This window comes from Marseilla massiliensis, from assembly GCF_023336985.1.
GTDB classification, from domain to species: Bacteria; Bacteroidota; Bacteroidia; order Bacteroidales; family Bacteroidaceae; genus Prevotella; species Prevotella intestinigallinarum.
Map to the genome: position 1 here is coordinate 57,672 of NZ_JAMBLP010000014.1, position 53,302 is coordinate 110,973.

The 53,302-nt window shown below is 48.4% G+C and carries 42 protein-coding genes and 2 pseudogenes (1 of these 44 running past the window's edge); 20 read left to right on the forward strand and 24 right to left on the reverse strand.

Annotation, left to right across the window (positions count from 1 at the left end; translation table 11 throughout):
• On the forward strand, positions 1–1,820 hold the 3' portion of the coding sequence (locus M3089_RS10525) for a S8 family serine peptidase (protein ID WP_249083969.1). 388 nt of this gene lie to the left of the window's left edge; only the last 1,820 of its 2,208 coding nucleotides appear in the window; the start codon falls outside the window, past its left edge; it ends in the stop codon at positions 1,818–1,820.
• A gap of 401 nt (positions 1,821–2,221) precedes the next feature.
• Here M3089_RS10525 and M3089_RS10530 read toward each other — a convergent pair whose 3' ends face one another.
• Positions 2,222–2,809 (reverse strand): outer membrane beta-barrel protein, encoded by a 588-nt coding sequence (locus M3089_RS10530; protein ID WP_249083971.1) that lies wholly within the window; start codon positions 2,807–2,809, stop codon positions 2,222–2,224.
• A 201-nt stretch (positions 2,810–3,010) separates the two neighbouring features.
• Here M3089_RS10530 and M3089_RS10535 point away from each other — a divergent pair, with 201 nt between their 5' ends.
• The 3 genes from M3089_RS10535 to M3089_RS10545 are packed head-to-tail and all read left to right on the forward strand — an operon-like array spanning position 3,011 to position 5,691.
• A complete protein-coding gene (locus tag M3089_RS10535; RefSeq protein ID WP_249083976.1) occupies positions 3,011–3,559 on the forward strand; it encodes an NUDIX hydrolase in 549 nt (182 codons plus the stop codon).
• A 44-nt stretch (positions 3,560–3,603) separates the two neighbouring features.
• The gene (locus tag M3089_RS10540) at positions 3,604–5,010 is read left to right on the forward strand and encodes a C1 family peptidase (protein WP_249083979.1); all 1,407 of its coding nucleotides are present in this window, start codon (positions 3,604–3,606) and stop codon (positions 5,008–5,010) included.
• Between the two features lie 9 nt (positions 5,011–5,019).
• On the forward strand, positions 5,020–5,691 hold the full coding sequence (locus M3089_RS10545) for a hypothetical protein (protein WP_249083981.1): 672 nt from the start codon (positions 5,020–5,022) through the stop codon (positions 5,689–5,691).
• On the opposite strand, the gene M3089_RS10550 is transcribed toward M3089_RS10545, so the two are convergent.
• Both M3089_RS10550 and M3089_RS10555 read right to left on the reverse strand, forming a co-directional pair.
• On the reverse strand, positions 5,660–7,615 hold the full coding sequence (locus M3089_RS10550; protein WP_249083983.1) for a heavy metal translocating P-type ATPase: 1,956 nt from the start codon (positions 7,613–7,615) through the stop codon (positions 5,660–5,662). The two genes, M3089_RS10545 and M3089_RS10550, sit on opposite strands and share 32 nt — an antisense overlap.
• Before the next feature lie 435 nt (positions 7,616–8,050).
• Positions 8,051–8,638 carry a helix-turn-helix domain-containing protein gene (locus M3089_RS10555; RefSeq protein ID WP_205109948.1) on the reverse strand — a complete coding sequence of 196 codons (588 nt, stop codon included), beginning with the start codon at positions 8,636–8,638 and terminating at the stop codon, positions 8,051–8,053.
• A gap of 156 nt (positions 8,639–8,794) precedes the next feature.
• On the opposite strand from M3089_RS10555, the gene M3089_RS10560 reads away from it, so the two are divergent.
• Positions 8,795–9,673, forward strand: a complete 879-nt coding sequence (locus M3089_RS10560; RefSeq protein ID WP_249083985.1) for a tetratricopeptide repeat protein — start codon at positions 8,795–8,797, stop codon at positions 9,671–9,673.
• Between the two features lie 329 nt (positions 9,674–10,002).
• On the opposite strand, the gene M3089_RS10565 is transcribed toward M3089_RS10560, so the two are convergent.
• The 3 genes from M3089_RS10565 to M3089_RS10575 all read right to left on the reverse strand — a co-directional run bounded on the left by M3089_RS10565 (position 10,003) and on the right by M3089_RS10575 (position 16,305).
• Positions 10,003–14,103 (reverse strand): autotransporter-associated beta strand repeat-containing protein, encoded by a 4,101-nt coding sequence (locus M3089_RS10565; protein WP_249083988.1) that lies wholly within the window; start codon positions 14,101–14,103, stop codon positions 10,003–10,005.
• Between the two features lie 526 nt (positions 14,104–14,629).
• Positions 14,630–15,541, reverse strand: a complete 912-nt coding sequence (locus M3089_RS10570; RefSeq protein ID WP_205109959.1) for a dihydroorotate dehydrogenase — start codon at positions 15,539–15,541, stop codon at positions 14,630–14,632.
• Positions 15,529–16,305, reverse strand: a complete 777-nt coding sequence (locus M3089_RS10575) for a dihydroorotate dehydrogenase electron transfer subunit (RefSeq protein WP_249083990.1) — start codon at positions 16,303–16,305, stop codon at positions 15,529–15,531. The genes M3089_RS10570 and M3089_RS10575 overlap by 13 nt, the downstream gene beginning before the upstream one ends.
• Positions 16,306–17,182: 877 nt before the next feature.
• Between M3089_RS10575 and M3089_RS10580 the strand changes: the two genes are divergently transcribed.
• A complete protein-coding gene (locus tag M3089_RS10580) occupies positions 17,183–17,938 on the forward strand; it encodes an inositol monophosphatase family protein (protein WP_249083992.1) in 756 nt (251 codons plus the stop codon).
• 580 nt (positions 17,939–18,518) lie between these two features.
• Here the strand turns inward: M3089_RS10580 and M3089_RS10585 are convergent.
• Both M3089_RS10585 and M3089_RS10590 read right to left on the reverse strand, forming a co-directional pair.
• Positions 18,519–19,226 (reverse strand): dihydrofolate reductase family protein, encoded by a 708-nt coding sequence (locus tag M3089_RS10585; protein ID WP_249083994.1) that lies wholly within the window; start codon positions 19,224–19,226, stop codon positions 18,519–18,521.
• A gap of 94 nt (positions 19,227–19,320) precedes the next feature.
• Positions 19,321–20,331, reverse strand: coding sequence for an aldo/keto reductase (locus tag M3089_RS10590; protein ID WP_249083996.1), 1,011 nt, complete (start codon positions 20,329–20,331; stop codon positions 19,321–19,323).
• A 195-nt stretch (positions 20,332–20,526) separates the two neighbouring features.
• Between M3089_RS10590 and M3089_RS10595 the strand changes: the two genes are divergently transcribed.
• The 6 genes from M3089_RS10595 to M3089_RS10620 all read left to right on the forward strand — a co-directional run bounded on the left by M3089_RS10595 (position 20,527) and on the right by M3089_RS10620 (position 26,574).
• Positions 20,527–21,333: an AraC family transcriptional regulator gene (locus M3089_RS10595; RefSeq protein ID WP_249083997.1), complete on the forward strand. Its 807-nt coding sequence runs from the start codon at positions 20,527–20,529 to the stop codon at positions 21,331–21,333.
• A 636-nt stretch (positions 21,334–21,969) separates the two neighbouring features.
• The gene (locus M3089_RS10600) at positions 21,970–22,500 is read left to right on the forward strand and encodes a flavodoxin (protein WP_249083998.1); all 531 of its coding nucleotides are present in this window, start codon (positions 21,970–21,972) and stop codon (positions 22,498–22,500) included.
• A gap of 284 nt (positions 22,501–22,784) precedes the next feature.
• Entirely contained in the window at positions 22,785–24,656 is a 1,872-nt protein-coding gene (locus M3089_RS10605; RefSeq protein ID WP_249084007.1) for an alpha/beta hydrolase-fold protein, read from the forward strand.
• Position 24,657: 1 nt separating this feature from the next.
• Complete coding sequence (locus M3089_RS10610; RefSeq protein WP_249084009.1) at positions 24,658–24,891, forward strand: hypothetical protein; 234 nt, start codon at positions 24,658–24,660, stop codon at positions 24,889–24,891.
• A gap of 123 nt (positions 24,892–25,014) precedes the next feature.
• Positions 25,015–25,707: a flavin reductase family protein gene (locus tag M3089_RS10615; protein ID WP_249084010.1), complete on the forward strand. Its 693-nt coding sequence runs from the start codon at positions 25,015–25,017 to the stop codon at positions 25,705–25,707.
• Between the two features lie 21 nt (positions 25,708–25,728).
• On the forward strand, positions 25,729–26,574 hold the full coding sequence (locus M3089_RS10620) for an aldo/keto reductase (RefSeq protein WP_249084011.1): 846 nt from the start codon (positions 25,729–25,731) through the stop codon (positions 26,572–26,574).
• Between the two features lie 1,385 nt (positions 26,575–27,959).
• On the opposite strand, the gene M3089_RS15800 is transcribed toward M3089_RS10620, so the two are convergent.
• From M3089_RS15800 to M3089_RS10640, 5 genes are all read right to left on the reverse strand, one after another.
• Entirely contained in the window at positions 27,960–28,094 is a 135-nt protein-coding gene (locus M3089_RS15800; RefSeq protein WP_262922173.1) for a hypothetical protein, read from the reverse strand.
• Positions 28,095–28,181: 87 nt separating this feature from the next.
• Positions 28,182–28,709, reverse strand: a complete 528-nt coding sequence (locus tag M3089_RS10625) for a TIR domain-containing protein (RefSeq protein WP_249084012.1) — start codon at positions 28,707–28,709, stop codon at positions 28,182–28,184.
• Positions 28,710–28,713: 4 nt separating this feature from the next.
• Positions 28,714–29,694 carry a caspase family protein gene (locus M3089_RS10630; RefSeq protein ID WP_249084016.1) on the reverse strand — a complete coding sequence of 327 codons (981 nt, stop codon included), beginning with the start codon at positions 29,692–29,694 and terminating at the stop codon, positions 28,714–28,716.
• 10 nt (positions 29,695–29,704) lie between these two features.
• A complete protein-coding gene (locus M3089_RS10635; protein WP_249084018.1) occupies positions 29,705–30,100 on the reverse strand; it encodes a TIR domain-containing protein in 396 nt (131 codons plus the stop codon).
• Positions 30,101–30,262: 162 nt separating this feature from the next.
• Positions 30,263–31,594 (reverse strand): AAA family ATPase, encoded by a 1,332-nt coding sequence (locus tag M3089_RS10640; protein WP_249084019.1) that lies wholly within the window; start codon positions 31,592–31,594, stop codon positions 30,263–30,265.
• An 835-nt stretch (positions 31,595–32,429) separates the two neighbouring features.
• Here M3089_RS10640 and M3089_RS10645 point away from each other — a divergent pair.
• The 8 genes and pseudogenes from M3089_RS10645 (at position 32,430) to M3089_RS10680 (ending at position 42,383) form a co-directional block, all read left to right on the forward strand.
• Positions 32,430–33,073: pseudogene (locus M3089_RS10645) on the forward strand (recombinase family protein).
• Between the two features lie 99 nt (positions 33,074–33,172).
• Positions 33,173–33,385: a helix-turn-helix transcriptional regulator gene (locus M3089_RS10650; protein WP_249084021.1), complete on the forward strand. Its 213-nt coding sequence runs from the start codon at positions 33,173–33,175 to the stop codon at positions 33,383–33,385.
• A 45-nt stretch (positions 33,386–33,430) separates the two neighbouring features.
• Positions 33,431–34,603 (forward strand): DNA cytosine methyltransferase, encoded by a 1,173-nt coding sequence (locus tag M3089_RS10655; protein ID WP_249084022.1) that lies wholly within the window; start codon positions 33,431–33,433, stop codon positions 34,601–34,603.
• A complete protein-coding gene (locus tag M3089_RS10660; protein ID WP_249084024.1) occupies positions 34,593–35,771 on the forward strand; it encodes a DNA cytosine methyltransferase in 1,179 nt (392 codons plus the stop codon). The genes M3089_RS10655 and M3089_RS10660 overlap by 11 nt, the downstream gene beginning before the upstream one ends.
• On the forward strand, positions 35,764–37,485 hold the full coding sequence (locus M3089_RS10665; protein ID WP_249084027.1) for an McrB family protein: 1,722 nt from the start codon (positions 35,764–35,766) through the stop codon (positions 37,483–37,485). Before M3089_RS10660 ends, M3089_RS10665 begins: the two co-directional genes overlap by 8 nt.
• Before the next feature lie 12 nt (positions 37,486–37,497).
• On the forward strand, positions 37,498–39,699 hold the full coding sequence (locus M3089_RS10670) for a DUF2357 domain-containing protein (RefSeq protein WP_249084030.1): 2,202 nt from the start codon (positions 37,498–37,500) through the stop codon (positions 39,697–39,699).
• 44 nt (positions 39,700–39,743) lie between these two features.
• Positions 39,744–41,315, forward strand: a complete 1,572-nt coding sequence (locus tag M3089_RS10675) for a hypothetical protein (protein ID WP_249084031.1) — start codon at positions 39,744–39,746, stop codon at positions 41,313–41,315.
• A 39-nt stretch (positions 41,316–41,354) separates the two neighbouring features.
• A complete protein-coding gene (locus tag M3089_RS10680) occupies positions 41,355–42,383 on the forward strand; it encodes a virulence RhuM family protein (RefSeq protein WP_249084032.1) in 1,029 nt (342 codons plus the stop codon).
• 45 nt (positions 42,384–42,428) lie between these two features.
• Here the strand turns inward: M3089_RS10680 and M3089_RS10685 are convergent, their stop codons facing one another.
• The 11 genes and pseudogenes from M3089_RS10685 to M3089_RS10735 all read right to left on the reverse strand — a co-directional run.
• The gene (locus M3089_RS10685; protein ID WP_249084034.1) at positions 42,429–42,983 is read right to left on the reverse strand and encodes a hypothetical protein; all 555 of its coding nucleotides are present in this window, start codon (positions 42,981–42,983) and stop codon (positions 42,429–42,431) included.
• Positions 42,984–43,012: 29 nt separating this feature from the next.
• Positions 43,013–44,236: a relaxase/mobilization nuclease domain-containing protein gene (locus tag M3089_RS10690; protein WP_249084041.1), complete on the reverse strand. Its 1,224-nt coding sequence runs from the start codon at positions 44,234–44,236 to the stop codon at positions 43,013–43,015.
• Between the two features lie 14 nt (positions 44,237–44,250).
• A complete protein-coding gene (locus M3089_RS10695) occupies positions 44,251–44,622 on the reverse strand; it encodes a plasmid mobilization protein (RefSeq protein WP_249084043.1) in 372 nt (123 codons plus the stop codon).
• 377 nt (positions 44,623–44,999) lie between these two features.
• On the reverse strand, positions 45,000–45,707 hold the full coding sequence (locus M3089_RS10700; RefSeq protein WP_249084046.1) for a P-loop NTPase family protein: 708 nt from the start codon (positions 45,705–45,707) through the stop codon (positions 45,000–45,002).
• Entirely contained in the window at positions 45,628–46,113 is a 486-nt protein-coding gene (locus tag M3089_RS10705) for a hypothetical protein (protein ID WP_249084047.1), read from the reverse strand. The genes M3089_RS10700 and M3089_RS10705 overlap by 80 nt, the downstream gene beginning before the upstream one ends.
• A gap of 4 nt (positions 46,114–46,117) precedes the next feature.
• On the reverse strand, positions 46,118–46,489 hold the full coding sequence (locus M3089_RS10710) for a helix-turn-helix domain-containing protein (protein WP_249084050.1): 372 nt from the start codon (positions 46,487–46,489) through the stop codon (positions 46,118–46,120).
• A gap of 109 nt (positions 46,490–46,598) precedes the next feature.
• Positions 46,599–47,366, reverse strand: coding sequence for a hypothetical protein (locus M3089_RS10715; RefSeq protein ID WP_249084054.1), 768 nt, complete (start codon positions 47,364–47,366; stop codon positions 46,599–46,601).
• 366 nt (positions 47,367–47,732) lie between these two features.
• Positions 47,733–48,854, reverse strand: coding sequence for a site-specific integrase (locus tag M3089_RS10720; protein ID WP_249084055.1), 1,122 nt, complete (start codon positions 48,852–48,854; stop codon positions 47,733–47,735).
• A 128-nt stretch (positions 48,855–48,982) separates the two neighbouring features.
• On the reverse strand, positions 48,983–49,933 hold the full coding sequence (locus M3089_RS10725) for a helix-turn-helix domain-containing protein (RefSeq protein ID WP_249084056.1): 951 nt from the start codon (positions 49,931–49,933) through the stop codon (positions 48,983–48,985).
• 1,184 nt (positions 49,934–51,117) lie between these two features.
• Positions 51,118–52,637 (reverse strand): annotated as a pseudogene (locus M3089_RS10730) (RHS repeat domain-containing protein); the annotation flags it as partial.
• On the reverse strand, positions 52,634–53,302 hold a 669-nt coding region (locus M3089_RS10735; RefSeq protein ID WP_249084058.1), incomplete at its 5' end, for a hypothetical protein. The pseudogene M3089_RS10730 and the gene M3089_RS10735, both read right to left, overlap by 4 nt.

The following is a 53,302-nucleotide window of genomic DNA, read 5'->3' on the forward strand; positions in this document are numbered from 1 at the left end:
GCCTGTGGCTGCCACAGGCATACACCGGCGACGGCGTTGTGGTCGGAGTGATGGACATCGGCTTTGACGTTACCCACCCTACGTTCTACGACTCCACCGCCACCAAGTACCGCATAAGCGCATTCTGGGACCAGCTTGACCCCGAGACGGACACAAGCCGCTTGCCCGTGGGGCGCGAATACAGGGGCACCGACGCCATCATTGGCAAAGGCCACTCAACCGACGGGCTGCAACAGACGCACGGCACCCACACCGCCGGCATTGCGGCTGGCAGCGGTTACGACTCGCCATACCGCGGAATGGCATACGAGAGCGACCTCTGCCTGGTGAGCAACGCCGTAAGCAACGACCTCAACCTGATTGCCCCCGACGACACATACAAGTATACATCGGCCACCGACGCGCTCGGTTTCAAGTACATCTTCGACTATGCAGCCACACGCGGGATGCCCTGCGTGGCATCGTTCAGCGAAGGCTCGGTGCCGGAATACAACCGCTCGGACAGTCTCTACAGCCGATATCTCGAACGACTGACCGGCCCGGGGCGCATCATCGTAGCCTCGGCAGGCAATGAGTCGGTCTACCTCAACTATGTAGACAAGCCTGCCGGCAGGCCCGAAGCCGGCTCCTGCCTATACAGCCAAGAAAACCAGGCCGGCTTCTTCGTCGAGGCCAACGGCCCGTTCTGCCTCAATTTCATATCCTGCGGAAGCCCCGCCAACGACACCACCACCGTTGGTTCATGGCAATGCCGGCCCGACTCCGCCACCGTGGTAAGCATCAGGCTCGGCAACGGCAGCCATGGATGCACGGCCACCATAGAGCGTTACGCCGCGGCCACGGCCACCCGCGACAGCATCTACCACGTGGCTATCGCATGCGACACGCCGCTCAGCTCTGCCGGGGTGCTGGCCGTGACGGTGAGCGGGGCCGCAACCGACGCATCGCTGCGGTGCTATTCGCCCGCGATGTTTATCAACGGCATGGCTGAGGGCGCCCCGGCCGACGCCGAAACGAGCCACAACATACACGCACCGGCATGCTTCGGGGCTGTTGTGGCCGTAGGCGCCACCATCCACCGCACGGGATTCACCAACTACCAAGGCCAATACTTCGACTACAGCCAGCCCGGCCGCAACGACGGGGTGCGCTCATACTACTCTTCTGTGGGCCCCACGATTGACGGATTGACCAAGCCCGACGCCATGACACCGGGCGACAACATCGTGTCGGCATACAGCAGCTACTATGAAGAGAGCAATCCCGAGGCATCGGACATACGCTCCGACGTGGCCCGCTTCGGCTTCAATGGGCGCACTTACGCCTGGAACTCAAACACCGGCACATCTATGGCCACCCCGGTTGTTGCCGGGGCAATAGCGCTGTGGCTGCAGGCGTGCCCACGGCTGACGCCGGCCGATGTCAAAGACGTGCTCAGCCGTACGTACCGCCGCCCGGAGGACGGGCTCGACTATCCCAACAACCAATACGGCCACGGCGAGATTGACACTCACCACGGGCTGCTCTACCTGCTCGGCATCGACGACATTGAAGGCCTGGCCACAAATTCGCCTGCTCGCCTGCGTGCAGCCATATCCCCCGAAGGAATGCTAAAGCTATGCCTCGACAAAGCCCCGGCGAGACGAATAAGCCTGCGGCTGTTCGCCATCAACGGCCAATCGGTGATGGAGCACACGCTGGATGCCGGGCAGACAAACACGTTCAGCATCGACGTATCCTCACTGCCCCACGGCATTTACGCCCTGCAGGCAAACAGCGAAGAGCCAGGCGTGAGCGGGTCGATACTTGTAAGGCGATGAGCGACGGGCCCGACGCGGCTGCCACCTCAGCCAACGGCAACGCACCATAGCCCACCGACGCCTTACCAGTAGGGCGCTGCAACTGACTTGCAAAGGCAAGTCGCCATTGCCGTCCGGCAGGCGCCAGCCAACCATCTGATTGTCAACACGTTGCAAAACATACCGTTTTGCTGCGCCAAATGAGCCATATTGCAAGCCCGAACGGGCCGTATTGGACTGTAAAACGGCCCGTTCGGGCATTGCAAAACTTGCGGACAGTACGGACATGCGGCCAGTACAAGGAAAACGCCACGCCCGTTCACCGCCCGACAACACACCCTACCCCACACGGCCGACGTAACCATTGAAACAAAAAAGCCCGGACTGAAAGCCCGGGCACGTATCAAATAAACTTGCTTACGTCAGAATGTGTACTGCAAACCGAACGAAAGATCCTCGCCGTTGAGCTCAAAGCCGAACTCAGAACCATTCTTCATGCCATCACCGTCGGGCATGATGCACTTGTAGCCTAACCATCCCACCTTTGTGATGAGGGCCAGCTTGCCAGTAAGGTTCACCTTAACACCCGGACGAATGCCAATGTAGAAGCTGCTGTTCTTGGTCTCCACAGACGCAGTCTTGCCGTTGCCCAAGTCTGTCGAAGTCTCCTGCTTGCTGGTAGCATAGCCAATCCCGCCATCAAGGAACAGGCTCGCGCGCTCCCACTTGACGAAAGTCCAACGCGCATAAGGCTCGATGGAGAAACCGTTGGTCTTGAAATCACCTTTCTTAGAGTGGTTGTAGCCCAGCCCTATGCCAACTGCCAAGTTGTCGCTGAGGTTATAACCTATCTCAGGAGTAATGTAAAACGTTGTCTTAGCATCAACATCCACGCCCTCGGCATGGGCATCCTTGCTTGAACCGATGCCGATTCCGCCTCCTACATAAACCTGTGCACTTGCTGCAACTGTTGCAACCAAAAGCGCAACCATCATCATTACTTTCTTCATAATCTAAACTATTTGTTGAATGTATAAGTGTGATGCAAAGATAAACAAGTTATTTTTATCGACAAAATTTAATTTAAATATTTTTTCATACAATATGTTTTTATTGCTTCAATTGCTTTAAGGAATGTTTAAAATGCCGGTTTTGCTTGCCCGTTTCGCGATATTTGACTAACTTTGAAAATCAATAACCGACAACAACTTATGGACAAACGTGACATGAAATGGCGCACCATAAAGAGCGACTACATCATTCGCAGACCGTGGCTGACGGCACGGCGCGACACGGTAGAACTGCCCGACGGCACCGTCAACGATGAATATTATGTTTTGGAATACCCCGACTGGATCAACGTCATCGCCATCACAGCCGAAGGAATGTTTGTGCTTGTCAGGCAATACCGCCACGGCATAGGTCAGACATGCCACGAGATAGTGGCCGGAGTGATGGAGCAGGGCGAGCAGCCCGAGGCCGCCGCACGCCGCGAACTGATGGAGGAGACGGGCTTCGGGGGCGGCACGTGGCGCGAAACAATGGTCGTCTCGCCCAATGCCAGCACCGTGACAAACGTCACCCACTGCTTCGTGGCCACCGGAGTGGAGCGCATCGAAAGCCAGCACCTTGACCCGACGGAAGACATAGAAGTATGCTTGGTTAGCCGCGAAGAGATGCGCCGCATGCTCGAACAGGGGGAAATAAAGCAAGCGCTCATGGCCGCGCCACTGTGGCGGTACTTCGCCGAAAACCCATGACAGCGCCGCCAATGCCAACGAACCACATTATTTATTATACGACAATGAACAAAAAACAACTATTCTTCGCCGTGGCAATAGCTCTGGCTGCCCCGGCAAACGCCCAGAACAAGGCGGGAGGCATATCCAAGTCAATGCTCGACGAGATACGCAGCAGCCAGAAAATGACCACAAGCGACCGCGCATTGGCCAACGCCATTGCCGCCAACTCTATCGAGACACTGGCCCGCAACCATGCCAATGCAGGCGCAATAGACACCTACTTCAGCGTTGAGACGCCCGCACAGAGCATCACCGACCAGCAACAGTCGGGCCGGTGCTGGATGTTCAGCGGCATGAACGTGCTCAGGTCGGCCTTCGCCCAGCGCACCGACTCGCTAAGGGTGGAGTTCTCGCAGGCCTATCTCTTCTTCTACGACCAGCTGGAGAAAGCCAACCTCTTCCTGCAAGGAGTGACCGACAACGCCGACAAGCCGATGGACGACACGCGCGTTCAGTTCTTCTTCAAGAACCCGATAAGCGACGGAGGCACCTTCTGCGGAGTGGCAGACCTTGCCGACAAGTACGGGCTCGTGCCGAAAGAAGTGATGCCCGAGACCTTTTCAAGCGACAACACCAGCCGCATGGCGTCTATAGTGGCCTCAAAGCTGCGCGAATACGGCCTGGAACTGCGCAAGATGGTGGCCGAAGGGAAGTCGTCCAAAGACATAGAGACAGCCAAGAAGGGCATGCTCGGCACCATATACCATATACTCTCGCTTACAATAGGCGAGCCCCCAGCCAGCTTCAGCTATGCCGTCAAGAACAAGGAAGGCCGCACGGTGGGACAGTCAAAGACATACACGCCACTCGAATTCTACAAAGAGGTGGTCGGCGGGCCCATCAACGGCACGTTCATCATGGCGATGAACGACCCGCGCAGGCCCTACTACAAGACCTACGAGGTTGAGTATGACCGCCACACATACGACGGCCACAACTGGAAATACATCAACCTGCCCATGGACGACATAGAGCAGATGGCCATAGCGTCGCTCAAAGACGGGCGCAAACTGTACAGTTCATACGACGTGGGCAAGTTCCTCGACCGCAAACGCGGCTATGCCGACCCTGCCAACTATGACTACGCATCGCTCATGGGCACCACTTTCGGCATGGACAAGGCGGCCCGCATAAGCACGTACGACAGCGGATCGACCCACGCCATGACCCTTACCGCAGTCGACCTGGACAGCAACGGCAAGGCAAAGAAATGGAAGGTGGAAAACAGCTGGGGCGCTGAGTGGAGCCAGCAAAAGGGGTATCTGATAATGTCGGACACATGGTTCCGCGAATATATGTTCCGCCTGGTGGTCAACAAGAAGTACGTTCCGGCAAAGATATTGAAGCTGAGCGAGCAAGAACCCATAATGGTAATGCCCGAAGACCCGCTCTTTGCCGAAGACAAATAAACATAAACTATGGGCAAAAAGAAACTCTTTGCACTTGCACTTATCTCCTGCGCGCTCACTGCAAGCGCGCAGGAGACAATAGAAAAGCCGCTGCCCGCGCAACCAGAGCATCGCTTGGAGGCCCAGCCCGAGGCCGTGGCGATGAGCACGACGGACAGCCTGGCACTGCCACAGCTGACAGAGCGCGGCACAATATCGCGCTACACGCTGTGGGGACCGTTCGGAGGGTGGAACGACTGGAGCCTGCACAACGGGCTTAACGCCTCATTGTCGCTGTCGGCCACGGTGGGCCTGGGCGACAACGCGGGCTCGGTTTTCGCCCAAAGCGTGGCAATGATGTACGCCACCGAACTGGCCCCAAGGCTATCGCTGGCCTTCGGCGGCTACTACTCACACTTCAACTGGGGCCCGGCCCAGTTCAACGACGCAGGCCTTACGGCCGTGCTGGGCTACCGCTTCAACGAACATTGGGAAGCGTATCTCTTCGGACAGAAGTCGATAATGACGCCGAAGATGCCCATGCCACTGTATTACATGGGCGACTTCGGCGACAAGATAGGGGCTGAAGTGCGTTACAACGTCAACCGGTCGTTCAGCATCGGGGTCAGCGTTTGGCACCAGCGGGTGCCCGACGCCCACAGATTCATGCCTACGCCACGTACTTCAGGCGCAGGCTATTGAGCACAACGCTGACGCTGCTCATGGCCATCAGCGCGCTGGCCCACATCGGCGTGATCTGGAAATCGACCACGCCATAAAGCGCCCCGGCAGCCATCGGTATGCAAACCACATTATATATGAACGCCCAAAAGAGGTTTTGGCGAATCATGCCAACCGTCTTGCGTGACAGCCTTATGGCCTCGGGTATGCGGCGCAGGTCGGTTCCCATGAGCGTCACCTGCGCAACGTCCATCGCAATGTCCGTTCCCTTGCCCATGGCAATGCTCACATCGGCGGCAGCAAGGGCCTGGCTGTCATTGATGCCGTCGCCCACCATGGCCACCTTGCGGCCCTCCGACTGCAATTTCCTTACCAAGTCTTCCTTGTCTTGCGGCATCACCTTGCTGCGATAGTGCCCTATTCCGGCCTTTGCCGCCCAGTAGGCGGCTGCCTCTTCGGTGTCGCCGCTCATCATGTATATGCTTATTCCCTCTGCCTTAAGTTCCTCGATGGCCTCGCGTGCGTGGGGTTTCAGCGTCTCGCGGCTTTCCAGCTGCGGGTCGTAGCTGTGTGCACCGGCCGACACTCGGCCACCATCCTCGCCGCCACCGCCGCCATCGCGGGTATCGGGCTGACATCCGCCATCAGATATGATGGTCAGTGTGCCGGTCTTGTCGACCACCATCGCGTCTACCTTGCGCAGGTTTTCCAGGGCCGTGGCGTCTTTTATCAGTATGCCTAGTCGGGCAGCCTTGCCTATGCCCACCATCAGGGCGGTTGGCGTGGCAAGCCCCATGGCGCACGGGCAGGCTATCACCAGCACCGAGACGGCCGAGAGAATGGCACGCGGCATCATGGCCATGCCACCCACGGCGAGCCACACCACAAGCGTAACCACGGCTATGGCCAGCACCGTCGGCACAAATATGAGCGCAATGCGGTCGACAACCCGCTGCACCGGAGCCTTGGAACCTTGGGCCTCCTGCACCATCTTTATGATGTTGGCAAGCACCGTCTTTGACCCCACGGCCTCGGCCTTGAATCGGAACAAGCCCTCGCGCACCACCGTTCCGGCCAGCACCCGCGCTCCCTTAGCCTTGGCCACGGGCTCCGGCTCGCCGCTTATCATGCTCTCGTCGATGCGTGCCTCGCCACCGACCACGGTGCCGTCGACAGGCACTTTCTCGCCTGCGCGCACCTCGACGGTGTCGCCCGGCTGCAACGCGGAAATGGGGGCGTCGGCCACAATGCCGCCGTCTACCAGGTGGGCCGTCTTCGGCGCAAGCCCCATCAGCGCCCTTATGGCCGAGGCCGTGCCCTTCTTGGCACGCTCTTCCATGAGCCTTCCCGAGAGCACAAAGGTGACAATCATCACCGAGGCGTCATAATACGTATGCCACTCTATGCCGCGCGAGCCCCAGAAAGCGTCGCCCCAGAAAGTGTTGAACACGCTGAGCAGAAACGAAACGCAGGTGCTCATGGCCACAAGGGTGTCCATGCCGGCCGATGCGTGCAGCGCCTGGCGCCATGCGGTGGCGTAGAACTGGCGCCCGCAATATACAAGGTTGAGCAGCGAGATGACCATCATCAGCTGGTTGGCGGCGTCGGTTCCGCCAACGCTCACCCACCCCATAGACAGGCACATGGTGGCCACGGCAAACAGCCACGAGGCAATCACGCGGCGGCGCAGCAACACATAGCCACGGCGTTCGATGGCCTCTACGTTGCGGTCTTCCTCAATCACCATATCATATCCAATGGCCCCAAGCTCTTCTTTCATACGTTCGAGCGTGATGCGCTGCGGGTCGTACTCAACGAGGGCGGTTCTCGAAGGCAGGTTTACGGCGGCCGAGGCCACCCCGTCGAGCGAACGCAGCTTGCGCTCTACGTTGGCCGAACACCCGGCACACATCATGCCGAGAACGGCAATTGTCTTTTTTTCCATTTCAGTCCTTTCGTTATATTGTCAATTACAGTTGCCAGCGCCATCGCCCCACGGCTTTTAGCAAAGGCAATGGGCGCGCGGCAGCTTTCTGGTTGCGAAATTAACGAAAATAAACCGTTGCCTTGTTACGGAATGATGGAAAAGAATTACAAGTTTATGGAATGCCCCCTTTGGCGGGCAAGAAGACCGACCCACAGACAGGCGGGAATGCAAAACAAATTTGACATTTGACTTGCGGCGTTGCAACAAGGGCCGTTTTGCAACTCAAAACAGGCCGAACGGCGCAACCGAACGGCCCATACGGGCCATCCAGACGGGCTGTTTTGGAAAGCGTTGCGATGTTGCCGCCAACCCACTGGGGCACAGGCTGTTGCGCCGGCGGGGCACTAACGGCAAAAAAACTTACACATTGCGGTGTGACATCATGCCCCGGCCTCAGCCTTGCTGCCCACGCCCCACATCATCGATAGCCCGCAAACCGCTTCCCTTGCTGGCCTTGAACTGCGACGGCGTCATGCCCGTGACAGCCTTGAACTGCGTGCTCAGGTAAGCGGCACTCGAATAATTGAGCTCCAATGCAATCTCGGCCAGCGACTTTTCGCCATAAAACAGCAGTTCCTTAACCCGCTCCACACGCTGCAATATGAAGTAGCGCTCGATGGTAACGCCCGTCACCTCGGAGAAAAGCTTGCTCAAAGCGCTGTAGTCGGAACCCAGGCGAGCGGACAGGTAAGCCGAGAGGTTCACGTCGGGCAGCCCGCCGCGATAATGCACCAGATGGATGATGGCCGTGCGTATGCGGTCGACAGTCTGCTCCCGAGGGTCGCCAAGCAGTTCAAAACCAAGCCTGCCGAGCGCCTCCGACAGCTCAGCGCGGAGCCCGGGGGGCAAGCTGCCGGCCACTGTAACCACCCCCAGCTCTACCGACAGGGGCCTGACGCCCATGCCCGATAGCAGGTTGGCTACCGCCATGCGGCACCTGTCGCACACCATGTTCTTTATATATAATGTAGTATCTGACATAAACAAAAAAACGCTAACGGCACACCGCAACGCCGGGCCATGCGCCGTTGTTGACTGCAAAAGTAACAAAAAGCCGCGAAAATAAAGTTGATGGCATTGCCTTTTCAAAATAAATACGTATTTTTGCCATAAAAAACCAACGGTACTATTTACGACATGAACTTTTTCAAAGCTTTATTCGGTGGCAGCGAAGAGACACCCGAACAGAAACAAAAGGCCGACGAGACCCGCAAGTTTGACATGTTCAAATACGACGGAGTGAAGGCGGCCAAGATGGGACAGCACGACTATGCAGTGAAATGCTACAAAGAAGCGCTCAAGATACGCGAAGACCTTGAGGTGCGCGACTACCTGGCGCAATCGCTCATACGCACCGGCCAGTTGGCCGAAGCCTACGAGCAGCTGGAGACTCTGGCCGCTGCCGAACCTGAAAACACAGCCATATTCATACAGATGGCGCAGGTGGCGCACATGATGGAAAACTATACGGCCATGGCGCAAGCCTGCGAACGGGCCCTGCTCATTGACAACCAGAACGCCCGGGCCCACTATCTTTACGCGCAAGCCTGCATCGGGCAGGAAGACATGATAAACGCAATAGCCATGCTTACCAAAGCCATCACGCTGAAAGACGACATGGCCGAGGCCTACCTTCTGCGCGGACAGACACTGCTGAAAATGGGCGATGCAAGCGGTGCCGACGGCGACTGCACGCATCTCTTGGCCGACTACGCCACAAATGAAGACGTGCTGATGCTCAAAGCGAGAATAGAACGGGCCAAGGGCAACGCCGACGCAGCCATCGAGGCCTACGGAAGGGTGATAGACGCCAACCCGTTCTGCATCGACGCCTTCAAGGAGCGGGGGGCGCTAAGATATGAGAAGGGCGACATGGCTGGCGCCAAGGAAGACGCACAACACTCCATGGAACTGGAACCAAAGGACATGGAAGCCGTCAACGGTGAGTATTCTGCCGAAGGCATTGAGCAAAGAACAAGGCAAGCCTACAGAAACATCAACCCGCTCGGACTGTAATACGGTCGCGCCGAAAACCGCAATGCCGCCACCGCCACCACGCCGTGGGCACCGCCATGGGCTGCCTTTGGCAAAGCATTGCCCGGCGGTTCGTCCGGCTATGACAAGCTGAAAGACGCAACCAACTGCCGCCTCACCCCTACAGTAACCTTTTGTGTATGGGGTGAGGCGGCTTCATGTATATCAAAAAACATAAGGCAACGTGGCTTGGGAGGACTGGCTGGGAAATGCCAAGGCTGTTTTTCCACACCACCGAACTGACAAAACAAAACGGCGGCACCCGGATTAAAGCCGGATGCCGCCGTACATCAGTCAATGAGGCAAGGCCGTCAGTCGACTACAAACTTCTTGTCGCCAATGATATAAACACCTTTTGCCAAGCCCTTCAATGTGTCGCCCGCCTTGCGCACGAGCACACCGCCGGTAGTGTAAACGTTGCTCTTGAGCACGCCTCCATCGGCCTCGAAACTGGCAATGCCGGTGCTGATGAGGTCGGAGTTGCCCACCTCGATGAGGTAGATGTGGCACCCAGCCGATGTAGACACGAGCACATCGACAAGCTCAGTGCCAAGGTTGAGGGGCACAGTCCACTCAAACGAAGTCTTGCCCTTGGGCTCACAGCTTCCTATCTCCTCTCCGTCTACAGAGAGCTTTACGCCACGGCCCTCGCTGCTCTTGTGCGACTCAACTTCCATCAGAATCTTCTGTCCGGGCTGAACACCGGGTATTGTAAACTGTATGTCGCTGCCGTTGAGCCACAGGTATGAGCCTCCCGAGTACGTGCCGATGCTCGTATTGGGATAGTCGATGGCTATGGCCACGGTGTTGTTGAGGCTGGTCACATTGTTGAAAAGCAGCCCTTCGGTCTCTGGTATTACAACGCCGTTGGCCTTGAGTACCGCTGGTTCGCTAATCTTGCTGCCATACCAATAGATGGTGTTCGGGGCTTTCAGTCCGTCGGTCTCGGTCGGCCCACCGTCTTTCTCATAGCGGCGCCATCCTGTTTCGGTGCCCTTCTCCGGCCAAGGCTCCGAGGTATACTGGCTTGCTTCGGCCTCAAGGTTTGTCTGCGTGGCGTCGCTCCATGCTGTGAAATCCCACTTGCGGTACTCCTGTACGTCGGGGTTCTCCTCGCCGCCCTCGCCCGGATTGGGGTTGGCCTCACCGCCAACAACACGCAGTATGCCTTCGGTATAGAGATTCGACGTGTCCCATGTCTGCCCTTCGCCGGGCGTTGCCGGCTGTATCTCGGCAAACGTACCGTTCACGCTGAGGTTGCTCGATGTGAACACATGATACTCAGTCTTGTCATACGGAGCCTCATCGATGACGCCACCGTTTATCTGAAGTATGGCGCCCTCACCCAGGTTGACCGCCCCTGCGGTATAAATGGTATTGCTCTCGGTCCGGTTTGCCTTCACATTTACGATGGCCCCGCCCTCGAGCGTGAGCGACTTGTCGAGCGTAAGACCAATGTTGCGGTCGACAACAGTGTCGCCGCCCTCTATTATGGCCCCCTCTTTCAGTGTGACAGCACCGCCCACCGTGCCTTCGCCGGCAAGCGTGGCATCGGCGTTGACGGTGTAATTGCCAGTGCCGGAGTTCTTGCCGTTGACCACGAGCGAACCTCCGTTGACCGTCGTCGTGCCCTTGTACACATTGTTGCCGTTGAGGCGCCAGATGCCAGAACCTTCCTTGACGATAGACGTGTTGGCGTCTTTGTTGGCCGAGGTCTTGTTGTCAATCACACCATTGAAGGTCTCGTCGGAGTTGGCACCGCCCACATGCCATATCATCTTGGCGTTGGTGGTGTTCTTCGACGAAGCGCTCAGATATGTGCCCTTGTCGCCGTTGAGTCCGCCAATATACTGTTCGTCGTTGGTATTCCAGCAAACCACGCGCGCATTGCCCTTGAGGTAGACCCTCGTGTTGGGCATTCCCTTGAACCCTTTCTGGAACATCAGCTGGCTGCCGTCTTTCTCGGTGCCCACTCCGTTGGCCACAAGCGTGCCGTAGAACTTTGTCCAGTCGCCCTCAAGATACTCACGAACGTAAGGTATTCTGTATTCGAGCGTGCCGGTACCGGTAACGTCGTTCTTGAGCGTTGCGTTCTTGTTGATGGCGAAAGTGGAGTATGTGCCCTCCTTGACCTCTATCGGGAACCAGTAAGTAAGGTTGAGCCCGTTGCCGTTTTCAACCTTGAAGTTGCCGCCGGCCATCACAAGCGACTGCATGACATCGGCCTCGTCGAGATACACGGCCTTGTCTGCCAATTGCTTGACATAGGTGAGATTGAGCGTGCCGCCGTCTTTGAGCACAGTGTTTCCGTTGTATTTGAAGAAGTCGGGCGATGCCGGTTCAACCGTGCCATTGCCGCTGATGGTGAGGTTTGCGTCGCCTTCAATGCTGCCAGACATGCCCACCGTAGATTCATTCTCAATGTTGAACTCTGTGTCTTTGTATATCATGGCGCTGCGGTTGGTGCTGGTCGACGGCCCGGTATAGTTCCACACGCCGCCGTCCCATATCCAGTTCTGGGCGAATTCGTACGATGCTCCGATGGCACTCTTCTCTCCTCCGTCCTTCAGGGTGTTGAAAGAGAACACCCCGTTGTGCAGCACTGTCTGGCCGGTGTAGCCGTTGAGCGTCTCGACGGTGAGCTTGCCGGCCCACGTCTTGTTGAGCGATGCCGTGCCGTCGAGCGAGCCTTCGCCTGTGATAGTCACATCGGCATCGGTGCGCACTACCACGGCCTCCTTCTCGACAGAGCCTTCAAGTGTGACCACAGAGTCTTCGGCGGGGGCTATGAGCCAGTTGTTCTCGTCGCCGACAAAGGTCTCGCAGTCGACCATCTCGACAGGCTCTGGCTTTGTCTTTGCCTCAAGCTCGGCGTAATCGGAACGCTGGTCGCCCTTGAAGGCGCACAAGCGGAACTGATATGACGTCCCGGCGGTGAGCCCATCGACAGCAAACGTCTCTGTTTCGGCTGCCACACGGGCTATCTCCTTCCACGATTCGCCATCCTTCTGCTCAACGATGAAGCCATCTTCGCCTTCGGTATAGTCAGACCAACCGATGGTGATGCCCGTTGAAGACGACTCTGTCGCGGACACCATCACAGGCGTACGGAGGAATAACGGACGGTTGTCCTTGGTCAGACTGTTCACGTAGTTCTCGATGTTGGCGTATCCGTTGGCCGCAATCTCCATGGCGTCGTCCTTCGACGGGTCTGTGCCGTTGGCCTGCTCCCAGTCGTCGGGCATGCCATCGCCGTCGGTATCAACCGGCTTGTCAAACTCCTTGAGAGCCCAAGACGACGGAACCCCGAACGGCAACTGCTCTTCGGTAGAAATCAAAGCGCCCTCCGTTCCGAACGACTTGACCTGATGAACCATATAGAAGTCTACCATGTCGCGGTATGGAAGCGTTGCACCGACATCGGGCAGCAGCTTGTCTACAAGCTCGTTGGCAGTCCAAGTGTCGAGCTCTGGGTAAGCAAACGGCTCTTCCTCAAACGTCGGTCCGCCTGTATACTCGTCACGCGGAATCTCATACGGGTCGTAAACGCCGTTGCGGTTGCGGTCCTGCCAGTTGTCGGTGGCATAGATATGGAAGTCTGAGTTGCCGCTGGTGATGGAGTTGCCCCCACCCGACGGGCCGTTGATGAACAGGTTGTTGGTGACGTTGACATACGACTGGCCCTGCGAGTCGCCTCCCATGAGGTAGCAACCGTTAGACCAGTTGTATACAATATTGTTGACATACTGCTGTATTCCCTTCACTTTGTTGTTCCGGGTTGAGTTGTCGCAATACAGATTACGGTAGAGTGTGATGTTGTCGGCCTGCATAAGTCCGCCTGCCGAGTGCTGCAGCAGACCCTGGCCCATGATGCAATTCGATATGGTTATGTCCTTCGGGTCGGTTCCTTTGCCGTCGGGATTGATGGAGAACGTCTCGTCCAATCCCCACGAAAACGAACAATGGTCGAATATCATGTTCGTTCCGTTGGCTATGCCGGCGCAGTCTTTCCCGGAGTCGCCGCCGCTGCCCATGCGGAATCTCACGTATCGCACGATGATGTTGCTGGCCCCCGAAAACGACACTCCGTTGCCATAGACGGTTATTCCCTCGCCCGGAGCAGTCTGTCCGGCCACGTAGAGATTGTTTTTGAAAACCAGACGGCTGTCAATGTTGATAACTCCCGACACGTCGAAAACGATGATTCGGTTTGGCTTGCTGATGGCATCGCGCAGCGAACCCGTGCCACTGTCGTTGAGGTTTGTAACATGGTAAACCTCGCCCGCGCGCCCTCCGGTGGCAAAACGCCCCCAGCCCTGGGCACCAGGAAAGGCCAACTGCTGAGCACTGACACTAAGGCTGCTGCCAGTAAGCAACAAGCCCAGTAACAGGTTAGTTGTCTTTGTGTTCATGAATAATATAGTTTTAAGCGAATTGATAATTGTGACAAAGGTAATGAAAAACCACGGGCCGTGAAACACCAGCATCAAAATTCAATGAAAAAAAGCATAAAACGAAGCATGCAAACAGCACCCGGCCGGGCCGTAAAAACGGCATTGAAAAGCCATGCGGCCACAAACCCGACCTCACGGCATGGCGCTTCACGAGTGGCATGGCAAGCAAACGCTGGAAGCAATGGTGACATAGCGGCGCATAAGGCAACAATACGGCCTCGACACGGGTATGTAAAGTCGTACAACCCAACAGGTTGGCAACGTCTTACAGCCGGATGCTGATAGGCCAAACACCCATCAAGCCAACATCATGCTGCCCAAGAGTGAAGGCGGAAAAAGCTTCAATGCCGTTTGCCCGACATCATCAGGCAACAAGGGCGTGGTCAAACAGCCGGGATAAACACCCCGCCCCATCGCCTGCCGGCAACAAACGGCGGGCAGGCGACGAGGCGGGCACACATCTGAAAGCTAACAGCGGTGGGCTTCAGTGGCAGGCGGCACCGATGATTTCTGCCACCGACCTGCACCCGTGGGCATCAAGCCAGCTGTCGATGCCGTCGCGCACCTTGATTGTCACCGTAGGATCGATGAAATTGGCCGTGCCTATCTGCACCGCCGTTGCCCCGGCCATGATGAACTCTATGGCGTCGGCAGCTGTCATTATGCCCCCGAGGCCGATGACCGGGATGCCCACCGCACGGGCCACCTGCCACACCATGCGCACGGCAACTGGCTTGACCGCCGGGCCGCTGAGGCCGCCGGTGCCTATGCTAAGGCGCGAGCATCGCCGCTCAATGTCGATGGACATGCCCATGAGCGTGTTGATAAGCGACACACTGTCGGCTCCCTCGGCCTCGCAGGCACGGGCAATGTCGGCCACGTCGGTGACGTTGGGCGACAGCTTGACGATGAGCGTCTTCGAATAACGGCGGCGCACTGCACGCACCACACTGGCTGCACCGGCGCACGTAACGCCGAAAGCCATTCCGCCATCATGCACATTGGGGCACGAGATGTTGAGCTCTATGGCCGGGATGCGGTCGAGGGCGTCGATGCGCGAGGCGCACTCGGCATAGTCGTCGGGCGACGAGCCGCTGACGTTGACTATCATATTGGTGTCTATATCCTTTATTTGCGGATATATATGCTCACAGAAATAATCGACGCCTTTGTTCTGCAGGCCCACGCAATTGAGCATTCCCGAAGCCGTCTCGGCCATGCGCGGATAGTCGTTTCCCTCGCGAGGCCTTAACGTGGTTCCCTTTACAATGATGCCCCCGAGGCCGTCGAGCGGAATGAAGTCGGCAAACTCGATGCCGTATCCGAACGTGCCCGAAGCGGTCATCACGGGGTTTTTCAACTCTAAGTTGTTTATCTTGACTTTCAGTTCAGCCATAACAGTTTATTGATATTAAACACCGGACCTTCCTTGCACACACACAAATTGCCCTCGGTGGTCTTCTCTACGCAACAAAGACAAGCGCCGACGCCACACGCCATCATGTTTTCAAGCGAGGCTTCGCAGTCGATGTCCGCCGCCGCGGCATAGCGGGCCACGGCCACCATCATGGGTTTCGGCCCGCAGGTCTGTATGCGGTCGAAATGCTCTGACTGCAAAACAGAATGGTTGGTGACAAAGCCCCGCTCGCCCGCCGAGCCATCCTCGGTGGTGACAAACACGCGGCCGTAACGCCGGAAATGGTCGAGCAGCAAGAGGTCGGCCGACCGGCGGGCACCCAACAAGAAGGTGGGCTCGCAACCGCAACGGCGCATCTCGGCACCCATATAAAGCAAAGGGGCGACACCGACACCGCCGCCGACAAGCAACACCCGCTCTGACGCCGACGAAGGCATGGTAAACCCGTTGCCCAACGGCAGCAGGCAATTGAGGCGGCTGCCCACCGCCAACGAGGCCATGGCGCGCGTGCCGTCGCCTATGGCAGCCACAAGCAGCCATAGCTCGTTGCGGCTGCGGTCGACGAAACTGATGGAGATAGGACGCCGAAGAAACGTCGTTGGCGAATTGTCAACGCGGACTTCGACAAACTGGCCGGGCAACATGTCCGGCAACGGCTTGTCGTCGGCAAGCCGTATGAGGACATACTTCTCATTAATCCTTTCTACGGCGCTAACCGTAAGGTCAAGAACGTACTTCTTCATGTCTGTCTTTACGGGCAGAGACTATTAATCCCCTGCCATGGTTACACTTACGGAGCTTGTCTGCCGACCCTGCCTGAAAGCGGGGGCAAAGCGGAACAATTAATAGACCCCTAACATAACTGAATGCAGTTGCGCACAACCACACTCTGAAACAGCCACGCCACAGCCATCGGGATGAGCCAAGCTGTTATCGCATTGCAAAGATACAACTTTTTAAGGACACAAAACCCTAAGACCAACGAAAAAATGAACAATGCGTCCAACGGCAGTTACTACGCCACTGCATTTGGCCAAATGCGACAGCAACCGGCAAGCGCCATTTGCCCGCAAGCAAGGCTCACGGTGCCAAAGGCCGCCGCTCGGGACATGCATATATATATAATGTGTATGGCGTCTGAGCCGGACGCCATGGCAGCAGCATGGCATGTCGGACTTGAAACGGGCCGTTTGGCATTGCGATACGGCCCTTTTCAACTTGCAAAACGGCAGATATCGCAATGCAAAACGGCCTGTTTTGCAAACCACTGGCTATCAGCCTGTTGACAGTGGCAACCCGTATGGTTGCCTTTAACAAGAGCAACGCTGGCGCAGGCGCGGGCCCGATGGCAGGCGCCGAGCGCATGGCTGTTTGCAGACATTCATTCCATCGAAACCCGGCCACGCCCCCTTGCCAAGGGCATGGCGCCAATATTGCTTGCCGGGTTGAAGCACCCGGGGCAGCAAAACGGACAATTTAACTTTAAGAGAACCGTATTAAGCAGAATTAATCACAATAAAGTGACAAGGTAGGGAAAAAATAACTATATTTGCAGCAGAGCACTTTTGTTTGATTACATATACGCTGCTGAAACGATAAAACCACAATATTTAAGCAAACATGGATATACAACACATAGCCACCTTGGTCAGAGAGACGAAGGGGATAATAACAAACAGGGAAATGGTTGCCCATGTAAGAGAGAAAGGCGTTGCCGATTACGTCACTCAAGTGGACATTACAGTACAGGAATTTCTGAAAGACGCGCTATACAAATTTGCCCCGGCCATTCAGTTCCTTGGCGAGGAAACTGGCTTGCAGCAGATGAACACCGACAGCTACTGGATTCTCGACCCTGTCGATGGCACCACAAACCTGATGCACGACTATCAGCACAGCGTGGTCTCGCTGGCTCTCTGCCAACGAAACGAGATTGTGGCAGGCATTATATACGACCCGTTTCACGAAGAACTGTTCTCGGCAGTTAAAGGCGAAGGGAGCTTCTTGAACGGCAAGCCCATTCATGTTTCATCCGCACAAAAGCTCTCGGAAACCATCATTGGCGTAGGCACAGCAAAACGTGAACAGGCAAAAGACAACTTCGCGAGGTTTCTAAGGGTATATGAAAACTCGCAGGACATCAGAAGGATTGGCTCTGCCGCCCTTGAACTGGCATACACCGCATGTGGCCGGCAAGGTGGATATTTCGAGGCATACCTGAATCCTTGGGATTATGCGGCGGGGATGCTGATTGTACAGGAAGCCGGAGGCACCGTGTCTGATTGGCGTGGCAAAAGCCTTGACCCGGCCCAAGGAAGCCAAGTGGCCGGCACAAACGGAAATGTGCACGACGAGTTGCTGAGGCTGTTGGCTTGAAACTGCCAAGGCAACAGCCTCGCTTTCTGGCCACGGCAACGCCCAGCAATGTGTTCCAAGAGGCTGCGGGCGAGAGTTGGCGGCCGCGCTTTTGGCACGGCATGCCGATGGTGACAACTACCTACCGACGCCCCGCTGAATGACAGCCTACAGAGGGCACCACCGGGAGGCGGCATGATGCGGGAATGCCGGCGGCCCCGATGGCTTGCCATACTGGACAAGGCCGCGCGCCGTGGCAATGGCCTTGCAGCGGCGCAGATACGGAAATGATTTGGCAGCCGCACTCACCGGCAGCGACGGATGCGGCTGCCACAACCAATGATGCGTGGCAGCGCCAATAACATGTAAGCCTGTCTTTCCAGCCATCATTTACTTTTCCTGCACAAACCGGCCTTTTGCAGCCAAAGCGACTCCATGATGCTGACACGCAGATAGGCCGTAGCCTTTGCCTGAGGCGTAGCGGGCAAAGCCGAGACAATGCGGCCAACAACATGCCGGCAACAAGACGCAAGCATTTGAAAAGCCGCGAACGGCAACCAAGCCACATCCCAGGCGGCCGAATGGCCGCTTGCGCTTGGATTCACTTATGGAATTTATACCGCAACCAGACCACCCCGTCATTCAACGTTTCAGCCGACAGCAGTTCGAGGCTTTGCCCCCGCGCAAGCATCGTGTCTGCCCCCATATACTCGAAGACGGATGGCGACAGAGCCCAACCGTCGATGCCCGGATATACCACAAGGCTCAGTTCGTCTATCAGCCCGAATTGCAGAAAAGCCCCATCGATGATGCCCCCGCCTTGCAACGACAGGCATTTCACCCCGAACACTTCGCCGAGTTCACGCATGGCCAGAGGCAAATCGCCACCGTCAGAGCCTGCAAACAGATACGAGACATTGCGCCGCCTGAGGTGCTCCAGATAAACAGCAGGGGCCGTCTCGGGCAAGATAGCCACGATGTTGTCGCCCCTCACGTCTGAAGAGTCATACATGATGTCGGCCTCGGGGTCGGCCACGACAAACAGACGGCCAGACAATCGGCGAGCCACGTATGCCTCGGGCCGTGGCGACGGGTCGGTAACGGCAGCGTGGAACTTCCTTGGGAAGAAGCCTTCCGTCAGTGTGTTCTTTCCAAACATCCAGGCATCGGTGCCCAGATTGCGGCCTATGGCGGCATAGACGCCAAGGAGTTCGCCTTTAGGTTTGCCGTCGAAGGGAAGCGTCCAGCGGTCGGTCAGCAGCCGACCGTCAACAGACGACATTATATAGCAGATTACTTTGGGATGCATATTGATTCTTTTTTATATGAGTTTCTTGTGTCATGCCTTCAATACATTACAGCCAAGCCCAGCAACAAACAAGCAAACGACAATACAGCTCTTTTCATATAGCCCTGCTCTTTACAAGCGAACCGCAGAACACATCGCTCATGTGCATGGCATCAAGGGCTTCGTCAATGCCTTTTATCTCCTCGGCAGAGAGACTGATGTCTGCCGCTCCGATGTTCTCCTTCAACCTGCACAGCTTGCGTGTGCCGGGAATCGGGACTATCCACGGCTTCTTGCACAACATCCAGGCAAGCGATATCTGCGCGGGTGTGGCGTGCTTCCGCTCAGCCAGCTCGTCGAGCAGAGAGAACAGGGCCTTGTTTTTCCCGAAACTGTCTTCCTGGAACTGCGGCATGGAAGCACGGTAATCGTTTGCCACATCGAAATGGTCGGTTGCAGTATAGCACCTCGAAAGCAAGCCGTTGGCAAGCGGAGAGAACGCAACGAAACCTATGCCAAGCTCTTGGAGCACAGGGAAAAGAGCCTCGTTCCACCGTGCCATCATCGAATAGCGGTTTTGTACAGCTGTCACTGGGCATACGCTGTGTGCCCGGCGCAGGTATTCAACGCTTGCTTCCGAAAGGCCCCAATGCAGAACCTTGCCTTCCTTGATCAGTTCGGCCATGACAGACGCAACCGTCTCGGGCTCTACCCGCGGGTCTGTACGGTGCTGGTAGTACAGGTCTATATGGTCGGTCTGCAGCCGTCGCAGCGACCATTCAACCGAACGGCGTATCACCTCCGGGCGCGAATCGGTGACAACAGCGTGTACACCGGGCGCAGCCAAATTCTCAAACGTGATGCCGAATTTGGTAGCTATGACGATTTTGTCACGAAAAGGCTTCAGGGCCTCACCCAACAACTCCTCATTGTCATGTGGATTGTCGACCGTTCCATACGATTCTGCCGTATCAAAAAACGTGTAACCCATATCCACCGCATCGGCAAGCAACTCGGTCATGTCGCGCCGGTCTGCCGGTGCACCGTAGGCATGGCTCATGCCCATGCACCCCAAGCCTATGGCGGACACTCTCAGTCCGCTCTGTCCTAATGTTCTGTAGTCCATATTCAGTTTGTTTGTTATGACGTTGCAAAATTACAATGGCCGGTGAAAAGCCGCTTTACAAGGATTGCGGTAAGCCATGCACTTATTTCCGTTTTTGCCTGCAACGGGCAAGAATGCACGCGTTTTTAGCCGGCCAGACAATGGTTATCGGCCCGAAATATGTATCTTTGCAAAAGAAATGAGAGTGTTGGAAACATGGCAGAAACCGATAACATCATAATAAAGGACAGCCTTGATGGACTTGGCACTGATGCTTATGGCAATTACCTGGCCCATGCACTTTGCCTGGCTGGCAGTTGCAAGCTGAAATACAACGGTGAGGAACGACAGCTGCAGGCGGGCAACCTGATGATTGTACGCAAGGGAAAGCTGGTTGAACGCATACGCCCGGCGGAAGATTTCAGGGTGAAAGTGATATATGTAGCCTCCGAGTTCATTGAGCTCTCCACGCCACTGAGCAACTATGGCATGAAAGGACAGCTGGCCCTGTTTCTCGACCCAGTAATGAAACTGGACGCAGGGCAGCTTGAACTGTGCCGCAAAGACTTCGAAATGGTGGAAGAAAGGCTTGCTCAGACCGACCACCATTTCCGTCGCGACCTGCTTATAGCCTCAGTGCAACTGCTTATCATCGACTTTTTCGATTTCCACTCACATCTTTACGGAGTTGACAACATACCGCTGCAAAGCGCAGCGATAATGAGCCGGTTCCTCAATATGCTTGAGAATGGAACCTACCGCGAACACCGTGAAGTGAAATGGTTTGCCGACAAGCTATGCGTAACGCCCAAATACCTGTCTGAAGTTTCCCGTAAGGTTAGCGGCTATCCGGCCAACTACTGGATAAACCGCTACACAGTGCTCGACATTTCACGCCTGTTGCGCGACAAGTCACTTACTTTCGTGCGCATCTCCGACATGTTTGGGTTCTCTTCGCCTGCCTATTTCAGCCGTTATGTACAGCAACATCTGGGCGTGAGTCCGACGGAGTACAGGGGCTGACGTTCGTTTTACAAATGTCCCCCGTGCCCATTAGGCGCCATGCCTGCAACCTTGTTGCACCCCCTTGTGAAATGTTGCGGCTAATGGGAAGCCTGATTGTAGTATACCATGCCGGAAGTATTGCAGGGTATGGGCAACCGTTCTTATGCCACGCCGCTTGTCTTTTGTTGTATGCATCCCAACGCAGTACTGCCTGTCTCTTTTTTAATCAGGCCGCCAGAGCGACATATTCATCATACGTTTCTTCCACTTTGCCATAATGAATGCCGCCACAAAGGTAAATGTCATTATAGGCTTTTGCAGACAGCATTGAACAAGCCACGTGTTATTGTAATGCGTATGAGCACTTTGCATCCTTTGCATGACAGTATGATTGCTACCGGGAAAAGAATCTGTGGATGTGTTAATCGTGTCCGTGTTTTGTATAACGACAGTTTGCCGAAATCGGATTAACTTTGCAACCGTATCGGACATAACAACCGGGGGGAGTATGGTTGGGCCACGCAGCAGATGGTTTTGCAGCCCAAACCGGCCATAATATAATAATGTGTAACTACGTGACGTGTGGTCATACCCATCATTTCCCTGCTGTTTTCCGCATTGGCATCGACAGCAAACAAACAAACCAACAGAACAATGGAACATAACATGAAAGCAAAGAAAACACTTGTGGCATTCTTCTCACGCGCAGGCGAGAATTACGCAGTGGGAAACATAGCCGAGGGAAACACCCGCATCATTGCCGACATGATAGCCGACGAAACAGGCGGAGACATCTTCCAGATAAACCCCGAAACGCCTTATCCAGAAGACTACGCGCAATGCACGGAGGTGGCCAAGCGGGAATTGGCCGCCAAGGCGCGCCCGGCAGTCAAGGGCGATGCCGCAGTCGAGGATTACGACACTATCTTCATAGGTTATCCCAACTGGTGGGGCGACTTGCCGATGCCCGTGTATACATTCATAGAAAAACACCGCTGGCAAGGCAAGACCGTAATACCTTTCTGCACACATGAAGGCAGCGGGCTGTCGGGAACAGAACACAAACTGGAAACCGCATGCCAAGGGGCGACCATAATGAAAGGGATTGCACTGAGAGGAGCCACGGCACAGAATGAGCGGGCCCGTGCAAAGGAAAGCATAAACGAATGGCTGAGCAAGCTTTAATGGCGTGTAGGCAATGATAATTACAGATGGCCGACAGCCAGGCATGGCGTTTGCTTGCCTTCACGCCTACTGAAAAGCTGCCCAACACAGGCGGGCCACAACCGCGAAACGCATGCGGCACGCCCATGCCGCCAACTTTACAAGCAGTGAAACGGCAGCCTATATATATGGCACGGCTAAGCGTATGAGGTGAACTATCCGTAAAATTGTAGGCAATGGCGGCATTTATTGTAACATGCACCACAAGAATTTTGTCGAAATTTGCAACCGTATAATTACATGGAATGATGAAGATAATGACCAGCATTGCTATCATGATGGCCGCCATGACCACAGCGCTATGCGGCTGCACGGACAAGACCGTGATGCAGACCGATGGAGATGGGAACGCAACATCTGCAAACGACAGTTTCAGAATTGACATGACCAGGGCCGTTCCCGGCCAATACCTGTCGGAGACAACCCAACAGGGACAGGTTGTGAGAATAGAGTATGAATCGAAAGACTACACCCGTGACGACCGTCCTGCCACCAGGAAACCGGCCTATGTCTACCTGCCTTACGGCTATGACGAAAGCCGGCAGTACAATGTGGTCTACCTGATGCACGGCTGGACAGGCACGGCCGAAGACACATTCGGGGCTTTGGGCGGAGCACAGAAGAACATACTTGACTGGATGATACAGCAGGGCGACTGCCAACCGGTGATAGTCGTTTCACCAACATGGGACAAAGACAACCAGGCGAAAGGCTGGGGCGAGTCGTGCGAGGAAATTGCCGTGTTCCACAATGAATATGAGAACGACCTGATTCCGGCCGTCGAAAGCCGGTTTGCCACATTCGCCGAAACAACCGACAGGGCCGGCATCGTGGCATCGCGCGACCACCGGGCTTTCGGCGGATTCTCGTTGGGCAGCGTCACGACGTGGTATGTATTTGAACATTGCTTCGACCTGCAACGCTTCTTCCTGCCCATGAGCGGCGACAGTTGGCACGTGGCGACTTTCGGCGGGCAGACGGCACCCGAACAGACGGCGCGTTTCCTTGCCACTGTCGTACGGTCTTCACCCTTCGGCACAGACAACGGCTTCCATGTATGGCACGCCGTGGAAACGCGTGACGCGCGATTCTACCAGACCCACAACCAGGCCATGGCCTGCATGCAGCTTACCGACGTGTTCACACCGCACAATTTCTCTTACCATCAGAGGGAGGGAGGGCTGCACGACTATAATTCCGTGGTCGAGTTTGTTTACAACGCCCTTCCTTTCTTCTTACCGGCAGAAACCGGGCAGGCGTTTACCAGCACAAGCCGCATAAGCGACGTGATGGACGACCCGGCTTTCGGCGGTTGGGGCCGGCTGGTTTTCCCCGTGGACGATGGGTATTGGAGCGGCGAAACCCTTGGGCAGTTGCGTATGGCCTGGTACAACTACATCGACCCGGACAAGACAGTCGAGATATGCAATTACCTCAAGTCGCACGCCGACAGCGTATTTATCGACATCTACACAGAGGCCGAAAAACAGGCCGACCCGCAGAAACGCAACACAGGCCTGTTCTTTTTCAGAGGGAATCATGGCGCCCCCTTCGCCATCTGCAACGCCGGCGGAGCATTCGCTTACGTCGGGGCCATGCACGACAGCTTTCCCCATGCCCTCGAACTTTCCAAACTCGGATACAACGCCTTTGCGCTCATCTACCGCCCCGACCATGCCTACGAAGACCTTGCACGAGCCATCACTTATATCCACGACAATGCCGACGCACTTGGAGTGAGGGCCTCGGGCTATTCGCTCTGGGGCGGTTCGGCGGGGGCACGCATGGCGGCTACACTCGGCAACGCCGACGGCCTGCGCCAACTGACGGGACGCAACGACATACCGCAAGCATCGGCCGTGGTCATGCAGTATACGGGGTATGGCTCAGTAAGCCGGCAAGACGCCCCCACATACGCCTGTGTAGGCACCAACGACGGCATAGCCCCGTGGCGCACCATGCAAAACAGGCTGCAACGGCTTGCCGAGCTCGGCATTCCGACAGAATTCCCTGCCTACGAGGGGCTTCCTCACGGCTTCGGACTGGGCGCCGGTACGGTGGCCGAAGGATGGCTGGCAGACGCCGTAGGCTTTTGGGAAGCACAAACAAACAACTGATGTGAAGATTGATGACTGCACCATTCACATGCTTGCAAATATGCAACCCAAAAGCGGCCTACGCCATGCCGTTTTACAGCAAGGGCGACATAGCATGGCCAAACGGCCTGTATTGCTTTGCAACATGGCCTGTTTTGCAGGCCCAAACGCGCCGATTGAGAAACCCGAACGGCCCGTTTTACAACGCGCTGAGTATAAGACAATTAAGCTGGCCAAGCCCTGCCGTTGCCATTAACATGAAATGTCAACGGCACAGCAGGCGGTTGCCGACAGACAATGAACCTGCTGACGTTTGCAGACATTCAACAAAAAGAATGCAAATACCCATTATAATGAAAACTTACAACAAAAGTGAAATATGAGAAAATCTATGATGATGGCGGCAGCCTTGCTGTCGGTTGTAATGGCATGCAACGAAAACAACAAACCAAACAACACAAGTATAGACATGAACAGAAAAGAAAATGTAAAAGAAGTGGCCGGGCGCCGCAATTTCGGAGCGCAGCACCCGGTAATGACACCGCAGCCCTGCATCATGATAGCCACTTACGACGAGGACCAAGTACCCGACGTGATGATGGCCGCATGGGGCGGACAGTGCGATTACAACAAAATCACTTTTGAGTTGGGAGCGCACAAGACCACCGAGAACATAAAGCGGAAGAAAGCCTTCACGGTGAGCTTTGCCACCGAGGACGACATGGCCGAATCCGACTATTTCGGACTGGTGAGCGGCAACAAGGTTCCCGACAAAGTGAAGCGAGCCGGCTTTACCGTGACCCCCAGCCCCAATGTGGATGCACCAATCGTCAACGAATACAAGCTCACGCTGGAGTGCCATGCGGTTGAAATTGACGAAAATGCCGATGGCGGCGCACGCGTGGTCGGCGAGGTGGTGAACTGGAGCGCCGACGAGAGCATTCTCAATGCCGACGGCAAGGTGGACTTGGTCAAACTCCGGCCAATCATTTTCGACTCGTCGGCGCTAATATACCGTGCCGTGGGCGACAGCGTGGGCCAGGCATGGCATTCCGGCAAAAAGTTTCAATGAACCAAACAACAAAACAACAAAATGCAGACAATCAAACTTAGCAACGGCGTGGAAATGCCGTTATTGGGCTACGGAGTGTTCAAGGTGGCCCCGGATGAATGTGAACGGTGCGTAGGCGACGCCCTGAACGTGGGCTACCGCCTGATTGACACGGCACAGGCGTATTTCAACGAAGAAGGAGTGGGCAACGCCATAAGCAAGAGCGGAATTTCCCGGCAGGACATTTTCCTGGTGACAAAAGTATGGATTTCAAATGCCGGCGAGGAGAAAGCGGCGGCAAGCATAGACGAGAGCCTGCGCAAGCTGCAGACCGACTACATCGACCTGCTGCTCATCCATCAGGCTTACGGCGACGTGTTCGGCTCGTGGCGGGCCATGGAGAAAGCATACCGTGCAGGCAAGGTGCGTGCCATCGGCGTGAGCAACTTCCAGGCGGGGCGCTTCTACGACTTCGCCCACTATGCCGACATCAAGCCTATGGTGAACCAGTTGCAATGCAATCCGCTCGTACAGCAACAAGGCATCGAGCCGCTGCTCGCCGAACACAACACAAAAATGATGGCATGGGGGCCGCTCGGCGGAGAGGGTGCCGAAGGCGTGGTAAACAGTGAGCTGCTCGCCTCTATCGGCAAAGGCTACGGCAAGACCGCCGCACAGGTGGCACTGCGCTGGCTCACACAGCGTGGCATCATAGCCATACCCAAGAGCACGCACATAGAGCGTATGCGGCAGAATATTGACATATTTGACTTTTCGCTGACCGACGAGGAAATGAAAAGTATTGCGGCACTAAACCGCCACGATACGGGAACGGTTGATTTCGGAGACCCGAAGCTGGTGAAATTCCTGATTGAGACATACGGATAAAACCGCAAAAGGCGCATTCAACGGCAAGGCAAAGTCAACCGCCAACGCCTGTCATGACAAATGATGCATAACCAAACAAAACCTTCTTGCTCTCATTTGCGGGAATAAGAATGATTAACATCAGTACAAAATGCAAGAGGGTGCGCTCAATCGGGCGCACCCTCTTTGCGGCATTACGAAATGATACACACATGGGGGTGGCCATTAAGTAGCTATTCAAAATTAACCGTCAGATGAGAATGAATGCCGAATGGAGGTCGGCACTGTTCTCAAACATTCCTAAAACCGACTTCTCCGGATGGAAACTACATATTACCTATCGGGGTGTCACGCATCAAGGACAGCCGTTCCATGCACTACGATGGTATTTCCTTGATAAGGAGGGCAGGACTGTTATTAAGACAATGGAACAGCCATTGCCGCATTTTCCACTCATCCCGATACGAATATTACTCAAATAACCTTGACTGATAAAGAATAATTGCAGAACAGCCATTTGCCCCGAATGCCACCGCTTTCGGGACTTCTTTTCTTTGTCTTTGAACAAGCAGGCGACCAAAAGAAAAGAAGCAAAAGAAAGTCGCAGGAATTATGTATCCTAAAGACATATTTCTTTAAGCATATTTCTATTATATTTCTCGTGCGTTTTCGTATATTCATTTTTCTCTGTTTGGGGTTGCAAATATAGCAAAAGGCAGAGAATCTCTCCCTGCCTTTAAGCATAGTCTTTAACAAATCACATTGATAATCATATGATTATTTTGATATTTCCCGATTGAGAACATTAATGTATTACCCATTTAGTTGTTATCATATATATACTTAAACACTCTCCCCTCGCATATATAGATAAGTAATCCTAAACCTATATATAAAAACTTCTCATAGGGTATATTAGCAACAGTCAACCAACTACATACATATACTAATAGAAATGCTATGCTAAATATGGAATACAGAATCTTATTTACTCTACCATATCCATAAAACGTATCTATTATTAGTTGATTATCAGTATTATACGTTCTAAACGGTAGAAAAGTGACCGTATGAATTCTGATTAGATACGAAAAGGTGAATATTTAACGTATTTAACTTTCATTTACACAACAAAATAGATAAAATCGTACAGATTTTTAGTTGTTGTCATAGTTACTGAGGTGCTAGGCAAATGGTTCATGTTTATCGGCAATCACGACATGTTTGAATACAAATGAAAAAAGAGTATGGTTGACATTTTTCTCTGAGTTGTGGCCTACATCGTCTTTTGATTATTGGCTTGAAAAATGCCGAATATTTATTCGTTAGTATAGTCACCGTATCAAGCATACGAAAATGCCATAACGATTCACATCGCCATGGCACAATCCTTAAAGAAGTTGCAATCATTTTTTCTTTTGCCCTTTACAATCGCTTCGATTGCTTCTGACATGACCTGACACATGAATGGTTTTGCCATTTTGCACGCGATCATATTCAGGAATGCGATTGAACTTGCGGCCATCACTATCCTTTGCCATAGTCTTTGTTACCCGTCCCGTGACGGGGTTCCTTAATTGGCTGCATGTTTCAGGCAGCCGTTATACAAAAACTTACACAACATGTTTTTATCTTAAACATTCTGCAAGAGGTCTACTATAATTTGAATACTCTGAATCATACACCCTTAATTCACTAAAAGTATTGATACCAATGATGGGATACAATAACAAATACTCTTGCCTAGAGTTAATTGTTTCGTCCTCTTTTTGAACTGGCATAATAAAGCATTTGTTAGTTTTTCCGTCAACTACTCCTAGTTCCCATGGCATCCATTTGCTCATTGCTGCATTTGACGATTGGGCATATATCAAAGACTTGCTGTGCTTCAACCTGCTTTGTATGCACTCTGCGGTTTCCTTTGTAACACATCTCCTATCCAATTGAGGATCAACAACAAAATCTACATAGACCTTAAATCCCATTCTCTTGAGCACATAGTATATACCCTTCACAACATCCTTGTCGTTAATATTATATGACAAAAAGATATCAAATAATTCATTTGAGCCAGCAGAGAATATTCTCTGCTGCTCATTAATCGGCATTCTCGCAACAACGTCTTTAAAATAGCTTTCTCTACTGTAATTAATCATATTTTCAAATATTATTGTTTTTAACTAATCTCCAGTAATGCTTGCCAAGAGCTGTCAGTTTACAACCTTTGCCATCCATAGCGGCAAAATACATGAATTCTGCGTCTACAGGTTCAACAAGGCCGATACTCTGCAATTGCTGAAGCAACTTGAATCTTTTTACGTTTTCAGGTTTCGCATACGGCTCAACCAACTTGTGTTGTTCCTCAGGGCAGTTAGTAAACTCATAGGACGAATCCAATTTATGAACTTCATCGGCCGTTGAGAATAGGTTGGGAAGCTCTCTAAATACACTTAAAGGAACTTTAGGTTCCACTTTTTTTAGAGATACGAAAGCTGAGACATTCGTCTTAAAGACAGGTCTTTGCTCCCATTCTCCGAAACTTCTATCAATGTAAGCATAGATGCTACCCATTGTGATGTTACCGTTAAAATCTGCCGCACCACCTTGTAACGCACTGCAAAGTAACTCTGTGAACAATCCATGACCACCAGCCTCACAAGCAGATTCATCTTCTCTACAAGCAGTAAGAATAGAGACCCCCTCATCAAGAACACTGCCAGTTTCTGTCGGATTGAACTTCCCAATTTGTCCTGAGTGGCAACAGTCTAATATGATTATCTTGTTCTTTACCTTCGAGTTATGGACCACTTCCATGATATCTTTCATCTGTACTCCCTTATAGTACATTCCAGAATGTGCCACTTCATAAGGGGTAACAATTTCTGCACCAGTTGTATTCACATAACCATGGCCAGAAAAATACAGCAATGCTACTTCTGCGTCATCATGAAAAAGTTCTGTTATGTTTTGTAACACCTCATCTGAAGTCTGCACATCCTCTAACATTTTTACACCGAAATTCTTTTCGCCATTTCCATGACGTTCAATAGCGGACTTCAAGCAATGAATGTCTTCAATACAACCACCCAGACGTAAATCATCTGGGTAGTTGTTTATTCCGATAAGTAAAGCTCTTCTCATATGCATTAAATTAAAGAGAGTAATTTTTTACAGCATTAGCCACCGACATGGCATTCCAACCAACGACAACATCTGCTGCTTGCGTAACTGCGTCAGATACTCTCTCCGCTCCCCAAGGTCTAACACCAATAATTGGTTTGCCATACTTTTGAGCAATAGCAATTTCTTTTTTTATCCATTTGCTACATGACGAATACACACCAGCTAAAATAATCACACAGCTACAACCTCTAATCTTTGCATCAATAGCATCTTCTAGCTGCTTATCGGTTCCATTTGTATGTACAGGATCATCCTTTGGTACAGAATGATTGTAATAATTAATACCTCCATCATCTAGAAACTCAACAATCTTGTCGTACTGATTGGAATACTTCCACGAATGTGATATAAATATTCTATACATAAGTTAAATGCAGCTCTCTGGCTCCTTGACCAGGGTTTTAATTTCGAGTCTGCGATGCAAAGATACAAATAAATATTCTTTTTACAAAATTTACCGTGGTTTTTTCACGGGATATTTATATATTGTATTAAAAGTAATGGCAATAACTAATTATTACGTTGGTTATTCACGCTTATCTTTCTCGTATTCTTTGTAAAAAGTTTGTATCAATCCCCTGTATTTACTCAGCGAATCAAGACTCTCTGCCATAAGACCAAGTTGTTCATCCAAAATTTTTTCATATGCATTGAAAAAATTCATAGTGTTATGTACATACTTGCGTTTGATTTGTGTAACACCATATTTATCCTTCTCAAACATTCTGACAGCATCCCTTCTAAGATTTTTAGACTTCAATAACGATAGATCGTGAGTTGCAACCACTAATTGGCAATTGTCCGCTATCGTAAGATACATCTTGAGTAAAAAGTCCAAAGCCTTGGTGTGAATACCATATTCAATTTCATCAATACATGAACACTTGCGTCCAATCACAACATCATACATGACAAGAAGAAGCTTGATGATGTTCATCGTACCTAATGACTCATAACTATCATCAAGACTTTTATTTCCTAAAGGAGTAGAGTGAATGAGCCTTAATGTTTTTTGTGAGATTTGACCACAAGGATGTTCTTTTTGTATTTGGTGAAGTAGCAATTCAGGAACACTATTTTCTATATCAGAGATATTAAACGTAATCTCATCCACTTCATAGTCACAAATATTTGTACCTACGTCCTTTAAAAGTTGAAGTAACATTCTTTTTACTTGTAAATCTCTCTCAGGATTTCCTGTTTTTAATTTATCCGCAATTTTCTGATTGGCAGATTTGCGAATCAAGCTGATGTGCTTATCAAAAAAATCATAATTTGATTTTAATGATTGACTTTCCAAGTTCAAGGATCCGAAAACAGATAAAACGGACGAATTCTGAATTACAGTTAGCTTCAATGCCTGTTGAGTGCTCTTACTAATATCACAATCAGGACCAAATTTGATAGACACGATATCTGTCTCAGCGTTGTATAAACGGTGATATAATAAAACGTTAGGTGATTGCTGCTTTAGTATCTCCTCTTCTATACGTTTCTCGCTTACCTTAATATAATAATAATAACAGATATTGTTAATATAGTAAGTTAGCGAAAATTCTGAAGGCTCATATTTTGATTTTTCATCCAAAAGAAATGGCCTATATGCAGGATGATCTGTAGGTTTTTGGGGCTTGTAAATAGCAAGCATACGCAAATATTGTAGTGCCTCTATCATTTTGGTTTTCCCTGTTCCATTTAGACCAACACAAAGCAATAAACGTAAGATACGCTTTCCATCAATCTCCTGATACCACTCAGGCGGTAAAGTAGATGCCTTTTCCTTTTTTGAAGCTAGAAATGACAATTCCACCTGATCCCTGTAGGACATATAATTCCTTACTATAAACGATTCTACCATAATGGATTATTTTGAAAATATAAGAATTAAACATCTTTTGGATGCAAAGGTAATATAAAAAACGAGAACATTAATAGTTTCCGTGAAATTCTCACGCAAAATAAATTTAGTATATAATGCCATTAATTCTTGCCAGTAGATGATTGATAATTATCTCACACATTAAAAATACAGACTCCCTTAGTAATTAGATTATGGTATTCTCTTTGAATTACTTATGAAAATGCTCTTTGCGAAGTGACCCTCGAAAATATCATCATTCTAGAATGACATAAGTATCTTACTTGTTTTCTTGTATTTTAGGAAATACCAAACTACCTATGCTATATACATCTTCTGGGATTCCAGCTTTCTTTGCCCAAGACCTAAATATCTTACAAGTTATATTCTGTTTAGTTAATATTTTGGAATTCTCGATTGACTTGATTTGCTTTCTCATGACGCTATCGCTATTGGCCTTCATCCATTCGCAATCGGTACCATTGAATAGAGGCTTACCAAAAACATTATCGATATCCGTATTAGTTGCTTCTGTAAATAATAGTAAAAAATCGGAAATTGGCTAAGCAATTGAGTATGAGCGGAAATATAACTTACCATCGTGATAGATAATGAGTGCCTTCTGATTTTCAAATTTCTTATAAGTATCGTCACTCCAACCAAAGGAATATTAATCGGTTTTAAAATGTAACGATTCATAAAGTTTTGAAAATAGTAATTTCCATCATGATATAAACCAATAGTTTTTGGATCATCACCAGGAATTGCACCTCGTTGTAAATAACAGTATTTACTGGGATATCAGAGAAGTTATCCGGTAACGTCTTTGATAAATATGATAACAGGAGTAATATACGCTCGTGTCTCCAGTATTGGTGACAGACAGAGCACGGAAAGACAGGTCAAGGACTTGTCGGAGTATGCAAAATATAAGGGTATCGAAGTCTGCAAGGTCTTTGAGGAACACATCTCTGGCCCAAAGAAGAATGATGAGCGTCCAGTGTTGTGTGAGGCAATGGAATACTGCAAGGCAACCGCATAGGGATCCTACTTGTCAGTGAACTGTCAAGATTGGGTCGCAATGCGTTTGAGGTGCTTGCCTCTGTTAAGGAACTCATTGACTGTGGCATTAACCTCTACATACAAAAGGAACAACTTACATTATTGGACGAAAAAGGACATCCGTCCCTCTTTGCCCCGATAATGATAGCCACGCTTTCGACCTGTGCGCAATTGGAGCGTGATAATATCTCATTCCGATTGCAGTCAGGAAGGAAGCGGTATATAGAGAAAGGTGGTAGGCTTGGTCGAAAGAAAAGAAGCATAAAGACGGTAAACCAAAAGAGAGAAGAATACCGGGAAGTGATAGAGTACCTAAAGAAGGGCTACACCATCCGTGATGTAGCAAAATTGTGTGGCAAGGGAGTGATCACTGTAAAGTGGGTGAAAAAGGAGTTTGTTGGTATAATTTTATATTGAGAATAATTCATTATTTTGCTAAAGCATCATAAATATTAGCCAAACACTGCACGATTTTGGGATTTTTTGTGTACTTTTGCCGATAAATATAATTGCAATATGGCAAATAAGGACATTAACAGGATTAAAGTAGTCTTGGCAGACAAGAAGAAAACGAACAAATGGCTTGCCGAGCAATTGGGCAAAGACCAAACCACAATATCCAAGTGGTGTACCAACACATCCCAACCCGATTTGGGGAGTTTGATAAAGACTGCCAAACTACTTGGGGTTGAACTGGCAGACCTTGTCAGAGAGGAGAACGTCGAATAAGTAAACTATAGGCCGAACATTCGAGGCAATATCGTATATATAATAATGAATAAAACAACAGACAACATACAAAATACACTGGCAAATATAGACACAGAAGGATTGTCTTGGGTTGAGAGAAATTTTTCTCATCCCGAAAGGACTATTCGACTTGCCACATCTTTTAGTGGTATTGGAGCTATTGAATATGCATTCAAAAGACTTGGACTCAAGTCTGAAATAGTTTTTGCTGGTGACATTGATGCCAACTGCAAAAAGGCATATTTTGCCAATTACCCAATCAAAGAAGAGCAGTGGCATACCGATATTCATAAATTAGATGCTACACCCTATAAAGGAAAAGTTGACCTTTTTGTTGGTGGAGCACCATGCCAGGCATTTTCTATTGTTGGCGAGCAAAGAGGTTTTGAGGATACAAGAGGAACCTTGTTCCGTGAATTTGCTCGTGTTGTAAAAGAATGTCAGCCGAAAGTGTTTATCTTTGAAAATGTACAAGGTCTTTTCAAGCATGACCAAGGACGGACATGGGAAGTTATTTACAACACATTCAAAGATTATTGCGGTTACGATGTACATTTTCAACTTCTTAATGCAAGAGATTATGGCATTCCACAAACACGTGAAAGGCTTTATTGTATAGGATTCAAAAAGAAAACCAAATTCAAATATCCTGCTCCAATTCCGTTGAAGTACAGAATGTACGATTTTTTGGAGGATTATACAGGCAGCCCTTATTATGTAAAAGAAAAAAATGCGAAAGTGTTGTCTTCAGACGAAGCAAAGAGACAAAGCATTGCTGAAGGCTCTACTTCGGAAGGCTTTAACGATTTTGTCTTTACAGTAAACGAAATCGAAGATAAATATTATCTGTCCGAAAAGGTGGCTAAGTATGTTTTGTGTCCAGGAACAAAAACTTTCAAGACACCGATAAAAACAGATTTAGATATAGCACGTCCTTTACTTCAGTCCATGCACAAAATGCATCGGGCAGGTGTGGACAACTATGTAACATACAACAAGAAGAAAGGAATTGATGGCTTGCGCAAACTAACACCAAGAGAATGCTTGCGTTTGATGGGCTTCAAAGACGACTTTAAAATTGCAGTTAGTAATACTTCTGCTTATATGGAGGCTGGCAATAGTATTGTTGTAGATGTGCTAATAGCCATTCTCAAACAATTAGATATAACAAAATATGGAGTAAGCAATGAAGAATAAATTTTCAGACATACAAAACACGAAATCCAATCTTGACATAGAACACGATTGGCGCTCGTTTACGTTCTCTCATCCAGAGAGAACTATTCGACTTGCGACTTCATTTAGTGGTATTGGAGCTATAGAACACTCTTTGCATAGATTAGGACTCAAATGCCAAATACAATTTGCTGGCGATATTGATGCCAACTGCAAGAAGGCATATTTTGCCAACTATCCAATTAATGAGGAACAATGGCATGACGATGTGCATAATGTGGATGCTACTCGTTACAAAGGAAAAGTGGATTTACTTGTAGGTGGTGCCCCTTGTCAGGCTTTTTCTTTGCGTGGAAAACATGGAGGCTTTGAAGATACTCGTGGCACACTTTTTAGAGAGTTTGCCAGGCTTATCATAGAATGTCAGCCAAAGGTTTTTATCTTTGAAAACGTCAAGGGAATGTTAAGCCATGACAAAGGTAGGACATGGAAGGTGATAAGGGAAACTTTCGAAAACGATTGTGATTACGATGTCTATTTTCAAGTTCTTAATGCAAAAGATTATGGTGTTCCACAAAGTAGAGAACGCATATATTGCATAGGATTCAAAAAAGAGACCGACTTTAAGTACCCGGCTCCAATTACATTAGAAAGAACTGTATACGACTATCTTCAACAGGATGTTAATTCCAAATATCTATTGAAGCAAAAAGGTGCATTCTTCATAACAAGAAGCATTAATACACAAAAGAGTTATACACAAGTAAATGGCAACATTATGCTTTGTCAAAAGCGTAATCAACAATTTAATTGGCATGGAGATTTTATTTATCATCCAAAATTGAAGAATGACCCAAGTACACCTGAAACAGATGAAACGCTCTTCAATGTGTCTGACTACGAGGAGGATTATTATTCAAAGAATGCACCGGAACGGTATGCAATAGAAAAGAATGATAGTTCTTTGCATATGCGACCAGTTGCGCAGAATAAGATTGTTCCGTCAATGGGTAGATATAGAAAACTGACTCCAAGGGAATGTCTCCGTTTAATGGGATTTGATGATAGTTTCAATATTGTTGTTTCCGACACGGAGGCATATAAACAATCAGGAAACAGTATAGTTGTTAATGTATTGATGGCAATACTGCGTCAAATGGATATAACCAAATTTGGATACGATGGCTGATGTAATTTGCAGATGGAGAAATGCAACTCCAAAAACCGTTTGTGAGTTTGTAGAAAAACTACCTCACGAACAAATGTCTTCTGAAGACTTTCGGTTTCATATGGAACCTGATTTCTTCAGAACGGCTTATCAGTTGGCATGTCAATTAGGCTTATATTATGAGAATAATGGGGTTTACATTCCTCGTTTCACCCACAACATAACAAAAGAAGAAGCTCAAGTCTATCTTGAACATTGGATTCATTGTTATTATGCTCCCAACCCTTTTACAAAAAGTTTAAAGGGTTTGGAGGAACCTGTTTTCCTTGTCGAAGAACTGGTAAAATATTTGGAAAGCCATGATGGACGTGCTGATCTAAGAGAAGCATTAACTACAATTTTCCATGACCACATGGGCAATATGGACATTATTACCAACGCCCTGAATAATTATTCAAAAGTAATCCATGTTGAGTTTGACCAGGCAACGTTAACTCCAAATTACAAAGAAATTATGCAAACTATGCCAAATAGAAATGACAAAGAAGCCTTTTACAAGAACTTCGATAATAAAAAAGAGAAACAGAGTATTGCAGTAGGTAATTCTGATTCCAACTATCGTCCCTACATTACCGCAATCAAGTCGAAACCGTTTCTTCTCCTTGCAGGCATATCCGGTACAGGCAAGAGTCGAATCGTGAGGGAGTTGGCACGTGCTTGTTGGGAAGAAGATTCTGATGAATACAAGGTGCAGAAACCAAAGAACTTTGAAATGGTACAGGTGAAGCCGAACTGGCATGACTCCAGCGAACTCATTGGCTATGTGAGCCGAGTGAGTGGAAAGGCGGAGTTTGTGGCTGGCGACTTCTTGAAGTTCGTGGCAAAGGCTTGGGAAGACCAAGATACTCCATACTTTCTTTGCCTCGACGAGATGAACCTGGCTCCAGTGGAGCAATACTTTGCGGAATATTTGAGCGTGGTAGAGTCTCGCAAATGCGGTGAGGATGGAGTCGTTACTACCGACCCCATCTTGAAAAAGGAAGATGCCGAATGGTATTTCAACCTGACGGCAGCGATCACGTCTGATGACAAAGTAAGAACACGTTTCAATGAAGACGGTATCTCTATCCCCCAAAACCTTATCGTTGTGGGAACGGTGAACATGGATGAAACAACATTCTCTTTTTCCCGAAAGGTGCTTGACCGTGCCATGACTATCGAAATGAACGATGTGGACTTGCATGGTGGTCTGACCAAACGCCACGAAAGCATTGGCAAGTTAGGCAACGCTGAACTTGTAGGCTCTGCCGTGGAAGGTGTGGACGTTTACGACGACTACACGGACGTTTGCAACACAGCACTGAGCTATCTGCAAAAGGTAAACGACGTGTTGGAAGGCACTCCGTTCAAGATAGCCTACCGCACGAGAAACGAGTTCCTACTCTATGTGGTAAACAATCTTCCTTATAACAAAGACAAGGACGGCAACGACCTTCCACAAGGTTATGTCATAGCTCGTGCGCTCGACGAGATCACGAGCATGAAGATACTCTCTCGCATTGAAGGTGACGATACAAAGGTTAAGGATAGTCTGCTGGACGCTCTTAGCCAAACCATCACTGAAGGATTGAACACATTAACCGATGAAGATCATCTTGTCAAGTCGGTAAGCGTAGCTAAGTTGGAAGAAATGAAGAACCGCCTCCAGTCTGGATACACTAGTTTTTGGAGCTAACTCATTATAGATATGGAGTTACTGACCATCAAGCATAACGACTTCACAATGAGCGTTGAGTGCAACAAGTTCGATGCCATTTGGACAAAAGCCAAGAGTAACATAGGTGAGCAAAGTCTGCTCTCGACTTATTCCTGGACGGAAGGGGTCGTGTCAGTAGTCCGGGAGACTGAGGCTGGCAAACAAGAGATACTGCAGGGAGAACAAGCCCCGGCAGTATTCTTCGATAATGCCGATTATCCCATTTGGATAGAATTCGAAGACCGTGTGAAGGACGCACAGTTCGGTTCTGAACTGCAAGGCGAAAATGACAAGTTCTCTTTCCGTCGTGGCATCCTTGCAGGATTCTTGAACTACGGCAACGAGATTGGACGTAGCGAGATAAATGTCATCTACAAGACGAAGGAAGGAGCTACACACCGCTTCACTTTTTCCTTTGAAGTGCTGAGTACAAAACTCGACTATCATGAACATTGGCGCAGCATTATTGAGGACATTGAGGCTGAATATCGTATGCTCTCGCTCGACTATATGCGCCGCACCTTCCATGGCTTTGCCCCTGACCCTAACGGAGATACGCCCGAACTGATATGGTGGAGCGTGTTTGCTGGAGAACAGGAGAAGTTTATCCTAGCCTGCAAGAGCATCATCGACCGTCCACGGCATCGGTTGCACGGTCATGAGAGCTACAAACGTGCCGACCGCCTAACCATTGTTCCCCGAACCATCGAAAACGAACTTGCGGAGCATCGAAAAGAAAGTGGACACCTCTACCGAGTGGAGGAACAGCTACAAACCAATGACACGCAAGAAAACTGCTTTCTGAAGTTTGCTTTGGCGCAAATCACATGCAAGTATGACTCTCTGAAACGTCGCATTGAGGGTATCAACACCATTTCCGAAGTGAAGAAGCAAGAGATGGAAGCCACGCTCAAAACCTTGCAACACCTTAGGCGCAACCCATTCTTCCGCACTGTGGGCAGATACAAGGGTATGAGCCAAGAAAGCATGGTGCTGCAAAAAGCCACAGGCTACAGTCAGGTATATCGTACATGGAACTTGCTCCGCCGTGGCTACTCACTTTATGATGGACTCTATCGCTTGCAAACCAAGGACATCGCAACGCTCTATGAGATATGGTGCTTCATAGAAATGAGCCACATCGTAAAGGAGCAGTTACATCTGCAAGACGAAGACGTGGAACACCGCAACCGTATGGAGATGAACGGTGTGTTCACTTGGGAATTAGGCAAGGGCGAGCACTCTCGCATCCTGTTCAAGAAAGATAATGTAGAGTTGGCTGAACTCGTTTACAACCCCAAGAACACCGACAGAGAAAACGACAGTGTGGCCATGAAGGATTTGGTAGTGCCAACTGTGCCGCAGAAGCCAGACATCGTGCTGCAACTTACCAAGAACGACTTGCAGCAAGGCATGAAGATGACCTATCTCTTCGATGCCAAGTACCGTATAGACGGACGGCAGAATGGTGTGGACACTCCGCCCGACGATGCCATCAACCAGATGCACCGCTATCGTGATGCCATCTATTACAAGGACTATGACAGCAATGCGCTAAAGAAAGAAGTCATCGGTGGTTACATTCTCTTTCCTGGTGACGGTGAGACAGCAGATGTAGAGGTGGCGAAGTTCTACAAGACCATCGGTGAGGTGAACATCGGAGCATTCCCTTTGCGTCCGAAAGACAAGCACAATCGCCAACTGTTGGAGCATTTCGTCGGGCAACTCATACAGACGAAGAGCCATGAGACCATTGCCAACGTCATTCCCCCAAAAGGAGCATTCGTGGAAGTTGGCAACCGTGTGCTTATCGGCTTAGTCGGAGATAACAACCGTGGTCGTGCAGCTAAGGACAGATTCCTCGACAGTGCGGCAACGCTCTACTACACTGGTAGCAAGTTCCCGACAACCATCGCCCTGCAAGACCTCCACTTCTTCATGCCGTATATAAAAGGCAAGGGCGTCAGGGACGTGTACGAGATAACACGAGTGCGAACAATCTCTGCAAAGGAAGCGAAACAACAGGAGGGAGAAGAGGGAGTGAACGACATACGCTTGGCGTTCGAACTGCGTTATGTGCGTCGGAAATACCCTTGTTATCAGCCAATAGATACGAGCAAAATGGCGTTCAATACGTTTATTGATACGACCTTCGATGAACTTTTTGGTATCTTGTTAGAACAAAAGATATAAAAGTGATTTCTGTATTATCCAAATACCTCTAATTATAACGTAAAATGGAAAAAATATTAGAACGCTTAAAGGAAATTACATCATACTATTCTTTCGGAAGAATCCTTGGCTATATAGCGTTTAAGGAAACCATAGGGATTGAAAAGCAACTTGTGCATGGACAAACGTCCAGTATCGAAAGGTTAATCTCAAATGAGATTGATTTTTTAGTTGGTATGTGGATGACGAATGTTGTTATAGACAAGAGTTGGCCAATTAATCAAGATGATAACATTATGTCAGAAGTATATGTTCTAATGAATGACTTGCATAATGCATATGGCTACGCTACAGATTTAGGAAGTCAGTTTATTGAAACGTTTTTCTATGAAGGCGATTTGGGTTATGATTGGCAATTTGCAGATTTTGCTCAAAAGAAATACGACAATTCTTTTATTAAGCAAATCTTAAACGAACAATACCAATTCGATTCATCTTTATTGCTGTCTACATTAGGTAAAATAAAAAGAATAATAACTAGCCAACTTAAAAAGAGGATTGAGGAAAAGAGAAAAAAGAATCAGTACATGTCCCCCATAAATGCTTTCTGCATTAAACCTAATGTCATAAAGCGGAATTTTTCCGTTGGGGAACAACGAATAATTGGCAAATTATCCTACAGACTAGGAAGTACATTGGAAAACAATGTAACAAACATAACAGATAGGAATCCATTCAAAACAACTCCCATCATTGAATTGCCCCACAATAGAGGTATATTTATTGTCGATGTAAACGCATTGGCTATTGCCATGAATGAAACTCCATATTTTTGGTTATTGGATAGAAATGATTTTGGGAAAAGGTTAGGAACAATACGAGGTGAAATTGCAGAAAATATAGTTTTCGACATCATCGCAAGAAGATTTAAGGAAACCTATAGACATATTGATATCAGACTTACGAAATCCTCAAATCAAATTACCGACATAGATGCAATGTTCACTTATAAAGACATTGGAGTCGTTTTTCAAGTTAAAAGCAAGCGATTGACCGAATTGTCACACCAAGGTGATTTGACCTCTATTGAAAGGGATTGTAAGAAAGCTGTAGTCGAAGCATTTGAGCAAGGCAAATCGTGTGTCGCTTGTCTAAAAAAAGCCAGTCGATACTATACTTTAAAGGAAAGATTTGACTATGCAGAAAGGTTGAGGTGGTATAATATTTGTATTACTCTTGACGCATTTCCTGGCATTACATCACTTAGTTATATAATACAGACAACACAAAATGGTACAGAAAATCCTGTTGTTGCCATGTCTGTTTATGACTTAGATATTATATTCTATCTTTTTCAACCAGAAACTCTTGTTGATTATATAAAATTCAGAATGTCATGTGCTCAAAAGGGAATTTATGGCGTAAGTGAGATTTATTACATAGGTGCATTTATGTCTAACGTGTTAGGAAAAGGAATAAAGACTTATAAAAATAGAATTTGTAGAGAATATGCTCTTTATGCAGACTATATAATCAAAAAAGCAAAATCCTCATTGTACAAAAACAAGGATGTAGAATGTGACATTTGCGAACTTCTCTATAAAATACCAGTACTTGAAAGCATAACATGTCAATAATATAAGACCTTAGAGGGATATAAATAAAAGTGATAAATTATGGCAAAGAAATTTGAAATACGAAACAGTACGATGGAATTCCTGACTTTCGTGGCAGAAGGTAAGGAACAAGGCATACAAGTGCTATACAAAGATGAAACAGTGTGGGCTACCCAAAAGGCCATGGCTATGCTCTTTGACTGCTCCGCAGATAACATCGGTTTGCATCTGAAAAACATATATGACACAAATGAATTGAACAAGGAGGCAACTACCGAGAAAATCTCGGTAGTTCAACAGGAAGGTGTGAGAGAGGTGCGACGCAACACACTGTTCTACAACCTTGATGCAATCATTTCGGTGGGCTATCGAGTCAACTCCATCCGTGCCACACAGTTTCGCCAATGGTGCACCTATGTCATTAGGCAGTTCTCTCTTCGGGGCTATATCATAGACAAGAAGCGTATGGAGAACGGCTCGTTTATCGGTGAGGACTACTTTGAGCATTTGCTGGCAGAGATACGTGAGATTAGATTGAGTGAACGAAGATTTTACCAAAAGCTCACGGATATATATGCTACAGCTGTTGACTACAATAAGGATGCACCTACCACACGTTTGTTCTATAAAAAAGTTCAGAATAAGATGCATTATGCAGTGCATGGGCATACAGCAGCAGAACTTATTGTTGAAAGAGCCAATGCAGAGAAAGAACACATGGGATTGACTACTTGGGAAAATGCACCTGATGGTAAAATCGTCAAGCCAGATGTAAGTATCGCCAAAAACTATCTAAAACAAGTGGAACTTGAAGATATGGGAAAACTTGTCAACTCTGTACTTGATTTAGCTGAACGTATGGCAAATCGACATATACCAATGACTATGGAAGATTGGGCTAAACGTATTGATATTATTCTTGAAGCTGGAGGTGATGCCGTATTACATGATGCAGGAAAGGTTTCTGCTGAATTTGCCAAGAGCTTTGCAGAGTCAGAGTTCGAAAAGTATCGTGTGATACAAGATAAATTATTCAACTCTGATTTTGATAAATTCAATTCTTTACCATTTGATGATATTAAGAATTGACAGTCTAAAGGGGATGAGGTGAACTCAAATCACCCCATCCTCCGCTTACTTGTCTATGTATGATGCAACAAAATAAACAATCGAAATGACCGTATAAAGGAAACACGGCAAGAATATCCAAAGCAAAGTCTTTACCCAACCATTCGACAACCACACACCTTCATTCCTTGACATCATATTAGACATGTCATAGAAATGGCGAGTGAGGATGTCCTTATTCGCCTTTCGGTGGTCTTCAAGAAGTTTAGACTCGTTTTCAATGAGTTTCTTCCTGTTGTTGATTGCCTGTTCCATATCGGCATCATCAACCTTAGCTTTGACAGTTATGTCTTTTACTTTGCCGATGTAGGCTTCAATAGCTTTGGTGACAGTATTCGCTTTATCTGAAGCTTCACTCAATTTGTCTTTTGCTTCATGCATGGAAGCAGTAGCCATTTCAACGCCACTTTTTGCCAAAGTCAAACTATTACCAGCATCCTTGTAGGCTTGAAGCTGTTGGTCAAACTTGTCCGAAGCCTTGTCCGTTTCGATATTCTTGTCAATCGAGTTCTCGAAAGATCCAAAATCCATATCCGAGATTTTGCTTTTACCTATCGGCATAGTTTCAATGTTGTTGATTAAACATTCGGTTATCTACCATACCCTTGCTTCTTGCGAGGTCTGCACAGGCGATTAGCCATCATAGCGCAACGATGCGCCCAAGACAGTTCATCCTCGTCCTTGTCTCGTCCCCAACTAGAGGTTGCACCACCTCCGCCACCGCCAGACTGGGCGGCAATGGTTGTGGCAGCATCAATGTATTCAGCAAAGAGAAGAATGGCGGTCTTCTGCACATCACCTATCTTGGCAAACACATTATCGGCATCCAAAGCTATATTCTTGTCGATGACATCCAGACAGTTCTGTGAAATGTCAACAGGATAATGATGAAACTCGTCCGTATAATAGTCGAAGTGACGTATCTTTGGAGTGTTGTCCGCTGTGGGCATGGGTTTGGGTACAGTCATAATCTTTGGTTGTTGGGTATTCTTTGTTGGAGTTGAAACTGGTTTCTCCAATTCTTGATGATGCAGCTTTGCCCAAGTACCTTCAATCTTTGAGGGCATCAGACAACGACCTTTGCCAAGTTCCGAGGACTTATAAATGGAGTTGCCTCGCTTGATGGCATATCCACGCACTTGTCCTTTGCTGTCGGATTGTAGTTTGATATCATATCCCGTTTGTGTGAGGCATTTTGTATATAGTCCCCAATCAAAGTACGGCATCTTAGTCAAAACGGAAAGGCAATCATTGGTTATCGCTTCCTTATTTTGGCGGCTCACTTCTTGTGCATCTTTCCAACCACGCTGTTGCCCAACCTTGGCGGCAGCAGCCATCGCTCTCTCGTAGATATAATGGGCATCATTCACGTTGCCCCTTATGTCTATGCGGTTCGCATCAATGTGAAGGTGCATAATGCCACTCTTGCTGTCACGATGGAGCGCAACTACATATTGGCTGTCTTTGAGGTTGGTTGCCTTTGCACTCTTGCGCTTCGACTTGGCTGAAAGGTCAACAGCATCAAACTCACGGATAAAGTCATCCGCCAACCTCTGCCAGTCCTTCATCGTCCAACCTTGCGTTTCCTCCGAGGTAGGGGAAACTTCAACGCGTATCATGTTACGTTTGAGCGGATGATAACGGTTCAACTTGTCCTCAAACTTCTTCTGCAAGGCAAGCATTCTCGCCCACATTGCAGTTGGGGAAATATCATCGGGCAAGAGATTGGTCTTTACAATCTCCGCCTTGTCCTTGTCTACTGAGTAACGTATGGCATTTGCGCCATGACTTATTATCTTTGCTTTTGCTATCATATATGTCGTATGTTCTATTGGGTTAAGTATTTCTCTATCTCAATCATGCGGTTCAAAATAACCTCTGCGCTTGTTCTCCATCGTTTCATGAAGATTTCGCTGCGGAGAATGTTCTCACGTTCCGTAAGCGGACGACCTTTGAGGAAGCCGAACAATTTCTGTATATCGCCCCTGGCATCCGAAAGGCTGTTCAAAGCCTCTATTTCTTTGTCAGTCAGGCGTAGTTTGGGATATTTGCCCTCCAACCGCTTGCGTGCGTATGCGCTTGTGGTCAGTCCACAAAGAGCAGCATATTCCGCTATCTCTTTATGAAGCTGTGGCGTAAGCCTTACTATCAGGCGGCTCGTGTATTTCGGTGCTTCCTTTTCTATATTTTTCTTATTCATACCAAGTATTGCTTCTATAAAGTGTGCAACCCAATGCGAGCTTGCGAGCGTTCAAGAAGTCCATTGGCATACGGACAAACGAAGTGCGTTTGTATGACATTGGTATTTCTTGCATAGCACCGCTATCAGAGTTTACGCACAAGCACGCTACGCACTGCGGTTGCACCAGTTCACAGACTTGTTGTATAACGGTTCTCAAATTACCCAAGCAACAGCAATTGTGGAGCGTCCTCCGCTTCCATCTGTTCTTTGAAGAATTGCCTTCTGGCTTCCGCCTCCAGTTCCATGTCAGAGATGCTTGGCGATGGAGCATCTAACGGCACGCAGTTTGTTGCTTTGCATTGAAGTCCGTCATTTTCCTATCAAGCAAGTCCTAACTAACTCATTCCATCAGTCTGTATCTCATCCACTCTATAAGTAGGATTACGATAGACTATCTTCTCCATCATCTCATTGAGGCGGTCTGCAATTCTGTCCCCATAGCGTTTGCGAATGTCCTTCGGGTCAAGATTCGTTGTCACAATGGTGAAAAGCTGGGCTTCGTATCTCTTTGTCAGCAGGTCAATGATTGGAGTTATGATGTTGCCGTAGTCCATCACCTCAACCGGCTCGGTACCCAAATCGTCAATGGCAAGCATGTCATCTTGTACCAGTTCAAGATACTTCGTATGATTGGTCTTGCAGAGTTGGGCAATCTGCAAAGCGTCAACAATGGTCAAACCATAACAAGCACCATAGGAACTTCCTGGGTCCGCCGTCGGTCTGCGGATTTGCAAACGGCTTATAAGGTTTCGCAAGGCTTTGAGCATGGTGGTCTTGCCGTTGCCGCATCCACCGCAAAGCACCATTCCAAATTTGGAAGAATCAGCGGTGAGCCATTTGGCTATCTGTCTAATCTGGTCATCAATGAACTCGTTATAAACAAATTTTCGATGACGGAACTGCACCTCTGCAATTACCGCTGCCAACAGAAGTTCATACGCTTTATCTTCGTTCACGGGCAATCTAAAACGTGCTATCATAGTCCGTCCCTTCTGTAGCAACTGGACATATTCTGCGATTCTCTTTTTGCTTGCTGAATCCATTTTTACTTTCTTTTTTACTGTTGAAATTTTCACTCGACTTCCTTATAAAAAGTTCTTTGTCTTTATCTTTTATAAGTGTCAAGTCATGCGTCAAACCATCTGTTAAGTTATTTGTCAAATCATCCGTCCATTCAAGCATTGTGTATTTGGACGGTACATGGCGTGATTTCCCCTCAATAAAAGAGATAAGCTTACGCTCGGCAAGGTGTTTCCGTGCTGTAATGACTGTTTGTCTTGAAAGGCGCAAATCATCGCATATCCTGGTAGTGGAACATACCAACGGCATTTTCCAATACCGCTTGTTGCTCTCGTTCACAAGGTACGCAAACAGAGCTATTTCACTGGCTGGCATTGGCGACATCATAGCGGAACGCCACAATTGGTTCATACATCCTATATAAGTCATGACATCACCAGTTTAAGGGTTTCGGCTTGCGCTTGTTTCCTGCAAGAATGGCTGCGTTCTCCTCCTCAGCCGTGAGAGGTACAGGATTCTTGCGGTTAGTCTCCAGCCACTTGTCAAGTTCATCTTGATAAAGGCAGTAACGCTTGCCCGGCTTGGTGGCAGGAATGCTGCCGTTTCCAAGTTTCATGTAGAGAGTTGCCATCGGCATTTTGAGATATGCCGATGCTTCCTCCACACTCATAGGTATGTGCGTGTTCGCCTTGTGTGGTTTGTTCTGTGATTGCAGACTGATGATCATCTGTTTCAGGCCCACCACTTCGTCCCGAAGCTGGGCAACGACCATTGGAAGGTCGTTGAAAGTTAATTCCTTTGTCATATACAAGTCATTAAAATAAACTGGGACAAAGGAACAGAATGATGCTTCCGTTACTGAGGTTCGTGACAGTCATTTGTCATTCACGAAGGAATAACTCTAACAATGGGGATTATTCGGGAATTTCCTCCGTCACATCATGGAAATCGTATCCACCATTGTTTGGCTCATCAATCGGAATGACATCATTGGAGCATGGTGCTTTCAGGTTCTTCAATGTGCTGTAGTCCAAGCCTTCAAACGGCTTTGGAAATAAAGCCTTGACAAAGGCTATTCGCATGGCCATTGTGTAATCACGTTTACCCAAACGTTCTGCGATATTCCACACGAAGTGCCTTAAAGGGATATTCTCAACATTTTCCTTGAAACGGTTTATTGCTGTCGGGGTATAGTTGGTGTCGTTGCTCCATTCCTTGACAGCCTCAATTACCTTATTCAAATCATCCTCATACAGAAACCTTGACATGGTACGATGCACATAGTCAAGTACGGCTCTTGTTCGCTTGTCCTTTTCCTCCTGTGCTTCTTTTTCTTGTGCCTCTACACGCTTGGTATAGTCCTCATGACTGTATTGTGCTGACTCTGTTTGTGGTAATGTTTGCTTTGGCTGTTCTTGTTCTGTTGCCGGCTCTGTTTCTACAACGTTTTTCTTTGTCTTGCTGTTGCTACCAATGGTCATCAGTTCATAGGGATAATTCACCATAGAAATGAATATCGCCCAAAGCAGGATATTGCTCCCAACAAAGATGATTGACTCGACAAACAGACTTTGGTGAAAGTCATTGCCTACATACATAGCCACGACAAGAGAGATGGCGAGAATTGCAGTACCAACAAAAGCGTAGATGGTACAATCTGAAGTTGTCTTGTTTTCTATCATTATTGTATTCGTTTTATTGTTATTCGTTCAAAAACTTCCACAAAGTTAGATGCAGAAGCATGTAAAAACCGCATTTACGTTCTCTGGCACTCCTTCTTTTACGCTTTATTAGCGTTCTAATATGATATCATACTCTGAATCATACTTTAAACTGATCGTTAGTGCCAGTTGCGGCTAATTGCTGACTACAAAGGTAAGGGCAAAGAAAATGGAAAATTGCAGTTCCTCTTCAATATCTATAGATATTAGGATGTATTTGTCGAATTGGTTCTATCCACGACAGCAAATAGAACCAACAAAACGAGAAAAGGACTATTGGAACACTATCATTCCAACAGTCCTTTTCTGCGTGTTATTGTCAAATGGTTACTTCTTCAAGGTGATACAGCCAACCGAAGCACGCTTCTGAGCATCGGAAATCTTGGCATACACCTCTGTCGTTGCCACATTCTTGTGACCGAGATAACGCTGCACAACCGCAATACTTGTTCCTGCGTCCAACTGGAGACAGGCAAAGCTGTGGCGTGAGCAATGATAGGAGATATGCTTGGTAATCCCTGCATCTTTCAGCCAGTTCTTCAATGGTGCCTGCGTCATGGAGTCTTTGAAATCGGGGAACACCTTGCCTCGTTTATCTGGTGAATAGCCTATCAGTTCCAAGGCTTCCTCACTGATTGGGTTATGCACGATGTCTTTTGTCTTCTGCATTCGTGTGGTGACATACATCACACCATCGCTGCCGTATGGCTGTATTTCCTCCCAAGTGAGTTTCTTAATGTCGCTCTTTCGCAATGCCGTTAGGCAAGAGAACAGGAAGGCTCTCTTCAAGGCAGGAGCAGAGCATGGTGTGGATGCCAAGCGTATAACCTCGTCTTGTGAAAGATGCTCCTTGTCAGTCGGAATGGTCTCGATGCGTTCCAGAAAGCCATTCGGGTTCTCCTTTATCTTGCGGTCACGATAGGCTGTGTGGATTGAAGCACGGAAAGTTGACCAGTAGTTGGCTGCCGAGTTGATATGTAGCTTTCTGTCCTTATGCAGTCCCTGTGGTGCTGTCAGCAGATACTCACGAAATCTGTTGCACAAGTCTACGTTTATCTCACCGAAGGTACACTTGCCTTGCGTGAATGTACGAAAGTGCATATAGACGTGTTGCCACTTGGAGTTCTTCTTGTCTGCCAGTTTCTTGAAGTAGGCGAGGAAATCTCCTTTCATCTTCTCCTTGTCGAAGAAATCATAACGCTCGTTGACGATAGCCTCAAAGCGACGGCAGCGTATCGCCTCAGCCCTTGCCGTAAGGTTGAGGTTGTACTTCTGTTCCGTCTGGTTCTTCGGCTTGGCATAGATGTAGATGCCAAGCGACTCATGGCGAATGACTTTCATCGTGCTCTCGTCACGATAGCCTGGATAATAGTCAAGATAATAGGACAGCATGTGTCCGTCCTTGATTTTGCGTGTACGCAATGATACGGTCTTGCAAATGTTGCTCATAACTGATATGTATTATTGATGAATATTCGTGGTGAAGTGTCTCTTCACGGCTGCAAAATAACTGAATGATGCATCCGTGACTCCAATTATTCATAGTAACTGATGGATAATGCTGAAATCACTTGCTTTCACAGTCCTTTAGCAGCTCTTTCTGCCATTGCACGCTCCACATCCGTCTTCAAAAGCAGGTTCTTTACACCCACTTTTACCTTGCTGATATGCTGAACTCTCACGATATGGCAGATGTTGGCACTTGTCAGACCATACAACTGCTGCACTTGGTCTGTGGTATAATAGCTGTCATCGCTCATGAGGTCAGTCCTGCGCAATTCTTCAATATGCTCCTTGGAATAATAGGTGCGACCATACTCACGTTTGGTCGGTATCTTATGGCGGTAGGTGTATGCCCTAAGTGCTGACTTGCTCATGCTAAAGGCTTCCTCTACATCATCAGCGGTCAGCCATTCCGTGATTCTGTTGATGTCAACGGCAGCACCGAAGAACTCATCAATATGCCGTTTGCTGTAATAGTTCTTGCCAGCGATACGGCACATCGGTATCTGGTTGCGCTTGGCGGATGTATAGAGCCAAGACTTCTTGACCTTATAAATGGACATCACTTCCTCGCCCGAATAATAGTCAAGCACCTCATTCTCCTCTTTCCCTTTTGTTGGTTCCTGGTTTTGTGTTGGCTTTTCTGTTTTTGCCTTTTTACTGAGCTTGCTCTTGCTGGCAGGAACCACACGCTTGTAGGGATTACCCTCAAACATCTTCTCTATATCAGCCTTTCTTACGAATGCCATTCGGCTGCTCAATCTTGATGCCTTCAACTTGCCGTTAGCCACAAGTTTGTAGATATACTGTCGGGTGCATCCCATCAGAATGGCTGCCTTTGAGAATGTAAGATACTCTTGATGTTGCAGATCCATGATTGGCTCAATACCGTTAATCAAGTCCTGCTGTCTTTTCTTCCTAAGACGTTTTGCCTCTGCCTGACATTCCTCGGAACAGTATTTCTGCATACCGCTTCTTGGCACGAATGTCTTGCCACAAAATTCACATTTTCTTGTCGGTCTCATACTCTTTGATATTACTATGTTCTACATACTTTGAGTATTCCACCTATGGAGTAAACGGAAGTGAACCATTGCCAACCTTTGTCAACCCTGTGCACGATATAACGCTTTTTTCCTATCAGCTTCAAATCTGTCCTTCATCGTAACCACTCGTAAATCATTGTAAACTACGTTCACGATATGACAAAATAAAAGCTCCGCAAATTCTCCACGGTAGAAATACGCTGCAAAAATATGTGGAAAATCGGGAACTGCCAAAAAGCATTCAGAAAGTGTTAAAAATCAAAGAGTATTGAAAATCAAGACTTTATGGTTAGTTAGTCATAGTAAGTTATGGTTAGTTATAAGGCTCTAAATACATAAAACAAAAAAGTTATGATAAAACCTATTATATATAACATATCATTATAAAGATATAGGATGCCTAAAGCTATATCATGTTTGCCTCGAAAAAGTATATGTAACATGTTTGAGACGATAATGTATACAAATACACCTAAACTAATAGAAATTATTTTTTTTACAATCATATCCTTTATTTTCTATTTCTTTATTATATATACTCACATATTATTAGGTGAATAATCATTCTTTCCAACACCTATTTCATAATGCCCATTAGGCATACAAATTGGCTTTAGTGTATACCTTTTCTTCGCCCAATCTACAGCGCGTTTTATAATAGCATTATCATAACTATTACTATTATCTGGGGGTGGGAAAAATAGATTTAATAAACGACCATTCCCAAACTGCTTGCCTACATATATCGTTTCTCCTGCCGCTCTTTCTGAGTTTTTTGTCCTTCTTAATACATTTCTATATTCATTCAATGTAAATGGTATTTGACCTATGGCATCAGTCCAATATGGAACCCCTTCTACTTCTACCATTAAATACCCATTTCCAGAATTACCTTCAGCTTTCCAATCTCCACTACCTCCAGCACGATAACTAAACATGGATCTATCAACTTCTAAAAAAGAAATGATATCATCCCAAGTAAAATGTTTAAAACTATCAGATTTTCTAATGTTAGTACTTACAAAAAGTAATGGCATATAATTATCTGCAGAGGATTCAAACCATTGAATACCTTTAGCATACAAATCTTTCGCTGTAATATTAGTGCGATTGGCTTGATGATTATCTAATGTAAATAAATAAGCACCTCTTGAATTTCTAACATCCAATGTATCACCATTTATATCCGTAAATTTTAAAGGATTACCAAGACAATACGCATAAGGTGTCGAGTTTGGATATTTCTCTGCAAATCTATCCACACTCATCCACAGACTAATCCTTGGATCGTAGTATCTTGCACCATAGTAGTACATACCTGTTTCCTCATCATACTCCTTGGCATTGAAGAGGTAAGGCGTGTTCCACGTATTGTTGCGCTCCTCAATGAATAATTCTCCGAAAGGCACATACTCGATGTGCAGCACCACCTCACCGTCAAGGTTGGTGATGTAGCCGGAGCTACCCAAGTGATTGGGATGGTAGTAGAACTGCATCCGCTCGTATTCCTCGGTATCGTGGAAGTTGTTGGAAACAGCTCGTGTTTTCAACATCTTCGCCCTTGCAGCTTCCGGTGAATTATCATTACAACAGAAGCCTTGTCCGCTTACATAGTCATTGTTGTCCTCACCATTGTAAGGCACACCGAAGTCGGCATAGTTGTCCTTGATGACTTGTTGTTGACGGTTATACTTCGACTGATAGTCCACAGAGATTCCATCCGCTTCCGTTCCTGCGTAAGGTATGCGCCTTGGATTTGCACCATAGCTGGCGAGGTCGCCAAGTTTGCTGGCGATACGTTGGCTTCCGATGTAGATGTGCTTGGTGTACTTGCCACCCTGACTTGCCACAAGGTAGGGGCTAACATAGAGGGAGAACTTGGCGGTATTGGTTACAACTCCCGAGAACTCAGAGTTGACATATATCTGCTCGCCCTCACCGCTCGACTTCACGGTGCGCTCACCATCGGCATCGTACCAATAGTTGGCAACAAAGCCGTTCTCATCACTTGCCAAGAGACGGTTCTCTTCATCCCACAGATGTTTTTTCTCCTTCACACCCTCATCTTCCACACCGTCTTTCTTCACTCTGCCGGTGTTGATATAGACAAGATTACCGTTGGCATCGTAGAGGTATCTGTGTCCGTTGTCGATCTTTTCCTTGGGTGTTCCCTCGGTGCGATAGTTCAAGTCCTCGACCTTGGAGAGCTGGAACTTGTGACCCAAAGAATCCTGATAGGTATAGGTCAGATCATATCCTGCATTGAGCGTACCATTGAACTGTACACCTTGTTGGGTAAGGTGCTGGCTCTTTGACTTGATGCGGTTCATATTGTCATAGCTCATCGCAAGGGTATAGGATGCGCTCTTGTTATCCGCACACCACGATAGGTGCCGCTTGCGCTTGTCAGGCGATAGAGGGCATCATAACCATAGGTATGGCTCATCTGACCACCTGCCTTGCCACTCTGTGGCAGCGGTGCTGCATTGGCGATGGAGAGGACGTTGCTCACGGCATCATAGCTGTAAGCGTTATCCATAATCGTGCCGGCAGAAGAGGTCACGGCAAGGTTTTGCAGTCTGCGACGTTGTGGGTCGTAGGTGTAGAACGTTTCCACTCCGTTACGATACTTCGAGTAGCTTCGCTGCTCGAACTTGTAGTAACTAATCTTTTGCATGTTCACAGAATATCCCTTATAAAAAAGCCCTCATTGATAGGGATTGTTTTTATGGAACCATTGGATAGAATCTCTAATTTTAAAGGGAACGGATAATTCCAATCCTTTATAGACTTGTACCTAAATTTTGGTATTGCCTTGCCCTTTATTATCCAAGTCTTTCTTAACAACCCACCAGCATATTTGGTGCCATATAAAACAACTAAATGATTTCCCCAAAATAAATACCCATCATACTTGTCTCTATCGTAATATGGCATAGGACGCCAAAATACGAACTGCTTTTTACCTTGCTGCCAAAAGCGAACTTCGTAAAGGACAGCAGGGTTATTTTTTATATATGCATGAAGGGTGTGTTCTAGATTATTATTGAAAAATACGGTAGTTTTATTGGCTTTACAATCACAATCCACAAACCTCCCTATGTCCTTAACCCTGATGATATTATTTTTGTTAACCTCAAATAGCTCTTGTGTCGGCTCAGAGTTGACGCTACTATAATAAGCATTTTTATATCCATGTATGTTATCTTTAAATCGCAGAAGTTCTTTCTCGTTTACTAGATTACGCCTGTTAATACTATCTGTTTGAAAGTAGGTGATAAGTCGACCCTTATAAATAAAGTACCCATCTACGAAATCAGGATTATAAGTATTAGAACTTGTTAAATA

Excerpts from the sequence above, each read along its gene's own strand:
- M3089_RS10590 (WP_249083996.1), bottom strand. The coding sequence starts at position 20,331 with ATGGACTACAGAACATTAGGACAGAGCGGACTGAGAGTGTCCGCCATA.
- M3089_RS10560 (WP_249083985.1), top strand. The coding sequence starts at position 8,795 with ATGAACTTTTTCAAAGCTTTATTCGGTGGCAGCGAAGAGACACCCGAA.
- M3089_RS10580 (WP_249083992.1), top strand. The coding sequence starts at position 17,183 with ATGGATATACAACACATAGCCACCTTGGTCAGAGAGACGAAGGGGATA.
- M3089_RS10565 (WP_249083988.1), bottom strand. The coding sequence starts at position 14,103 with ATGAACACAAAGACAACTAACCTGTTACTGGGCTTGTTGCTTACTGGC.
- M3089_RS10620 (WP_249084011.1), top strand. The coding sequence starts at position 25,729 with ATGCAGACAATCAAACTTAGCAACGGCGTGGAAATGCCGTTATTGGGC.
- M3089_RS10710 (WP_249084050.1), bottom strand. The coding sequence starts at position 46,489 with ATGACAAAGGAATTAACTTTCAACGACCTTCCAATGGTCGTTGCCCAG.
- M3089_RS10705 (WP_249084047.1), bottom strand. The coding sequence starts at position 46,113 with ATGACTTATATAGGATGTATGAACCAATTGTGGCGTTCCGCTATGATG.
- M3089_RS10670 (WP_249084030.1), top strand. The coding sequence starts at position 37,498 with ATGGAGTTACTGACCATCAAGCATAACGACTTCACAATGAGCGTTGAG.
- M3089_RS10720 (WP_249084055.1), bottom strand. The coding sequence starts at position 48,854 with ATGAGCAACATTTGCAAGACCGTATCATTGCGTACACGCAAAATCAAG.
- M3089_RS10630 (WP_249084016.1), bottom strand. The coding sequence starts at position 29,694 with ATGAGAAGAGCTTTACTTATCGGAATAAACAACTACCCAGATGATTTA.
- M3089_RS10690 (WP_249084041.1), bottom strand. The coding sequence starts at position 44,236 with ATGATAGCAAAAGCAAAGATAATAAGTCATGGCGCAAATGCCATACGT.
- M3089_RS10555 (WP_205109948.1), bottom strand. The coding sequence starts at position 8,638 with ATGTCAGATACTACATTATATATAAAGAACATGGTGTGCGACAGGTGC.
- M3089_RS10600 (WP_249083998.1), top strand. The coding sequence starts at position 21,970 with ATGGAACATAACATGAAAGCAAAGAAAACACTTGTGGCATTCTTCTCA.
- M3089_RS10570 (WP_205109959.1), bottom strand. The coding sequence starts at position 15,541 with ATGGCTGAACTGAAAGTCAAGATAAACAACTTAGAGTTGAAAAACCCC.
- M3089_RS10530 (WP_249083971.1), bottom strand. The coding sequence starts at position 2,809 with ATGAAGAAAGTAATGATGATGGTTGCGCTTTTGGTTGCAACAGTTGCA.
- M3089_RS10680 (WP_249084032.1), top strand. The coding sequence starts at position 41,355 with ATGGCAAAGAAATTTGAAATACGAAACAGTACGATGGAATTCCTGACT.
- M3089_RS10665 (WP_249084027.1), top strand. The coding sequence starts at position 35,764 with ATGGCTGATGTAATTTGCAGATGGAGAAATGCAACTCCAAAAACCGTT.
- M3089_RS10725 (WP_249084056.1), bottom strand. The coding sequence starts at position 49,933 with ATGAGACCGACAAGAAAATGTGAATTTTGTGGCAAGACATTCGTGCCA.
- M3089_RS10550 (WP_249083983.1), bottom strand. The coding sequence starts at position 7,615 with ATGGAAAAAAAGACAATTGCCGTTCTCGGCATGATGTGTGCCGGGTGT.
- M3089_RS10545 (WP_249083981.1), top strand. The coding sequence starts at position 5,020 with ATGGGCAAAAAGAAACTCTTTGCACTTGCACTTATCTCCTGCGCGCTC.
- M3089_RS10650 (WP_249084021.1), top strand. The coding sequence starts at position 33,173 with ATGGCAAATAAGGACATTAACAGGATTAAAGTAGTCTTGGCAGACAAG.
- M3089_RS10605 (WP_249084007.1), top strand. The coding sequence starts at position 22,785 with ATGATGAAGATAATGACCAGCATTGCTATCATGATGGCCGCCATGACC.
- M3089_RS10535 (WP_249083976.1), top strand. The coding sequence starts at position 3,011 with ATGGACAAACGTGACATGAAATGGCGCACCATAAAGAGCGACTACATC.
- M3089_RS10640 (WP_249084019.1), bottom strand. The coding sequence starts at position 31,594 with ATGGTAGAATCGTTTATAGTAAGGAATTATATGTCCTACAGGGATCAG.
- M3089_RS10685 (WP_249084034.1), bottom strand. The coding sequence starts at position 42,983 with ATGCCGATAGGTAAAAGCAAAATCTCGGATATGGATTTTGGATCTTTC.
- M3089_RS10675 (WP_249084031.1), top strand. The coding sequence starts at position 39,744 with ATGGAAAAAATATTAGAACGCTTAAAGGAAATTACATCATACTATTCT.
- M3089_RS10695 (WP_249084043.1), bottom strand. The coding sequence starts at position 44,622 with ATGAATAAGAAAAATATAGAAAAGGAAGCACCGAAATACACGAGCCGC.
- M3089_RS10635 (WP_249084018.1), bottom strand. The coding sequence starts at position 30,100 with ATGTATAGAATATTTATATCACATTCGTGGAAGTATTCCAATCAGTAC.
- M3089_RS10575 (WP_249083990.1), bottom strand. The coding sequence starts at position 16,305 with ATGAAGAAGTACGTTCTTGACCTTACGGTTAGCGCCGTAGAAAGGATT.
- M3089_RS10585 (WP_249083994.1), bottom strand. The coding sequence starts at position 19,226 with ATGCATCCCAAAGTAATCTGCTATATAATGTCGTCTGTTGACGGTCGG.
- M3089_RS10715 (WP_249084054.1), bottom strand. The coding sequence starts at position 47,366 with ATGATAGAAAACAAGACAACTTCAGATTGTACCATCTACGCTTTTGTT.
- M3089_RS10540 (WP_249083979.1), top strand. The coding sequence starts at position 3,604 with ATGAACAAAAAACAACTATTCTTCGCCGTGGCAATAGCTCTGGCTGCC.
- M3089_RS15800 (WP_262922173.1), bottom strand. The coding sequence starts at position 28,094 with ATGGCAAAGGATAGTGATGGCCGCAAGTTCAATCGCATTCCTGAATAT.
- M3089_RS10595 (WP_249083997.1), top strand. The coding sequence starts at position 20,527 with ATGGCAGAAACCGATAACATCATAATAAAGGACAGCCTTGATGGACTT.
- M3089_RS10655 (WP_249084022.1), top strand. The coding sequence starts at position 33,431 with ATGAATAAAACAACAGACAACATACAAAATACACTGGCAAATATAGAC.
- M3089_RS10660 (WP_249084024.1), top strand. The coding sequence starts at position 34,593 with ATGAAGAATAAATTTTCAGACATACAAAACACGAAATCCAATCTTGAC.
- M3089_RS10625 (WP_249084012.1), bottom strand. The coding sequence starts at position 28,709 with ATGATTAATTACAGTAGAGAAAGCTATTTTAAAGACGTTGTTGCGAGA.
- M3089_RS10615 (WP_249084010.1), top strand. The coding sequence starts at position 25,015 with ATGAGAAAATCTATGATGATGGCGGCAGCCTTGCTGTCGGTTGTAATG.
- M3089_RS10700 (WP_249084046.1), bottom strand. The coding sequence starts at position 45,707 with ATGGATTCAGCAAGCAAAAAGAGAATCGCAGAATATGTCCAGTTGCTA.